The sequence below is a fragment of the Pseudomonas sp. PA1(2017) genome (genome assembly GCF_001945375.1).
Taxonomy (GTDB): domain Bacteria; phylum Pseudomonadota; class Gammaproteobacteria; order Pseudomonadales; family Pseudomonadaceae; genus Aquipseudomonas.
The window spans coordinates 157,738-204,101 of the sequence record NZ_MSXU01000009.1; the positions used below are offsets into that span (position 1 = coordinate 157,738).

A 46,364-nucleotide genomic window follows, 5' to 3' on the forward strand; every position below is an offset into this window, starting at 1 on the left:
GACTTTCCGGCATGCGTGAGCGCGGCAAGCGACTCGGCGGGCCGGTGATCATTTTCAGTCATCCCGGCCAGGGCACCATCGTCCAGGCGATATTCCCCGTGGCCCACCGTGTTTAAGGATTCACCGATGATCAAGCTGTTGATCGCCGACGACCACATGATCATGCGCGAAGGGCTCAAGCGCCTCTTCGAGCTATATGATGACGTGCACGTCGTCGCCGAAGCGGCCGATGGCGCCCAAGCGCTGGAAAAGCTGCGTCTGGTTCCCGTAGACCTCTTGCTACTGGACATCAGCATGCCCGGCCTGAGCGGCGAAGCCCTGATCGCCCGCATCACTCACCAGTACCCCAAGTTGCCCATTCTGGTGCTCAGCATGCACGGTGACCCGCATCTCGCCCTGCGTGTGCTGCGCTGTGGCGCAACAGGCTACCTGACCAAGAGCCAGTCGCCCTCGATCCTCGTCGAAGCGGTGAGAAAAGTCAGTGCCGGCAATCGCTACATCGACCCGGCGCTGATGGAGCCCATCGCCCTGAGCAGCATCAAGCCCACCAACCGCAGCGGGCTGGACAGCCTGACCAATCGCGAGTTCCAGATCATGCGACTGCTTGCCGCGGGGCTAAGCGTCAACCACATCGCCAAACAATTGACGATCAGTAACAAGACAGTCAGTACCCATAAGATAAATCTGATGGAAAAAATGCGTTTTTCCAGCAATGCAGACCTGATCAGGTTCACATCCACGCTGATGAATTCTGATAACGCCTAGGAAAATCCTTAGTTCTTTGCAGCGGTTAAAGCCAAGCAAATATCAGCCAAAGCCGATGCACCCACCGATGATGCTTCATGCATGCTGCCGACATCCAAAGGAATGCTTGGTCACCGTGCTGGAGCTTTGCCCGCCTGCTGCCTGTTCCGTGGAGTCTGAGCCCAGTCCGCCACGGAGCTTTACATGCGTGATCTTTCCACCTCCCTCCTCGCTCCCCTACTGACTCTGATCGCTGGCATCGCCGCCGTAACGCTGGTCGGCCAGCAGATGCTCGGCATGCTGCCGGCCCTGGCCATCCTGCTGGTGGCGGGCGTGATCATCATCCTCACGCTGCGCCGCCAGAGCCCCGGCCAGGCGTCAACGGCACAGCTCGCCAGCCATGAGCAGCCACCGGCCAGCCAGGACGACAGCGTCGAGCAGCTTTGCGGCCAGGTTCTGCCGCTGTGGTCGCAGCATATCGAGAACGCCCGTAGCCACACCGAAGAATCCATCAGTTCCTTGAGCGAGCGCTTCGCCCAGCTGGCCACGCGGATCCAGAGCAGCCTGGGTGGCAGCACCGAACGCGAGGCTGGAAAACGCCTGGTGGCGCTGTTATCGAGCTGCGAGTACGAGCTGGACATGATCATCGTCGCCCTGCGCGATGCCTTGGCCAGCAAGGAATCGCTGCTCAAGGAAATCACCCAGCTGTCCAGCTTCACCGACCAGTTGCAGGACATGGCCCAGGACGTCGCCAATATCGCCAAACAGACCAACCTGCTGGCCCTCAACGCTGCCATCGAGGCGGCACGGGCCGGTGAGAGTGGCCGCGGCTTCGCGGTGGTCGCCGACGAGGTGCGCAAGTTGTCGTCGATGTCGGGCGACACCGGTCAGCGTATCGGCGAAACCGTAGTGATCGTCAATGACGCCATTCACAAGACTCTGGACATCTCCCAGGAATACACCAAGACCGACACCGTTACCCTGAACAAGGCCAGCGACGTCATCGCCGGGGTGATCAGCCGCTTCAACCAGAGTGCCAGCGACATCGTTCACCACAACGAAACCATGCGCACGCAGAGCGAATCGGTCGCCCAGGATATCTCCGAGGTGCTGGTCTCGCTGCAATTCCAGGACCGCATCAGCCAGACCCTCGGCCATATCGCCGCCGACCAGGACAAGCTGCACGCGCATATCCAGAATCGCCATGCGCAGCGCCAGCAAAGCCTCGCGCCATCGCCCCTGGACATCGACCGCTGGCTCAGAGAACTGGCGCAGACCTACACCACCCCCGAGCAGCACGGCATCCATCGGGGTGAGAAAAGCAGCGCCAAAAGCAACGATTCCGACATCACGTTTTTTTGAGGTTTCCCATGAGCAAGACCGTACTCATCGTCGACGACTCCGCCTCCATCCGCCAGGTCGTCAGCATTACGCTCAAGGGAGCCGGCTACCAGGTCATCGAAGGCTGCGACGGCAAGGATGCGCTGAGCAAGCTCGACGGCCGCAAGGTGCACCTGATCATCAGTGACGTGAACATGCCGAACATGGACGGCATCACCTTCGTGAAGAACGTCAAGCAACTGCCCGCCTACAAGTTCACCCCGGTGATCATGCTCACCACCGAGGCCGGCGAAGCGAAGAAGGAAGAAGGCCGCGCCGCAGGTGCCAAAGCCTGGGTGGTCAAGCCCTTCCAGCCAGCCCAGATGCTCACTGCCGTCTCCAAGCTGATCCTGCCATGACCGACGCGCCGGCAGAGAACCTCTACCGCATCCTGCCCCTGGAAGGCGGCCTGACCATCTACAGCGCCACCGAGCACATGCAGTTGCTGACGCAGGCCCTGGCCTGCGATGTGGAAGTGGAGCTCGATCTCGGCGCCGTCGACGAACTGGACTGCGCTGGCCTGCAGTTGCTGATCCTGGCCAAGCAGGAGGCGGCGCGCATGAACTGCGACCTGCGCCTGACCAATCACAGCCCGGCGGTGATCGAGGCCTTCGAGCTGAGCGGGCTGGGTACCTTCTTCGGCGACCCCATCCTGATCAAGCCGGCGAGCGAGTAACCACCATGAACATGGACGAAGTGCTGCAGGTCTTCATCGCCGAAAGCCAGGAGCTGCTGCAACAGATGGAAGAGGCCCTACTGCAGCTGGAGAACGACCCGGACGACGCCGACACCATCAACGCCGTCTTCCGCGCAGCCCACACCATCAAGGGTTCGGCCGGCCTGTTCGGCCTCGATGTGATCGTCGCCTTCACCCATATCGCCGAAAGCGTGCTGGACCGGGTGCGCAACGGCGAGCTGCGCTTCGACAAGGACATGACTGCCCTGTTCCTACAGGTCGGCGACCACCTGGCGCGCCTGGTGGCACTGGTCGACAGCGGCGCCGACCTGGAAATCCTCGAGCCCGATACGCAGATCGCCCATCAGCAACTGGCCGAGCAACTGTCCCATTACCTGGAGCCCTCCCCGGTCAGCGAACCGATACCGGCGGCCACTACGCGTATCGAGCGGGGCCAAGCCGAGGGCGTGGGCGCCGACCACTGGCACCTGTCCCTGCGCTTCGGCCCGGATACCCTGCGCAACGGCATGGACCCGCTCGGCCTGTTCCGCTACCTGAGCACTTTCGGCAAGATCGTCAGCATCGTCCCGCTGCTCGACCGCATTCCGGTGGCCGCCGAAATGGACCCGGAAACCTGCTACCTGGGTTTCGAAATGGCCTTCGTCAGCGACGCCGACAAGGCCACCATCGAGGGCGCCTTCGAGTTCGTGCGCGAAGACAGCCTGATCCGCATCCTGCCGCCCAACAGCAAGTCCGAGCAATATCTGGAGCTGATCCGCGCACTGCCGGAAGAAGACATGCGCCTGGGCGAGATCCTCATGCGTTGCGGCACCCTGACCGCCAACGAACTACAGGAAGTTCTACAAGCCCAGGTGCAGGGCCAGGAGCGCGACGAGCCGCGCCCAATCGGCCGCGTGCTGGTCGAGGAAAGCCTGGTGCAGCCACCAGTGATCGCCGCTGCGCTGCAGAAGCAACAGCAGATCAAGGAAAACCGCAGCAACGAGAACAGCCTGATCCGTGTCGACGCCGGCAAGCTGGACAAACTGATCGACCTGGTCGGCGAGCTGATCATCGCCGGTGCCGGTGCGCGCATGACTGCACAGAATTGCGGCCACCCGGAAATGCTCGAAGCCACCGAGCTGCTGTCACGGCTGGTCGAGGAAGTCCGCGATTCCGCCCTGCCGCTGCGCATGGTGCAGATCGGCAGCACCTTCAACCGCTTCCAGCGCGTGGTGCGCGACGTCGCCGGGGAGATCGGCAAGGACATCGCCCTGTCCATCAGCGGCGGCGAAACCGAACTCGACAAGACGGTGGTCGAGCGCATCACCGATCCGCTCACCCACCTGGTGCGCAATGCCATGGATCATGGCATCGAGTCGGTAGAAACCCGCCTGGCGCGCGGCAAGCCAGCCCAGGGCAACGTATCCCTGAATGCCTACCACGATGCCGGCAGCATCGTTCTGGAAGTCAGCGACGACGGCGGCGGCCTCGACGCCCAGCGCATCCTCGCCAAGGCCCGCGAGCGCGGCCTTATCGGCGAAGGCCAGACGCTGTCGGAAAAGGAAACCTTCGCGCTGATCTTCGAGCCCGGCTTCTCCACCGCCGAGCAGGTCAGCAACCTGTCCGGTCGCGGTGTCGGCATGGACGTGGTCAAGCGCAACATCACCGCCCTGCGCGGCACCATCGAACTGGACAGCACCCTCGGCCAGGGCACGCGCATTCGCATCCGCCTACCGCTGACCCTGGCGATCATCGACGGCTTTCTGGTCAGCGTCGGCCAGGCCGGCTACGTCATTCCCCTGGAGATGGTGGAGGAATGCATCGAGCTGCCGGCCGGGACCGCGTTCCAGCGCGGCCACCTGGAGTTGCGCGGGCAGATGCTGCCCATCGTGCGCCTGCGTGAGCTGTTCGAGGAGGAGAGCCAGCCGCCACGCCGTGAAAGCGTGGTGGTGGTACGTCAGGCCGGTCTGCGTGCTGGCCTGGTGGTCGACCAACTGGCTGGCGAATTCCAGACGGTAATCAAGCCACTGGGCAAGATCTTCGCCGGCTGCAGCGAACTGGGCGGTTTCACCATTCTCGGTGACGGCACCGTCGCGCTGATTCTCGACATTCCCCGCCTGCTCAGCCAATTGGCCACGCCCCGCAGCGCCTCGCATCACGAATCCGCCCAGGTCTACGCCCATGAGTGAGCTCGCCGTAACCACCGCAAATGCCTTGAAAGCGGCCGCCGACGAAGAGCTGGTGCACCAGTACCTGAGCTTCATCCTGCACGAGCGGCGTTACGCTTTGGACGGGTTGTGCGTGCGGGAAATCATCGAGTACCAACGCACCACCCAGGTGCCGATGGCCAACCGCTGCGTACATGGCGTGATCAACCTGCGCGGTGCCGTGGTGCCGGTCATCGACCTGAGCTTGCGCTTCAACCACGCCAGGACGCAGATCGACCGGCGCACCTGCATCATCATCGTCGAAGTGCCCCAGCCCGAGGCCCCGCAAATTCTCGGCATTCTCGTCGATGCCGTCAGCGAGGTGCTGGAGATCGCCCCGCAAGAGATGAATGCGGTACCGGCCTTCGGCAACTCGATTCGCAGCGACTTCATTCAGGCGATGGTCCACCGCGAGGGTGACTTCATCATCCTGCTGGCCATCGAAAACGCCCTTGCGGTCGCCGAGTTAGCGGCTCTGCCAGACGGAACCAAAGCATTGTCCGCCTGACCGGGCAGCCAAGCATCACAGAGGGAAGCAACCATGTTCAAAGACCTACGCGTGTCCACAAAGCTCGGCCTCGGTTTCGGTACGGTCATCGTGCTGCTGCTGATCGCTCTGGTGCTGGGCCTGACCCGCATGAGCGCAATCAACGACTCCAATGACATGATCATCAAGGATCGTTATGTGAAGATCCGCCAGGCCACCACCATCAAGGAAGAAACCTCCAACCAGGGTCGCTACGTACGCGACATCATTCTGGATGAGGATGAAGCGGCCGATCAGCGCAACCTGGCGCTCATCAATAGCAGCCGTGAACGGCGCCTGGCAGCCGCAGAAGAGCTGAGCCGCACCATCGCCAGCCCAGAAGGCCGTGAGCTCATGGCTCGCGTCAACGCCGCGCGTGACGTTGTGGGTAAGCGCTACGACGAGCTTTTCAAGCTGCTGGATGACCCGGAGCGTGCAGAAAACTATCTGTTCGCCAGCATGATCCCGGCCAACGATGACCTGCTTGTCGCCGCTGACGCGCTGATCACCTATCAGAGCGGCCTTATGGATCAGGATGCGGCAGACGCCAGCGCGCTTTACCAGGAATCACGCCTGCAACTGTCGCTGATCGGCGGTATCGCCATTCTGGTTTCCATCCTGCTCGGCTGGCTGATCACTCGCAGCCTGCTCAAGCAACTGGGCGGCGAGCCCGCCTATGCCGCCGAAGTGGTCACCCGCATCGCCGAAGGCGACCTGCGCACCCAGGTGGTGGTCAAGCCCAATGACACCACCAGCATGCTGGCCTCGATCAGCAACATGTCCACCCGCCTGACGCAGATCATCGCCGAGGTACGTAGCTCCGCCGACTCGCTGTCCAGCGCTTCCGAGGAGATTTCTTCCACGGCCCAGAGCATGAGCCAGGCCGCTTCCGAACAGGCCGCGTCGGTCGAGGAAACCAGCGCCTCGATGGAGCAGATGTCGGCGTCCATTTCCCAGAACACCGAAAATGCCCGGGTCACCGACGGTATGGCCAGCAAGGCTGCCAACGAAGCTGGTGAGGGTGGCCAGGCGGTGAAAGATACCGTCCGCGCCATGAAGACCATCGCCGACAAGATCGGCATCGTCGACGATATCGCCTACCAGACCAACCTCCTGGCCCTCAACGCCGCCATCGAAGCGGCCCGCGCCGGCGAGCACGGCAAGGGCTTCGCCGTGGTCGCCGCCGAAGTGCGCAAGTTGGCCGAACGCAGCCAGGTGGCCGCCCAGGAAATCGGCGAAGTGGCCAAGAACAGCGTGGCCCTGGCCGAGCGTGCCGGCACGCTGCTCGACGAAATCGTGCCGTCCATCGCCAAGACCTCCGACCTGGTGCAGGAAATCGCCGCCGCCTCCGACGAGCAGAGCAGCGGTGTCGGCCAGATCAGCACGGCGATGAACCAGCTCAGCGAGCTGACCCAGCAGAACGCTTCGGCCTCCGAAGAGCTGGCAGCCACCGCCGAGGAAATGAGCGGGCAAGCCGAGCAACTGCAGCAACTGATGGACTTCTTCCGCCTCAGCGGCACGGGCGAGCGCATCACCGTCGCCAATCCGCCGCGCACTCGCCAGCCGAACGCTCGCGGCAACGGCCCGGCTCGCCAGGGGCGCGATGACGACGGCCACAGCGGTGGCCTGCCGGCCGGCTACGTGCGCTTTCAGGAGTAGCCCATGAGTTGCGAACCACGGTTGCTCGACGGCGCCACGGCAGGAGCGGGCCAGTACCTGACCTTCACCCTGGCGCAGGAGCTGTTCGCAGTGGAGATTCGCGCCGTACGCGAGATCATCGAGTACGGCCGGCTGACCACGGTGCCGATGATGCCGCCGAGCATCCTCGGCGTGATCAACCTGCGCGGCGCCGTGGTGCCCGTGATGGATCTGGGTCAGCGCTTTGGCGGCCAGACGACCCGGATAGGCCCACGCACCTGCATCGTGATTCTGGAAATCACCGGGCCCAGCCATACCCAGGTGATCGGTATCGTCGTCGACGCGGTCAACGAGGTACGCGAGCTCGGCGCCGAGCAGATCGAGCCGGCGCCGTCCTTCGGTGGCAGCATCCGCGCCGACTTCATCCGCGGCATGGGCAAGCTCGATGACCGCCTGGTGGTGATGCTCGATATCGGCCGAGTGATCTCCGCTGAAGAACACCTCGCCATCAGCCAGGCCCAGCAGCACGGTGCTTCCAGCTGATGCGCGAGACGACCCAGGCCACGCTTTCAGATCTCGAGTTCAGCCAGTTCCGCCAGCTCATTCACGACATCGCCGGCATTCACCTCTCCGATGCCAAGAAACCGCTGGTAGCCGGGCGCCTCAACAAGCGCCTGCGTGCTCTTGGCATGGCCACCTACGGCGAATACTTCCGCCTGGTCGGCAAGGACAAGGCCGAGCTGCAGACCTGCGTGGACCTGCTGACCACCAACGAAACCTACTTCTTTCGCGAACCCAAGCACTTCGATTTTCTGCGCGAGCTGCTGCAAAAGCCCGACGCGATTCCCAGCGGTCGCCCGCTGCGGATCTGGAGCGGCGCCTGCTCCAGTGGCGAAGAGCCGTACACCCTGGCCCTGTTACTGGCCGAGCGCCTCGGCGAGCGGCCGTGGGAAATCCTCGCTTCGGACATCAGCCAGCGCATCCTCACCCAGGCGCGCAACGGCGTGTACGAATTGGAGGACGCCGAGAACATACCGCGCCATCTGCTGGTCAAACACTGCCTGCGCGGCATCGACGAGAACCATGGGCGAATGATGATCGCGCCGGCCTTGCGCCAGCGCGTGCGCTTCACTCAGATCAACCTCAACAGCGCGCTACCGGACGTCGGCCTGTTCGACGTGATCTTCCTGCGCAACGTGATGATCTACTTCGACGCCGACACCAAACGCCAAGTGGTGGCGCGCCTGCTCAAGCATCTGCGCCCGGGTGGTCACTTCATCATCAGCCACTCGGAAAGCCTGAACGGCGTCAACGATACGCTCAAGGTCGTGAAACCCTCGATCTACCGCAAGCCTGATGACTAAGAGTCCTTCGATCGCCGAGGTGTACCTGAACCCCGGCGACTATCACTTTGGCGGGCCCTACACCCGCGTGCGCACCCTGCTTGGCTCCTGCGTGTCGATCGTGCTCTGGCATCCCCATGCGCGCCTGGGCGGTATGTGCCATTTCATGCTGCCCACCCGCGGGCGCCCCACCAAGCAACGTGATGGCCGCTACGCCGATGAAGTGGTGAGCCTGCTGTGCGAGGCAATCGCACTGAGCGGCACCCGCCTGGCCGAATACCAGGCGCGTATCTTTGGCGGCGGCCACATGTTTCCTGGCCTGGCGCAAAGCCGTCGCCATCATGTCGGCCAGCAGAACATCGACATCGCCCGCCGCCTGCTCGCCGAGAGAAAGCTCGGCTGTCACGGCGAACATGTCGGCGGCGTCGGCCACCGCAATCTAATCTTCGATATCTGGAGCGGCGAGATCGCGCTGAAGCAAACCCAGCCCCTTGCCACTCAAGAGCCCCCTGCTGGAAAGCGACCGCTATGAAAAACATAAAAGTCATGATCGTCGACGACTCCGCCGTGGTGCGCCAGGTGCTCTCCCAGGTACTGGCGGCTGACCCGGCGATCGAGGTGATCGGCACTGCCGCCGACCCGCTGTTCGCCCTCGACAAGATGCAGCGCCAGTGGCCCGACGTGATCGTGCTCGACGTCGAGATGCCGCGCATGGACGGCATTACCTTCCTGCGCAAACTGATGGCAGAGCGCCCCACTCCGGTGGTGATCTGCTCGACGCTGACCGAAAAGGGTGCCACCACCACCATGCAAGCGTTGTCGGCGGGCGCGGTGAGCATCGTCACCAAGCCCCAGGCCAGCCTCAGCAAATTCCTGGTCAACGCCAGCGATGATCTGGTCAACGCGGTCAAGGCCGCCGCCCGGGCCAATGTGAAGCGCCTGACCAACAAGGCGCAACCCACGGCGCCCCAGGCCAAACTCAGCGCCGATGCCATCCTGCCACCGGCCACCGGCGCCATGGCGCGCACCACCGAGCGTATCGTCGCCATCGGCACCTCCACCGGCGGCACCCAGGCGCTGGAATACATCCTCACCCGCCTGCCGCGGGTCTGCCCGGCAATCGTCATCGTCCAGCATATGCCCGAACGCTTCACCGCCGCCTTCGCCGAGCGCCTCAACGGCCTGTGCGAGCTGGAGGTGCTGGAAGCGCGGCATGGCGATCGCGTGGTACCCGGTCGCGCGCTGATCGCGCCCGGCGGCCGCCACCTGCTGCTCAAGCGCAGCGGCGCCCAGTATGTGGTCGAGGTGGTCGACGGCCCGCCGGTCAGTCGCCACAAGCCCTCGGTAGACGTGCTGTTCCGCTCCACCGCCCGCGCCGCTGGCGCCAACGCCACCGGTATCATCATGACCGGCATGGGCGACGACGGCGCCCGCGGCCTGCGCGAAATGCATGAAGCCGGCGCCCTGACCCTCGGCCAGGACGAAGCCAGCTGCGTGGTCTACGGCATGCCCAAGGAAGCCATGAAACTCGGCGCGGTCAGCAAGGAAATCCCCCTGGATCAGATCCCCGCCGCCATCCTGCGCGGCTAGGGCTCTGCAGCCGGCGGGGACGGCCGGCTGCCAGCAGCCTTTCCTCCCCCGCCTCGCGCGGCGTAGAATCGGGGCATTTCCCGCCAGCCACCCTTCGGCGGGCCTGTGAGCCCGGGCAGGCAGACGGAGATCCCGTCGTGCGCCATGCCACCTTGCTTCGCGGCCACCTGCCGCTGACCCGCTCACCCACATCCAATGCCTACCTGATTAGCCGCAGGAATCCGTCATGCCTGATTACCGCTCGAAGACCTCCACCCACGGCCGCAACATGGCCGGCGCCCGTGCCCTGTGGCGCGCCACCGGGATGAAGGACGAAGACTTCAAGAAACCGATCATCGCCATCGCCAACTCCTTCACCCAGTTCGTACCCGGCCACGTACACCTCAAGGACCTGGGCCAGCTGGTCGCCCGCGAGATCGAGAAAGCCGGCGGCGTGGCCAAGGAATTCAACACCATCGCCGTCGATGACGGCATCGCCATGGGCCACGACGGCATGCTCTATTCGCTGCCGAGCCGCGAGATCATCGCCGACTCCGTGGAGTACATGGTCAACGCCCACTGCGCCGACGCCATCGTCTGCATCTCCAACTGCGACAAGATCACCCCCGGCATGCTGATGGCCGCCCTGCGCCTGAACATCCCGGTGATCTTCGTCTCCGGCGGCCCGATGGAAGCCGGCAAGACCAAACTGGCCAGCCACGGCCTGGATCTGGTCGACGCCATGGTCATCGCTGCCGACAGCACCGCCTCGGACGAGAAAGTCGCCGAATACGAGCGCAGCGCCTGCCCGACCTGCGGCTCGTGCTCCGGCATGTTCACCGCCAACTCGATGAACTGCCTGACCGAAGCCCTGGGCCTGGCCCTGCCGGGCAACGGCTCGACCCTGGCCACCCACAGCGACCGCGAGCAGTTGTTCCTGCAGGCTGGCCGCACCATCGTCGAGCTGTGCAAGCGCTATTACGGCGAAGGCGACGACTCGGTGCTGCCGCGCAACATCGCCAACTTCAAGGCGTTCGAGAACGCCATGATGCTCGACATCGCCATGGGCGGTTCGACCAACACTATCCTGCACCTGCTGGCCGCCGCCCAGGAAGCCGAGGTGGACTTCGACCTGCGCGACATCGATCGCCTGTCGCGCCTGGTGCCGCAGCTGTGCAAGGTGGCGCCGAACATCCAGAAGTACCACATGGAAGACGTGCACCGCGCCGGCGGCATCTTTTCCATTCTCGGCTCGCTGGCCCGAGGCGGCCTGCTGCACACCGACCTGCCGACCGTGCACAGCCGCAGCATGGCCGAAGCCATCGCCAAGTGGGACATCACCCAGACCTCTGATGAAGCCGTGCACCACTTCTTCAAGGCCGGCCCGGCGGGCATCCCGACCCAGACCGCGTTCAGCCAGTCGACCCGCTGGGAAACCCTCGACGACGACCGCGAGAACGGCTGCATCCGCAGCTTCGAGCATGCCTACTCGAAAGAAGGCGGCCTAGCCGTGCTGTACGGCAATATCGCCCTGGACGGCTGCGTGGTGAAGACCGCCGGCGTCGACGAGTCGATCCACGTGTTCGAGGGCAACGCGAAGATCTTCGAAAGCCAGGACAGCGCGGTGCGCGGCATCCTCAATGATGAAGTGAAGGAAGGCGACATCGTCATCATTCGCTACGAAGGCCCGAAAGGCGGCCCAGGCATGCAGGAAATGCTCTACCCGACCTCGTACCTGAAATCCAAGGGCCTGGGCAAAGCCTGCGCCCTGCTCACCGACGGCCGTTTCTCCGGCGGCACCTCGGGCCTGTCCATCGGCCACGCCTCGCCGGAAGCCGCTGCCGGCGGCGCCATCGGCCTGGTGAAGGATGGTGACAAGGTGCTGATCGACATCCCCAACCGCTCGATCAACCTGTTGGTCAGCGACGAGGAAATCGCCCACCGCCGCCACGAACAGGACAAGAAGGGCTGGAAACCGGCGGAGCAACGCCCGCGCAAGGTGACCACCGCTCTGAAAGCCTACGCCCTGCTCGCCACCAGCGCCGACAAGGGCGCGGTGCGCAACAAGGCGCTGCTGGACGGCTGAGCCTGCTGTGCTGAAACGGAAACCCGGCCTCGCGCCGGGTTTTCTGTTTCTGGGCCACGGCTTTGAGTGGAACGGATCGCAGGCAAATCCGCTCCTACCTCAATACGCAGGAGAACCCATGAAGATTGGCCTGATCGCCGACACCCACGGCCTGTTGCGCCCCCAGGCGCTGGCGGCGCTGCAAGGCGTCGATCACCTGATTCATGCTGGCGACATCGGCGGGCCGCAGATTCTTGCCGAACTCGAACGCATCGCGCCGCTGTCGGTGGTGCGCGGCAACAACGACGCAGAGGCCTGGGCCGACGCCATTCCAGAAAGCCTGACCCTGCGCTTCGGCGCGGTCAGCCTGTACGTGCTGCATGATCTCAAGAAGCTGGCCATCGACCCCAGGGCCGAAGCTATCGACGTGGTGATTGCCGGGCACTCCCACAAGCCGCTGCATGACGTGCGCGATGGTGTGCTTTATCTGAACCCTGGCAGCGCCGGCCCACGGCGATTCAAGTTGCCGATTGGGGTGGCCGTTTTGCATATCGATGGCGACAAGGTGCGGGCTGAACTGGTGACGCTGGATGTTTGAGGCTAACCCGAGGCTGACATTCGATGCAGTTCCTGTAGGAAAGCGACTTCAATCACCCACCTTGAAAAAACCATCCCACGAGGCCATCTACTGACCTCATGACTTCTTGAATCGTCCACTCACCTGATGGAGACGCCCCATGACCCTCGACGAACTCAACTCCCTGCCCGGTGTGACCGGCAAGCCTGACGTCGCCACCGCGGACTTCGTCTACAACCACACCATGATCCGCGTGAAGGATCTCGACAAGTCGCTGGACTTCTACACCCGCGTGCTGGGCTTCACCCTGCTGGAGAAGAAGGATTTCCCGGATGCCGAATTCAGCCTGTACTTCCTGGCACTGATTGCCGACAAGTCGCAGATCCCGGCCGACCCGGCAGCTCGCCACCAGTGGCGCAAATCCATCCCCGGCGTGCTGGAGCTGACCTACAACCACGGCACCGAGAAAGATCCGGAGTTTTCCTATCACAGCGGCAACAGCGACCCGCGCGGCTTTGGCCACCTGTGCGTCGCGGTGCCGGACATCAAGGCCGCCTGCCAGCGCTTCGAAGAACTCGGCGTTGACTTCCAGAAGCGCCTGACCGACGGGCGCATGAGCAACATCGCCTTCATCAAGGACCCGGACGGCTACTGGGTGGAAATCATCCAGTTCACCGAAGTGGACTAGCAAATACGGCGCCCCGGCCCGGGGCGCCCGCTTTCACTGGCGCTCGACCTTGTTGTCGATGCCGCTCATCTGCACCTCGGGCTCATCGCCACGCCAGCGTACCTGTTGCTCGGTGCCGCTGACATCCAGCTTCACCGGCCCGTCGAACTGCAGGTCCAACACCTGATCAGCGCCCGTCACCTCGACCACCGCCGGCTGCTCGCCGCCCGCAACGGTGGCCCGCACCTGATTATCCGTGGTGTCGACGCTCAGTGCATTGACGCGCTTGGCCACCACTTCATGCTCGGCACCCGACACGCTAAGCGACCTGGCCGTCTCCAGCGTGACCTTGTGCTGCGAACCGTAGACCAGCACCGCGCCGCAATCCCCGCTCAGCTCGATCACATTGGCATTGCCGGTGATGTTCACGTCCTGGCCCTTGCACGACACGTCGCGCGACAGACCGATCCCCTCGATATTCAGCGGTTCGGCGTGCGCCAGGCTCGCCAATGCCATCGCGGCCAGCAGGCCGCCCACCTTTTGCATTCCATTCATCGCCAATCCCTCTCTCGGTAACGGCCCAGGGCACATGACAGGGCCGAAGCTATGACCGATGCGGGGTAGCCAAGGTTCTCGCCAGCCTGAGGCTCACTGCGCGATTTGCAACTCACTTCGCAACCAGTCGGCCAAACGCTCGGCCCGCCCGCCACTGCGCCGCTCCGGCACCCAAAGTGCCAGGCGCGCCTCGGTCTCGACGAACCCCCAGGGCGCCACCAGGCGCCCTGCAGCCAGGTCGTCGGCCACCAGTTGCAGCGGCGCGATGGCCACGCCTAGGCCGGCTCCCGCCGCTTCGAGCAGGTAGTAAAGGTGCTCGAAGCCCTGGCCCAGGCGCATCGCGGCGGGTTCGAGGTTCATCGCCGCCAGCCACTGCGGCCAGGCCTGGGGCCGCGAGGTGGTGTGCAGCAGGGCTTCATGCAGCAAAGCGCCCGGAGCCGCCGCGCTCAGCTCGGCGAACCGCGGGTGTTGCGGGCTGAGCACCGGGCCGATGGATTCGCGCGCCAACTCGAAGACCTGCATATCCGCCGGCCAGGGCGGCTCGGCGTACAGCAGGGTGGCGTCGACCTGGGGGCTGCGCGGGTCCAGTTCGCCCTGGCTGGTGGACAGCTGCAGGCGCAAATCCGGCAGCGCGCCGTTGAGTCGATCCAGGCGCGGGATGAACCAGCGCGCCAGCAGGCTGCCCGGGCAGCCCAGCACAAAGGGCGTATCGGCTTCGCGCTGGCGCAGCTCGCCGCACACCTGGCGCAGTCGGGCAAAGGTCTCGCCGCTCACGTCCCGCAGGCGCATGCCAGCATCGGTCAGCTTCAGCCCGCGCCCGTCCTTGACGAACAGCGCCACGCCCAGTTGCTCTTCCAGGGTACGGATCTGCCGGCTCACCGCGCCGTGGGTGACGTGCAGCTCCACAGCCGCACGGCTGACGCTGCCCAGCCGCGCTGCCGCCTCGAAGGCGTGCAGGGCATTGAGTGATGGCAGGTCCTGGGCCATGTCAGTCTGCCAACTCGGGCAGGAAGCGGGTGTCAATGCTGTAGCGTTTGGGGTTGTTCGGGTCGATCATCACCGTGACCAGCGACTCGCTGATATAGGGGCCCGGATCGAACCACAGGTTGTCACTGCGAAACACGTGCAGCTTGTTGGTCTGCGGGTTCAGCCACTGGGCGACGATGCGATACGGGTTGCGGCCGTTGATGCTCAGCGAACCATTGAGCTCGACGTCCACCACTTCGGCCTGCACCGGCGTCCCGGTCGCCAGCAACCGAGCGGCGCGGCGTTTGCCGAACAACGGCGGCAGCACGAAGATCAGGCCGATCGCCAGAAACACCGCGCCGATGCCACCGACGATCAAGCTACCTATCCAGTTCTGCTCGAAGCTGTCGATGTGGGCGCGCTCAAGATCCTGCGGATCGTAGTAGACCGCCACGCGCTCACCGATCTCGAAGGACGGCGGCGTGCTGCAAGTGCTGCTGTGGTACTCGCCCAGGGTGCCCTCCACCGTCATGAACGACACCGTCGGGCAACCGTCTTCGATATCCACGATGGAACCTTCGGTACGCGTCATCTGCGCTTCGGCGCTGAAGCGCGCCATCTGAATACCCAGCGCGCCGGCCAGCATCAGCGCACCGATACCCGGGAATATCCACAGCCAGCCTGTTTTCATGGCATTCCTTACCCGCATGGCGATTTCAAGAAGCGCGATTATCCGCCATCGGGCGATGCCGTCCAGTCGCAGCGACTCTGACCACCGCCTTCAGAATGTCGCCGGGGTGTTGACCCACAGAATCCGAGCCTCGACGGTGCCGCTGTTGCGGTAGCCGTGGGGCAGGTTGCTGGGGAAGTGAAAGGCGTCACCAGTGGCCAGGCTGTAGCACTGATCGCCAATGGTCAGCTCGATACTGCCGGCCAGCACGTAGCCCATCTCCTCGCCCGGATGCTCGATCAGCCCATCGCTGGCCACCCCCGGCGCTACGATGTGAATGTTGCCCTGCAGCAGCCCGCCCTTTTGCAGATGGGTGATGCGCTCCAGGCCGATATCGCCATCCTTGTTGCGCTTGACGAAGCGTTTCACGGGCCGCTCACCTGCACGCAGCACCGGCTCGTCGGAAACCCAGTCTTCCGAGGTCAGCTCGGAAACGTTGCTGCCCAGCGCACCGGCCAGGCGATGAAGCATGGCCAGCGATGGCGAGGCGGCGTCGTTCTCCAGTTTGGAAATCAGGCTTTCCGAACAGGCGGCAGCGGCCGCGACCTGCTTCAAGGTCAGCCCGGCGACCTTGCGTGCATGACGCAGGCGCATACCCAGGCTGGGAAGGCCTGCCGTGTGAAGGGCTTTGTTCGACGGGGCTTTTTGAGGCTTCGGCATGGTTTTCTCAAATGGTTCGAAAAAGGCTGTCCATAGACACATTTCGATCAGGCAGCAAAAGCCGCCGAGTGCTGGCGAGCGTCAACTCGCTCCTGGTGCAACACCATAGTATGGCGTCGACTTTTTGAAGGGAATTCAATCCCATTGAATTGTTGATTTAGCACTATGTGTGCCAGCCACTTTTGCACGGTGTGGCTTCCAGACGGCCCGCAGCGTTAGCGCATTCGGCTGCATTGATTTGGTTCACCCCTCTCATTTCGCACCATTATCAGCCAGTGATAGCGCCTCCCTCCTGCATTTCACCTACTTCAACGAAACGCCCTGCGACACACCCTCCGTAGCAACCCACGCGGCTGCTGGTTTGCTGCAGAAGCTAAGGGAACCAGCACGCGCCTCACAAGTTGGGCATGGCTATTGCTATAGCAATTTTCAAGCAACTTGAAAATTAAGACAGCCACTTAACAAGGTGAATCAGAATGGTTTCGAAAACGCATTTCGCACGCTCCATGTTCGCTCGCCTGTGCCTCGCCGCATCGCTGTCAGCGGCCACGCTGATGGCTCAGGCAGATCCACTGAAAGTGGCCATCGTGCTGGCTGGCAACATCACTGACCGCTCCTTCAACCAATCCGGCTATGAGGGCGTGATGAGAGCGCGGGACGAGCTGAACATCGAGGTGGCCTATAGCGAGAAGGTGCCACAGCCCGACCAGGCCCAGGCACTCTCCGACTATGCACGCCGCGGCTATGACGTGGTCATCGGTCATGGTGGCGAATTTCAGGATGCCGTCGAGCGGGTCGCCAAGCGCAACGGCAAGACTACCTTCATCGTGGTCAATGGCACCCACAGCGGTGGCAACGTCGCCACGCTGTCCTTCGACATGAAGGACATGGGCTACGTGATCGGCTTCATAGGCGGCAAGCAATCGACCACTGGGGTCGGCGCCTACATCGGCGCCCAGAAGATCAAGGCCTATACCGATCTCGGCGACGGTTACGCCGAAGGCTTCAAGGCCGCTCGCCCGGACGGCTCGGTGCTGAGCGCCTGGACCAACGACTGGGACGACGTGGCCAAAGGTAAAGAAGCGGCGAGCAACCTGATCGGCCAGAAAGCCGACGTGGTTTTCCCGACCATGGACAACGCAGTGCTCGGTAGCCTGCAGGCGGTCAAGGAGAAGAACAAGCAGGGCTTCGGCATCTACTACGACGCCCTCGCCGACTGGCCGGACAACCTGCTGCAGTCCGCCGTACTGGACATGCGCGGCGCGTTGGTCGCGGTACTGACCGAGGCAAAGAGCGGCAAGCTGGAAGGCAAATCCTACGTCTATGGCTTCGAGACGCCCGCGGCGTTCCGCCTGGGTAGCTACGGCAAAGGCGTGACCCAGGAAACCCAGACCGAAGTGGCCGCGCTGATCGAGCAGATCAAACAGCGCAGGGCCGCAGACAAGGCGCTGTAAGGCGATGAGCTACCTGCAGCTGGACGGCATCACCAAATGCTTTGGCGACTTCACGGCGCTCGATGACGTCTCCTTGACCGTGCGACAGGGCAGCATCCACGCCCTGCTCGGCGAGAACGGCGCCGGCAAGACCACGTTGATGAACGTCCTCTACGGGTTCTACCGGGCCGATCACGGCACGCTGCAGCTGGCAGGCAAGCCACTGAACGTGGCCTCCCCTCGCCAGGCACTGGATGCCGGCGTCGGCATGATCCACCAGCATTTCATGCTGGTGGACAACCTCAGCGTGCTGGAGAACGTGATCCTCGGCTTGCCCGGTGGCCTGAGCCTGAAGTTGGCGATGCATCGGCGGCGGCTGCTCGAACTGTGCGAGCGCGTCGGGTTCACCATCGACCCGGATACCGTCATCGCTCACCTGCCAATCGGCACGCGCCAGCAGGTGGAGATCCTCAAGGCGCTGTACCGCGATGTCGACCTGTTGATTCTCGACGAGCCAAGCAGCGTGCTCGGCCCCGGCGAGATCGACGCCTTCCTGCGCATGCTGCAGCGGCTGCGGGCGATGGGCAAAACCATGCTGTTCATCACCCACAAGCTCGATGAGGTGTTTCAGGTCTGCGACCGCGTCACCGTGATGCGCCAGGGGCGGGTCGTCGGCACCGTGGAAATTGCCGATACCACGCCAGCCGAGGTTTCCCGGCTGATGGTCGGCCGGGAACTGGCGCCGCCACCTCGGCGCGTCGGTACCGCGACCGGCAAACAGGTGCTGCAACTCGAGCGGCTGAGCGCCATGAACGATCGCGGTATTCAAGCGCTGCACCAGGTCAGCCTGGAGATCCGCGCGGGAGAGGTGCTGGGCATCGCCGGTGTCGACGGCAACGGCCAGGCCGAGCTCGCCGAATGCATCGCCGGGCTGCGCACGCCCAGCGGCGGCGATATCCGCGTGTGCGGACACAGCGTGCTCGCTCACGACGTCGCCACCCGGCGCACACGAGACAGGATCGGATTCGTTCCGGAAGACCGCCACAGCACCGGTTTGATCCTCGACTTCACCCTGTGGGAGAACGCCATGCTGCGCGACTCGCGTCAGCCGCCGTTCTCGGCCAGGGGCCTGCTGCGCCGGGCAGCTGCCTACAGGCGTACCGAACAATGGTGCACGCGCTACGACGTGCGCATGCACTCCATCGAGCAGAAGATCCGCTTCCTCTCCGGTGGCAACCAGCAGAAGTTGATCTTCGCCCGCGAGGTGGAGTGCGACCCCGAGTTGCTGGTGGTGATGCAACCGTGCAAGGGCCTGGACGTCGGAGCCATCGAGGCGCTGCAGCGCACGGTTCTGGAACAACGCGCCAAGGGCAAGGCGGTGCTGTACATCTCCACCGAACTGGATGAGGTGCTGGCCGTTTCGGACCGTATCGGCGTGATGTGCGCCGGCCACCTGACCGGCGTACTCGAGCGCACCGAAGCCACCGTCGAACGTATCGCGCTGCTGATGACCAGCACCGCGCCAAAGGAGGTCGCCCTGTGAATGCCTTGCTTCGCGCGGTCTATGGGTTGCGCATGCTGTGGGCGGTGCTGGCCGCGTTTCTGGTCGGCTCCGGGCTGATCCTGGCGACTGGGCACAACCCGCTGAGGGCCTACGCTGCACTCTTCGAAGGCGCATTCTTCGACTACTACGGCGTGGCCGACACCCTGGTGAAGATGTGCCCGATGCTGCTCGCCGGGCTGGCGGTGATCATCCCGATGCGCTGCGGTCTGTTCAATGTCGGTGCCGAAGGGCAGATCTACATAGGCGGCCTGGCCAGCGCGGCCGTTGCCTTGTATCTGCCGGAAATCCACTGGCTGCCCCATCTGCTGCTGTGCCTGCTGGCCGGTATGTTCGGCGGCGGTTTGTGGGCGCTGGTACCGGGCTACCTGCGTGCCTGCCGCGGGATCAACGAGGTGATCGTCACGCTGCTGATGAACTACGTCGGCATCAACGTGGTGAGCTATTTCGTCAGCGGCCCGATGATGCAGCCCGACGCGCCCTATCCTTATTCATCGGAAATCTCCGAAGGCCTGCAGTTGCCGCTGCTGCTGAGCGATGCCGATACCCATATCGGCGTGCTGATCGCCCTGGCGTTGTGCGTGCTGCTGTTTCTGGTGCTGCGCTACACCACGCTGGGTTTCTCCATGAACGCGGTCGGCAAGAACCCGCAGGCCGCGCGCTATGCGGGCATGTCGATCAATCAGCACCTGATGCTGAGCATGGTCGTCGGTGGATCGATCGCAGGCCTGGCCGGGGCCATCGAAGTGCTTGGCGTGAAATATCGCCTGTATCACCTGTTCAGCCCAGGCTACGGCTATGACGGCATCGTCGTGGCCTTCATGTCCAGCCTCAATCCTTTGCTGGCCGCTGTTTCCGCATTCTTCCTCGCCGGCCTCAGCACCGGCGCGCAGTTCATGCAGCGCGAGATCGGCCTCGACGTGACGGTGATCGACGCCCTGCGCGGGCTGATCGTGATCTTCGTGGCTGCCGGCCTGGCCTGGAAATACGTGGTACCACCGAAAGCCGTGAGGCAGGCAGCGCGTGCCAAGCCGACCGCCCTGACTGGAGAACCGCGATGATCGATGCCAGCCATCTCGACATCCTCGACACCGGCCTGCGCCTGGCCGTACCGCTGATTTTCGCTGCCCTGGGCGGCATCTGGTGCGAGCGTGCCGGGGTGTTCAACATCGCCCTGGAAGGTAGCATCCTGGGCGGCGCGTTTGGCGCCGCGCTCGGCGCGATCATCTGGCAAAGCCCCTGGGCGGGCTTGCTCGTCGGCCTGGGATCGGCGGCGCTGGTCGGCGTGCTGCTCGCGCTGATGACCGTGCACCTGGCCATCAACCAGATGGTCGCCGGCATCGCCGCCAACATGTTCGTGCTCGGGCTCACTTCGTTCCTGGCGCGCATCGCCTTCGCCGGTGGCAGCGCATCGGCAACCGTACCCGGCTTCACCAAGCTGGCGATCCCCGGTCTGTCGTCACTGCCGCTGGTGGGGGAAATACTCTTCAAGCAGGACGTCCTGCTCTACGCCCTGTATCTGATGGTACCGCTGGCCTGGTGGTTGCTGTTCAAGACCACCTGGGGCCTGAACCTGCGTGCCACCGGCGAATATCCGCGCGCCGTGGACAGCGCCGGGCTGGGCGTTGACCGCATTCGTTTTGTCAGCGTCATCGGCTCGTGCATGGTCGCGGGGCTGGGTGGCTGCTATCTGGTGCTGTCCCAGGTGTTCCTTTTCACCGAGCACATGAGCGCAGGCAAGGGTTTCATCGCTCTGGCCGCGCTGATTCTCGGGCGCTGGAATCCGATTGGCGCGGTGGCGGCCTGCCTGTTGTTCGGCCTCTCGGACGCCCTGCAACTGCGCCTGCAGTTCGGTAACCCCGGCGTGCCTTACCAGTTCTTCGTCGTCCTGCCCTATGTGGCGTCCATCGTGGCGCTGGTGGTGTTCGCGGGCAAGATCAAGCCGCCCGCCGCGACCGGGCAGCATTACCAACGCGGCGGCAAATAGCCGACGCCCCTGGAGGCTCACAGATGATCGACAACCCCATTCCATGGCCGGGCGGCGCGCGCTGCGCGGTCGCCATCACCTTCGACATGGATGCCGACAGCTTCCTGCATCTGCATCGGCCGCAGGACAGCTACCGGCGCATCAGCACCATTTCCACCCTGCAGTACGGACCCAAGGTCGGCGTACCCCGCATCCTGCAAAGCTACCGGGAGCTGGGCCTGAAGCAGACGTTCTTCGTTCCCGCCTGGTGCATCGAGCAGTACCCGCAAGCCGTGGAGGCAATGGTTGCCGATGGTCACGAGATCGGCCATCACGGCTACATCCACGAGCACATGAACGAGATATCTACGGAAGAGGAAGCGTTCTGGCTACGCAAATCCAGCGACATCATCGAGCGCTACACCGGGCGCCGACCACGCGGTTTCCGGGCACCGTTGTACAACTTTTCACCGACCACCACCGACCTGCTGATCGATGAGGGTTTTCTCTACGACGCCTCGCTGATGGGCAGCGACATTCCCTATCTGCTCAAGGGCGAGCGCGGCACCCTGGTCGAATTGCCGACCCATTGGGCGATGGACGACTGGCCGCCCTACGTGCACATGAGCGACATCGACTACAGCATGCCGATCCGTTCGCCTCAGGAAGCGGTATCGGTCTACAAAGCCGAGTTCGATGCCATCTGGGAGCACGGTGGGCTGCTGGTCGCTGTCTGGCACCCGTTCGTATCAGGGCGCCTGGCCCGCTGGCAGGAAGCCGTGCGCTTCATCGAGTACATGCAGAATCGCGGTGGCGTGTGGTTCGCCACCATGGAAGAGATTGCCCTGCACGTGCGCGAGGTGCACAAGCGCGGTGACGTGCCGCTGCGCGAGGACCGCATGCCGCCCTACCCTGGACCGGTGACGTTCAGCTAGAGATCGTGAATGGCGTGGAAGACGCTTTCTTCATCCACCATCACGACGATCCGGCGACCTTGAGAACCCAAAGCCTCACCGCAAGCGTTGTCACGTAGAGCATGGCAACGACCAGACACTCAGCGAGCAACGAGAAAGGCCGGCGCCACCGAGGTGGCTACCGGCCTTTTGCATTGCCCGAACAAGGCGACCGAAGCCGCGCGCGTCGTTGTCAGGCATTGACCACGAAATGCACTTCCACCGGGTTCAGGTCATTGATCGGCACGATGTCCTGCGGGCAGGCCGACATGACCACCACGCAATCCATCACGGCTTCGATCTCCACGTAGTCGCCGGCCTTGGACACTGGCGGCAGCCACTCGATGCTGTAGTCCGCCTTCACCGGGATGTTCATCCACAGGTTGAACGGCTGCGGCACTTCGCGGGCGCGCAGGCCAATGGCCTGCAGGGCCAGGCGCATGTTGTCGGCGCAGCTGTCGTGGTAACCCTCGACACCGAGGTTGGTGTAGCGATGCAGGTCGCAGGCGGCGATCAGGGTGTCGTGCACGCCGGGCGAGGTGTCGGTGAGCAGTTTGCCGATAGCGCGCCGGCGGTTGCTGAACAGCTCGTCGCCCGGCTTGGGGATGACCCGGTCGATATGGGCGCGGGCGTGCTCCATGGACAGGAATTCGCTCAGGTCTTCGGCATTGAACAGCCAGGTGTCGCACACCTGGGTGCCGTGAGTGTTGACGATGCGGATCACCTCGCCCGCTTTCAGGCGCACGGCGCGGCCGCAGCGGGCCGGTACGGTATAGGTCTTGCCGAGCTCCGGCGTACCGTCGGCCGACAGCGGCTCGGCGAGGGTGGCGTTGGTGCCCAGCGAGGCGCCGTTGTCGGGCTGGCAACAGGCGGGGTAATCGTGGGCGTGGTTGGAATGGCTCATGGTAGCTCCTGGTTGGGCGAGTACGGGTCAGGCCTGATCGGCCAGTTGGACGAGGCTCCAGGCCAGCGCACGGGCGCCGGCTTCGAGCTGGGAGGGTTCGGTGTATTCCCTGGGGTTGTGGCTGATGCCATCGCGGCTCGGCACGAACAGCATGCCGGTGGGGCAATGCGTGGCCAGGTACATGGCATCGTGAAAGGCTCCCGAGCGCAGGCTCAGGGACGCTTCGCCGGTGGCCTCGACGGCGCGCTGCAGCATGTCGACAACGGCCGCATCGAAGGCCACGGGCGGGTGACTGAACAGCGGCTGCAGGTCGGCGGCATCGGGCAGGCAAGCGGGCAGTTCGGCGTCGAAGGCCGCCAGCACTTCGGGGTCGGCGTGACGGAAGTCGATGGTGAAGGTCGCCTCACCGGCGACGGTGTTGATCGAGTTGGGCAACACCTGCCAGCGCCCGAAGGTCAGGCGCTTGTCGGCGCCGGCCAGGCGTTCGGCCAGGGCGTCGATGGCCGGCAGGCAAGCGGTGGCCAGCAGCAACGCATCCTGGCGCATGTCCATCGGTGTGGTGCCGGCATGGGCCGACGCACCGCGGCAGCGCACCTGATACCAGCGCACGCCCTGAATCCCGGACACCACGCCCAGCGGTACGCCGGCGCGCTCCAGTACCGGCCCCTGCTCGATATGCAGCTCGACGAAGGCATGCGCCGCGATCCGTTCGCGCAGCGGTAGCGCGGAGAAACGGCGGCCGTGCTCGTCCAGCGCCTCGGCGACGCTGACGCCGGCGGCATCACGGCTGTCGCGATAAGCGCTCATGCGCTGCGGCTCGACGAACGCGCTGGAACCCATGGCGCCGGGGCTGAAGCGACTGCCCTCCTCGTTGGTCCAGACCACCAGTTCGATCGGCCGACGGGTGCTCAGGTCCAGCTCATGCAGCGCCAGCAGGCACTCCAGCCCCGCCATCACCCCGTAGCAGCCATCCAGATGCCCGCCGCTGGGCTGGGTGTCGATATGGCTGCCGGTCATTACCGGTGGCAGGTCTTCCAGGCCATCGCGGCGGATGAACAGGTTGGCGCAGACATCGGTCCACACACGACAGCCGATGCGCTGCGCCTCGCCGATCAGCCAGGCACGCGCCGCGAAATCCTCGTCGGAAAGCGCCTGGCGGTTCATTCCACCAGTCGGCAGCGCGCCGAAACCGGCCAGGGTATCGAGCAGGCCGTGCAGTCGCTCGCCACGCACCGCCGCCATCACGTTCTCGGCCTTCATGGGCTGACCTCCTGACGCGGCGTGAGGCTGCGATTGAACCAGGGTTTGAGAAATTGCTTGAGGCGGTCGGTGGCGGGCGCCTGGAACAGCGTCGCCGGCTCGCCGGTCTCGACCACCTGGCCGGCCTCCATGAACACCACCTGGCTGGATATCTGCGCCGCGAAACTCATTTCGTGGGTGACCATCACCATGGTCATGCCATCGTTGGCCAGGCCGCGAATCACCTGCAGCACCTCTTCGACCAGTTCCGGGTCGAGTGCCGAGGTCGGCTCATCGAGCAGCATCAACCGCGGCTTGACCGCCAGCGCCCGGGCAATGCCGACGCGCTGCTGCTGGCCGCCGGACAGACGTGCCGGATAGGCGCCCAGCTTGGCAGCCAGGCCAACCCGTTGCAGCGCCGTCTCGGCCAGCGCGCGAGCTTCGGTTCGGTTCAGGCACTTGCCCAGCAGCAGAGGCGCCATGACGTTCTCCAGCACGGTCATGTGCGGCCACAGATTGAATTGCTGAAACACCATGGCCAGCGGTCGACGTACCTCGGCAATGCTGGCGGCGCTGTCCTGGTCGGCTGGGCGCCGTCCAGGGCCGCTGTAGCCGAGCAGTTGACCGTCGATCCACACCTCGCCCTGGTCGTAGGCTTCGAGGAAGTTCATGCAGCGCAGGGCGGTGGTCTTGCCGGAGCCGGAAGGGCCGATGAGCGAGACGATCTCGCCGGCGTGCACACGCAGGTCGAAGCCGCGCAGCACGGTGTTGGCGCCGTAGGACTTGCCCACGCCGCGCATTTCAAGAAGGGGACGATTGCTCATCAGGTCATCCTCGCTGGTAGCGGGTTGCGCGACGGCCAAGCGCGGCGGCGGCGAAGCCGACCAGCAGCGTCAGCAGCCAGTACGAAAGCACCAGCAGCACATAGGGCGCGACGTAGGAAAAGGTGCTGGACACGATCTGCCCGGCGGTCATGGTCAGTTCCGGCACGGTGATGATCGAGGCCACCGCGCTCTCCTTGATGGTCAGAATCACCTGGTTGCCCAGAAGCGGCAGGGCGAACGCCAGGGCCTGAGGCGCCTGGATGTGCCAGAACGTCTGCAGGCCGCTGAGACCATGCACCCGTGCCGCCTCCAGCTGCCCCGCAGGCACGCTGGCCCAAGCCGAGCGCAGCAGCTCGGCGAAATACGCAGCGCTGTACAGACACAGGGCGAGAATGCTCGCCTCGATGGCGTCCAGGGTCAGCCCCAACACCGGCAGGCCGAAATAGATCAGCAGCAGCTGCGCCAGGAACGGCGTGCCCCGTATCAGCCAGACGTAGAGCCGGTAGAGGCCGATGCAACCGGGCACTGCCAGACGCAGCGCATTGAGGGCGAAGCCCAGCAGCAGGCCCAAGGCGGCGCCGGCAAAGCTGATGCCCAGGGTGACGAGCAGCGCCTGGCCGAAATCGGGAAGGTAGTTCATCCAGTTCTCCATCAGCTGCGGGCCTGCCAGCGACGCTCCAGCTGCCGCCCGAGCAGAGCCAGCAGGCTGGTCAGCGCCAGGTAGAACAGCGCCGCGACCAGGTAAACCTCCAGCGGCCGGTAGGTCTGCGAGACCAGTTGCTGGCTGACCCGCATCAGGTCGGTGATGGAAATCACCGAGACCACGGCCGACACCTTGATCACATCGATAAGCTCGGAAATCAGCGCCGGCAGAGTCAGGCGCACCACCTGCGGCAACTGGATATGCAGCAGCGTCTGCCAGCGGCCGATGCTGAACACCGCCGCAGCCTCCAGTTGCCCGGCGGCAATGGCGGCGAAACCGCTGCGCAGGATCTGCGATTGATAGGCCGCGGTATTCAGGGCCAATGCCAGGGCTGCCGCCACCAGCGCCGGCACGTCCATGCCCAGCCCGGCCGGCAGGTAGAAGAGCAGCAACAGTTGCGCCAGCATCGGGGTGCCGCGGAAGAAGCTCACGTAGACCCTGGCGAACGCCACGCAGCCCCGGCTGCGGCTGCTGCCCAGCAGGTAGATCAGCACGCCGAGGGCAAAGCCCAGCAGCATGCCGGCCAGGCACAGCCACAAGGTGGTGAGCGCACCGTCGAGCAGGGCTGGCCAGTAGAGCGCCAGGCGGTCGCCGAAATCAGTCATGGTCGGCGGCTCAGATGCTCGGCGCGGGCATGGCGTCGGCCGGCACGTCCATGGTGAAGCCGAACCATTTTTCCTGCAGGCTCTTCATGGTGCCGTCGCGGTTGGCGCGGGCGATGCCGTCGCTGAACAGCTTAACCAGGCTGGCACTGTCGGCATCCTTGCGGCCGACCCAGCCGTAGTAGGTTTTCGGGCCCAGCATTTCGTCGAGGGTGGTGAACATGCCAGGGCGCGACTTGATCAGCGGGCCAAGGTTGGACAGCGATTGCGCCACGCCATCCAGGCGCCCCAACGCAAGGTCGGCATAGGCTTCGTCGAAGCTGACGTACTGACGAATGGCCTTGAGCCCCGACTGGCCTGCATCCTTGAGCTTCTGGTCATAAGCCTGCAGGATCTGCAGCTGGCCCGAGCCGCTTTGCGAGCCGACGACCTTGCCGTTGAGGTCGCTCAGGCTGTTGATGGAATCGTCGTTGCCGCGCTTGAGCAGCGCCACGGTGGATTCGGCAATCGGCACGGTAAAGGCAAACTGCTCGAAGCGCGCCTTGTTGACCGTCACCGAAGTCACCACGAAGTCGAACTTGCCGGTGTCCAGGCCCGGGAGAATGCCCTGGAAGGGCAGGTCCAGCTGCTTGACCTTGACACCAGGCAGGTCGGCCAGCACGTAATTCATCAGGTCCGCACCGTAACCGACGATCTTGCCGTTCTCCACGGATTCGAACGGCGCGAAGCGCGCCTCGGTGGCGACGGTGATCTGTTTTTCCTGGGTGATGCGCTGCAGCAGATCGCCGGCCTGGGCCAGGGAACTGACAAACACGGTGGCGAGCGCAAGTGACAGATTTTTCACGGCACGACGGTTCATGGCGAGGCCTCTTGAATGCTTGGATATTTATTCAAGTAACTTGAATAAAAGTACAAAAGCATGAAGCGTGCCAGCCAACTCGACCGGTAAATCCTGCGGATAAAGGCCTGTGGATAAAATATTCCGCACCCTTTGTGGGCACCGACAGAAAACATGTTCCGCCCCGGTGCGCCAGCGAGCCAGCAGAAAAGCGCGAGCTGAAACAGGAAATATGTGAGCTTTACTCACCTGTTAAATCAAACTACTCGCTTTTCCAAGTGCCCTACTGGCGTTAGTCTGCATGCCATCAGCCTTTACGAGCAGCGCTCGGGCGGTATCTGCCGCCGGCCTCTGAATTCACAGGAGAATCCCATGACTTCACTACGCAACGGCCCAGACGCCACCGGCCTGTTCGGCGCGTTTGGCGGTCAATACGTCGCCGAGACGCTGATGCCGCTGATCCACGACCTGGCTGCCGAGTACGAAAAGGCCAAGGCCGATCCCGAGTTCGCCAAGGAGCTGGCCTACTTCCAGCGCGACTACGTGGGCCGCCCGAGCCCGCTGTACTTCGCCGAGCGGCTGACCGAGCATTGCGGCGGCGCGAAGATCTACCTGAAGCGCGAGGAGCTCAATCATACCGGCGCGCACAAGATCAATAACTGCATCGGCCAGATTCTGCTGGCCAAGCGCATGGGCAAGCAGCGCATCATCGCCGAGACCGGCGCCGGCATGCATGGCGTGGCCACCGCCACCGTCGCCGCGCGCTTCGGCCTGCAGTGCGTGATCTACATGGGCACCACCGATATCGATCGCCAGCAGGCCAACGTTTTCCGCATGCGCCTGCTCGGCGCCGAGGTGATTCCGGTCACCGCCGGCACCGGCACCCTGAAGGATGCGATGAACGAAGCCCTGCGCGACTGGGTGACCAACGTCGACAGCACCTTCTACATCATCGGCACCGTGGCTGGCCCGCACCCGTATCCGGCGATGGTGCGCGACTTCCAGGCCGTCATCGGCAAGGAAACCCGCGACCAGTTGCAGGAGCAGGAAGGCCGCCTGCCGGACTCGCTGGTCGCCTGCATCGGCGGCGGCTCCAACGCCATGGGCCTGTTCCACCCGTTCCTCGACGACAAGTCCGTGCAGATCATCGGCGTCGAAGCAGCCGGCCACGGCGTGGAAACCGGCAAGCATGCCGCCAGCCTGAATGGCGGCGTGCCTGGCGTGCTGCACGGCAACCGCACCTTCCTGCTGCAGGACGACGACGGCCAGATCATCGACGCCCACTCGATTTCCGCCGGCCTCGACTATCCCGGCATCGGCCCGGAACACGCCTGGTTGTTCGACATCGGTCGCGTCGAGTACACCTCGATCACCGACAAGGAGGCGCTCGCCGCCTTCCACCAGTGCTGCCGCCTGGAAGGCATCATCCCGGCGCTGGAGTCGTCCCACGCCCTGGCTGAAGTCTTCAAGCGCGCGCCGACCCTGCCCAAGGATCACCTGATGGTGGTCAACCTGTCGGGCCGCGGCGACAAGGACATGCAGACCGTCATGCACCACTTCGACGAACAGGAAGAACACATATGAGCCGCCTGCAGACGCGCTTCGCCGAGCTGAAAGAACAGAACCGCGCCGCCCTGGTGACCTTCGTCACCGCTGGCGACCCGAACTACGACGCCTCCCTGAAGATCCTCAAGGGCCTGCCCAAAGCCGGCGCCGACGTGATCGAGCTGGGCATGCCGTTCACCGACCCGATGGCCGATGGCCCGGCCATCCAGCTGGCCAACATCCGCGCCCTGGCCGCCAAGCAGAACCTGGCCAAGACGCTGCAGATGGTCCGTGAATTCCGCCAGGACGACAGCACCACGCCGCTGGTGCTGATGGGGTACTTCAACCCGATCCACAAATATGGCGTCGAACGCTTCATCACCGATGCCCAGGAGGCAGGCGTCGATGGCCTGATCGTGGTCGACCTGCCGCCGGAACATAACCGCGACCTGTGCGACCCGGCCCAGGCCGCAGGTATCGACTTCATTCGCCTGACCACCCCGACCACCGACGACAAGCGCCTGCCGACCGTGCTCGCCGGCAGCTCGGGCTTCGTCTACTACGTGTCGGTGGCCGGCGTTACCGGTGCCGGCTCGGCGACCGTGGAGCACGTGCAGGAAGCGGTCACCCGCCTGCGTCGCCACACCGACCTGCCGATCAGCATCGGCTTCGGCATCCGCACCCCGGAACATGCGGCGACCATCGCCCGCCTGGCCGACGGCGTGGTAGTCGGCTCGGCACTGATCGACCAGATCGCCAAGGCGGCCGGCAATGATCAGCAGGCCATCGACGGCGTGCTGGAGCTGTGCAGCCAACTGGCCGAAGGCGTCCGCAGCGCTCGCCGCTAAGCAACTCGCGCATAAAAAAACCGCTGCTCCGGTTACGGGCAGCGGTTTTTTATTGCCGGGCGTTATACCGGCGTCACTGCCTTGCCATGCTTGAAGAAGCCGTCGAGGTTGGCGAAGAACAGGTCGGCCATGGCCTGGCGGGTTTCATGGGTGCCGCTGCCGATGTGCGGGGTGAGCACCACGTTGTCCAGCGCCAGCAGCTCGGCCGGCACCTGGGGCTCGTCGGCGAACACGTCGAGCGCCGCGCCGGCGATGGTGCCGTTCTGCAGCGCCTCGACCAGAGCCTGCTCGTCCACCACCGAGCCGCGGGCGATGTTCACCAGATAGCCCTCTGGGCCGAGGGCACGCAGTTGCTCGGCGCCGATCAGTTTGTCTGTCGAGCTGCCACCGGGCACCACCAGCACCGCGTAGTCGGCGGCTTCCAGCAGCCCCTCCAGGGTTTCGTGATAGGCATAGTCGACGTCATCGCGGCGCCGGCGATTGTGATAGGCGACGGTCATGCCGAACGCTTCGACTCGCTTGGCGATCGCCCGGCCGATATTGCCCATGCCAACGATGCCGCACACCTTGCCGCCGATGCTGCCGGCCAGCGGAAAGCGGCCGCTCTGCCACTCACCCGCCCGTACGAAGCGATCAGCCTCGCTGATCCGACGCCCTACATCGAGCAGAATCGCCACCGCCGTATCGGCGACGCAGTTGTCCAGCACGCCCGGCGTATTGGTCACGGTAACGCCAAGTTTCTTTGCCGTATCGACGGCAATAGCGTCATACCCCACGCCGAAGCTGATGATCGCCTTGAGGTTCGGCAGGGCCTCGATGAGTTCGGCCTTGGCGCCGAACACGCCGCTGGTGGCGATGGCATCGATGCTGCCGGCGTTGGCTTGCAACCAGGCGGACGGGTCATCGACTTCCCAGAAACGATGGACGCGATACGACTGTTCGATACGGGCGACAAGCGCTGGCAGCAAAGGGCCGATCATCAGCAATTGCGCAGCGGGGGCGGGTGACGTCATGGGCTCTCCTGAAGGCGATACGGAGCGGGCACGCTGCATGGGGGCAGCAAGGTCTCCAGGAAACTAACACAAAGACATCATACATCCGCAACATCTGGAAACAGCTAGATAATCACCCCTGAACCCGCAGAAACCACTGAAGCTCAATGATTACAAGCCTTCATGCCGCTTATCGGCTAACCGGCGACGATTCTCATTGCTACTTTGCAACAAAGTAATTTGTATGATGTCGTATCTCACAGCGTGCTACTTCCAACAAAAACAACGATAGAGGCTCCTCCCATGGCTCGTACCGACGTTGCCGACAAAGGCGTGTCCGCAAGCTCCTCAAGCAATCCCCTCAGCAGAATGGCCAAACTGCTCGGCCCCGGCATCATCGCGGTGCTTTCCTGGCTGGGCGCTGGCGACCTGATCACTTCGTCCGTCGCCGGCGCCAACTACGGCTACGCGATGATGTGGGTATTGGCGGTTTCGCTGCTGCTGCGCTTTCTGATCGTCAACATCATCGCCCGCTTCCAGTTGTGCAATAACCAGGGCATGTCCATCCTCGGTGGCTACGCGCAACTGCACCCGAGTTTCGCCTGGTTCCTGTTCGGCTACGCGCTGTTCATGGGCCACCTGATGAACGCCTACATGATCAAGGGCGCTGGCGAGGCGCTGTCCACGCTGCTGCACCTCAACCAGCCGCTGCTGTGCTCCTTCGCCGTGGTGCTCGGTGTCTGGCTGCTGGTCGGCCGCAGCATCTACAGCCTCATCGAGGGCGTGATGAAGGTGCTGCTGGCGATCATGACCCTGGCGTTCCTGTCCCTGGCGGTGATGTCCGGCCCGGACCTGGGCGGCATCGTTTCCGGCACCTTCGGTTTCAGCATTCCGAAGGACGAAGGCGTGCATGGCGCGCTGTTGGTCGCCGTGTCGGTCATTGGCGCCGTCGCCGGCTCGATCGCCAACTTCGTGCATCCCTACGTGATGAAGCAGAAAGGCTGGACCGGCCCAGAGCACAAGCGCATCCAGCGCAACGACCTGCTGTTCGCGGTGTTCGTCGGTATCGTCATCAACCTGGCGATCTGGGTAGTAGGTGCGGAAATCCTGCGCCCCAATGGCCTGAAGGTGGAAACCCTCGATGACCTGGGCGCCGCCCTGCAGATGTTCTTTGGCCCAGGCGGCTGGTACATCTTCTTCATCGGCGTGTTCGCCACGCTGTTCGCCAGCGTCGTGGGCAAGACCACCGCGTTCCCGATGCTGATCACCGATGCCTTGCACCACATCCAGCCCAAGCGCCGCCAGCAGTATGGCGAGACTCCGCAGCAAGACCCGCTGCACAAGTGGTTCCTGCTGTTCATTCTGGTCACCCCGCTGATCTGGTCGCTGCCGGGCATGCCGGACTTCGTGACCCTGACCATCGCGGTCAACGCGCTGAACATCGTCGGCCTGCCGATCATTTCCCTCGGCCTGCTGATCATGTCCAACCAGAAGAAACTGCTCGGCCAGTACTGCAACAACTGGTTCGAAAACCTGGCCCTCGGTGCCGCGACTGTCCTGGCGGTGTGGGTTGCCATCCAACTCGGCATGCAGATGCTGGCCTGACGTCAACAGCCCCTAGCAACTTGCCTTGAGTGACTCGAGGCCCTGCACGCGGCCAAGCCGCTCCCCCGCATTGCCGAGTGGGGGTAGCGCTTGAGCCGCGTTTTTTTGCGCTGGCGAAGTGGTCAGTAACCCACGGTAAAGCGCTGGCGCGAGTGCTGAGGTTCTTCCAGCTCGTCGACCAGGGCGATGGCGTAATCCTCCATCGAGATAGCGCTGCTGCCGTTGGCATCGACCAGTAGGCTGTCCTTACCGATGCGGAAACGCCCGGTGCGCGGGCCCGGCTCGAACAGCGCCGAGGGCGACAGGAAGGTCCAGTCCAGCTCTTTCTCGCCACGCAGCACGTTGAGGAAATCACGCCCCGCGCTCGCCTCGTCCTTGTAGGCTGGCGGAAATTCCGGCGTGTCGACCAACGCAACGCCCGGCGCCACCTCCAGGCTGCCGGCACCACCGACCACCAGCAGACGCGGCACACCCGCCGCCTTTACCGCGCCAATCAGGCTGGCCGCATCACTGCCGACGAAGCGCGTGGTGCTGATCACCGCATCATGGCCCTGGAGTAGCGGCACCAGACGCTCGACATCGGCCACATCCGCGCTGGCCAGGGTCAGGCCATCCTGGGCGGGCACCGCGCTAGCATCGCGGGCGATCCCGGTGACCTCGTGGCCACGCTGCAGCAGTTCATGACGCAGACGCGAACCGGCACGCCCGCTGATACCCAGAATGACGACTTTCATGTGAGGCTCCACTGTGACAGGCAAGTAGATATCGGCCAGCCGGACGGTGGCTACCGCTGGCGCCGATAGACGAACCATGAGCTTACCCACCTGCAGCGCCACAAAAAGCCGCATAATCACCACAACACAGTTGCATGAAACAGGCGAATCATGGACAGACTCACGGCAACCCGCGTTTTCGTCGAAGTGGTGGATCGCGGCAGCCAGACCGCGGCAGCCGAGCACTTGGATCTGTCCCGGGCCATGGTCTCGCGCTACCTGGCCGAATTGGAGGGCTGGGTCGGCGCACGGCTGCTGCATCGCACCACGCGCAAGCTGAGCCTGACCCAGGTGGGCAACGAACTGCTGCCGCACTGTCGGGAAATGCTGCACACCGCCGAGATGATGCAGGCCACCGGCATCAAGGCCACGGACGGCCCGAGCGGCAACCTGCGCATCGCAACCAGCCAGTCCTTCGCGCAAACCTGGCTGAGCCCGGTGCTGGTGGAATACCTGGCGCGCTATCCGAAAACCTCGGTGGATGTGCTGGTCGGCAGCCATGCCGTGAACCTGGTCGAGGAACGCATCGACCTGGCCCTGCGCATCACCAACCAGCTCGAACCCAACCAGGTCGCTCGCCACCTGGGCGACTGCCATTCGGTGGTATGCGCCGCCCCCGCCTACCTGGCCCGCGTCGGTACCCCGGCCCAGCCCCAGGAGCTGGCCGGGCACAACTGCCTGACCTACAGCTATTTCGGGCGCAGCCTGTGGCACTTCACGGGGCAGCAAGGGCCGCTGCAGGTCCCGGTGGACGGCAACCTGAGCAGCAACGACACCGCCGTGCTGCTGGAAGCGGCGATCAACGGCGGCGGCATCTGCCTGCAACCACTCTACGCCGCCGCACCGCTGCTGGAAGACGGGCGCCTGGTGCGCCTGCTGCCCGCCTGGCAACCGCAGTCGCTGGGTATCCACGCCATCTATGTCTCCCGCCGACAGATGCTGCCGGCGCTGCGCACCCTGCTCGACTTCATCGCCGAGCGCCTGGCAGCCGATCCACGCTGGCAGGTCTTTTAACAAGATGGAGCCGCCTGCGGGGGCATCAGCCTTCGTACGGTTGCATTGGTAAGCGCGCGTCTGGAAAATGCGATAAATTATCATTATCAAGGCAGCCGAATGCCCTGCGCCCAGCCCTCGCCCAGCCCCTGCGTGCAAACGCTCTATGTGGATCATCACGCCTGGCTTCTGGGCTGGTTATGCAAGCGCGTGGGCAATCGACCCGATGCTGCCGACCTCACCCAGGACACGTTCCTGCGCCTGCTGCGATCGGGCAGCACAACGCACATCCAAGATCCGCGCAACTACCTGAGCACCATTGCCCGCGGCCTGGCCATCGACCTGCATCGCCGCCGCAGCCTGGAACGCGCCTACCTCGAGGCCATGGCACGGATGCCCGAGGACCAGCACCCCTCACCAGAAACCCGGGCGCTATTGCTGGAAGCGCTGGTGGAGGCCGATTGCATGCTCGATGGGCTGCCGAGCAAGGTGCGCCATGCCTTCATCCTGTCCCAGGTCGAGGGCCTGACCTACCGTGAAATCGCCCAGGCCATGGGCTTGTCGCTACGCACCATCAACAACTACCTGGCCCGCGCCCTGGAGCACTGCTGCCTGAGCCGGTTGCGCAGCCAGGCATGACCGCGCGCCCGGTCAACCCGGCGCAAGGCCAGGCAATCCGTGAAGCGGCCGCCTGGTATACCCGCCTGCATGGCGAAACGGCGAGCGCAGCCGATCTCCAGGCCTGGGAGCGCTGGCACGCGCTGTCGCCCCTGCACCAGGAGGCCTGGCAACAGGTGCAAGACATCTGCGGCCATTTCGCTGGCCTGCCGGGCACCCTCGCCGCGAACACCCTGCTCACAGCCCGCGCCTCGCGGCGCAAGGTACTCACCAGCCTGTTCGCCCTGGCCAGCGCAGCGCCCCTGGCTTGGCTCGCCTCGCGAAGCGACACCGGCCGAACCTGGCTGGCCGACCTGCGCACCGGCACGGGCAAGCGCCGCGAATTCCAGGTCGACGGCAATCGCCTGCTGCTGGACACCGCCAGCGCCGTCGAGGTGAATCACCAACGCCACCTCCTGACGTTGCGCGCCGGCGCGGTGATGGTGACCGCCCCGAATGGCGACGAACAGGCACCGCTCATTCTGCGCACGCGCGAGGGTGAGATTCGCGCGCCGGCCAGCCGCTTCACCGTGCGCCAGCACGACGGCTATACAGAGGTGGCCGTGCTGGATCGCGAGGTCCAGATATGCCCACGCGCGACAGGGCTCGTTCCGAGGCCGCTGCTGGCTGGTCATCACGCCCGCTTCGATGAGCACCAGTTGCAACCGGCGCTGCCGAACGATGCGAGCACCGCTGCCTGGGTGCAGGGCAACCTGGTGGCGCTCGATCAACCGCTTCGGTTGCTGCTGGCCGAGCTCGGCCGCTATCGCCCTGGGCTGCTGGACTGCGACGAGCGCATCGCCGGGCTGAAGGTTTCCGGCGCCTTTCCACTGGACGACACCGATCTGGCCCTGGCTTCGCTCGAAAACGCCTTTCCAGTGCGCCTGCAACAGCGCAGCCGCTACTGGGTCACCGTGGTGCCACGCTGATTTGCACTTTTTCCAGACGTTATTCGACCCCTTCTTGATTGCCACACCAAGGGGATATCCATGACACGCAAAAGCGCTTCTCTGGCACGGCCACTGTACCTGGCCATTCACGCTGCCTTCTGGTCGCCGGTGCTGCTGGCAAAACCGGCGCTCGCCCAGGAGGCGGCCAGCCGCGAGACGGCTGCCGCGTTCGAAATCGCGCCAGGCCCGCTGGCCCAGGTCGTCGCGCAGTACGCTGGCTCGGCAGGCGTCGCCCTGTCCTTCGACGCCGGCCGATTGCAGGGCCTGCAGAGCCCAGGCCTGCAAGGCCGCTACAGCATCGATGCAGGCTTTGCCCAATTGCTGTCGGGCAGCGGCCTGCAGGCCGAGCGCCAGGCCAATGGCACATACAGACTGGTGCCGGTAGCCACCCAGCAAATCGCAGCGCCGCTAGAACTCTCCGCGACCCAGGTGACGGTCAGCACCCTGCGCAACGATAAGGCCATGGGCCGCACGCCGCAGCGCGTCACGGCCATCGAACGCGCCGACATCGAACGCCAGCTCGCACTCAGCAGTGACCCCGGCCAGGTGCTCAGCAGCCTGATTCCTTCCTATTCGCCGAGCCGGCAGAAGATGTCCTCGTCAGGCGAAACCCTGCGCGGTCGCTCGCCACTGTTCCTGGTCGACGGCGTGCCCCAGGGCAGCTCTTTGCGTGATGATTCACGCAGCAGCTACGCCATCGATCTCGCACAGGTCGAGCGCATCGAGGTGATTCACGGCGCCACCGCCGAACACGGCCTGGGCTCAACCGGCGGCATCATCAACTTCATCACCAAACGCGCCAGTGGCGATGGCCTGCGCCAGCGCGCAGGCGTACGCGTGGAAAGCGGCGAGCACGGTAGCGACGGCCTCGGCTACAAGTTCAACTACCAGGCCAGCCTGCAACAGGATCAGTGGGAAGCGCTGCTGGCCGCTACCTGGCAGGAGCGCGGCGCCTATCGCGATGCCGACGGCAGGCTCATCGGCACCTCTTATCTGGGCGAGATCCAGGACAGCCGCGACCACGACCTGATGCTCAAGCTGGGCTACTGGCTCGACGACGATCAACACCTGAGCTTCAGCGCCAACCAGTACGAGCTCAAAGGTCATAACGATTACGTCGCCGTTCCCGGCAACGTTGCGGCCGGAATACCCACCACTGCGCGCAAGGGCGATCCCGGCGGCGAACCGGCCTTCAACCGCACCCAGCAGTTCACGCTCGGCTATGCCCACAACGACCTGTTCGGCAACGAACTGGACGTGCAGCTCTACCGGCAGCGCTACCAGGGCCAGTTCGGCACCCTGACCTCCGCCAGTTTCGTCGAACCCGAGGTGGCGCCCGATGGCTTCGATCAGTCACGCAGCATCTCGGATAAATGGGGCGGCAAGTTCACCCTGCGGCGCAGCGGGCTATTCGACGGTTGGCTGGACCTGGCCGGCGGGGTGGATCTGCTGCGCGACGAATCCGAGCAATACCTGTCGCTCACCAACCGCGCCTACGTGCCACCGTCCACCTACGACAACCAGGCCATCTTCCTGCAGGGCGACCTGCACCCGACCGAGCGCCTGACCCTGACCGCCGGCGTGCGCCGCGAGCATGCCGAGCTGGAGGTGGATACCTATCGCACCCTGGCCGCCAACAACGGTGTGACCGTCACCGGCGGCGAACTGTCCTTCGGCCAGACCCTGAGCAATTACGGTTTCACCTACCAGGCCAACGACTGGGCGCAGCTCTACGGCGGCTACTCGGAAGGCTTCGGCATGCCCGATGTCGGTCGCGTGCTGCGCGGCCTGCGCACGCCCGGCCTGGCCGTGGAAAGCCTGCTGGAGCTGGAGCCGATCATCACCCGCTCGCGGGAGTTGGGCCTGCGCCTGGAATTCGGTCGTGTAGATGCCGAACTCAGCTACTACGAGTCATTTTCCAACCAGGGCGAGCGCCTGGCCATGGTCAACGGCCTGTACGTGGCGAACCGCGAACGCATCGAGATAGAGGGCTTCGAAGCCACTGCGAACTGGCGGATTACCGACGATCACCGCCTGCGGCTCGCCTATAGCCAGAGCAAGGGGTGGTCCGACACCAATGACGATGGCCGGGTGGACACCACCCTCGACGGTCTGAACATCGCGCCGAACCACTACAGCCTGGGCTGGAACGCCACCTGGAACGAGGACTGGTCGAGTTACCTGCAGTACGACCATTACGTGAGCCGCAGCTTCGACAGTCCAAATCTGCACTTCGACGGCTATTCGCTGCTGTCTGCGTCCGTCAGCCACGCCTTGCCGGTCGGCAGCCTGTCGCTGAGCATCGACAACCTGCTCGATGAAGACTACTTCACCTACTACTCACAGGCAGGCCGGGTGGCCAACGACTCCAACTTCAAAGGCCGCGGGCGTACCTTCGCCCTGGCCTATCAGGTGGAGTTCTAGGCAGCGCTCGACCAATCGCCCGCACGGGTTGCGAGCGGTTGGCAGGCGACTTACTGCGACGCCTGCAACTGACGCTGCGAGGCGCGCTGCTGCTTGTAGGCCAGGGCGGCGGGCGCCACCGGGGTGACCTTGCCGGTTTCCACCCACTTGCGCAGGCGGCTAGCATCGGCCATGTGGGTGTACTTGCCGAAGGCATCGAGCACCACGAAGGCCACGGGCTTGCCGGCCATGGTGGTGCGCATCACCAGGCAGTGGCCGGCGCTGTTGGTGAAGCCGGTCTTGGTCAGCTGCACATCCCAGCCGGCCTTGCGGGTCAGGGCGTTGGTGTTGCGAAAGCCCAGGGTGTAATTGGGTTTGTGGAAGGCCACGGTCTTTTCCGGGGTGGAGCTGAGTTCGCCGATCAGCGGATAGCTGCGGGTTGCCTTGAGCAGTTTGACCAGGTCGTAGGCGGTGGAAACGTTGTGCTCGGACAGGCCGGTCGGCTCCACGTAGCGGGTCTGGGTCATGCCCAGGGCGCGGGCCTTGGCGTTCATGGCCGCGACGAAGGCGGTGACGCCGCCCGGATAATGATGCGCCAGGCTGGAGGCAGCGCGGTTCTCGGACGACATCAGGGTCAGCAGGAGCATTTCCCGGCGGCTGATCTCGCTGCCGATGCGCACGCGCGAATACACGCCGCGCATGTCGTGCACGTCACGGATGATTACCGGCAGTTGTTCGTTGAGCGGCAGCTTGGCGTCCAGGGTGACCATGGCGGTCATCAGCTTGGTGACCGAAGCGATGGGCACCACCATGTTGGGGTTACTGGAATACAGCACCTTATCGGTGGTCAGGTCGACCAGCAAGGCGCTGCCGGAGGCCAGCTCCTGCTTGGCGGGAGCGGCGGCTTCGGAGGCCAGAGGGGCGACGAGAAACAGGCAGGCCAGGGCGAGGCTGGCGAAGGGGCGACGAATATTCACGATGGCATTCACAAGGCAAGAGATGACTGGAAAGGCGCTCCATGCCGGTGAAGGAACTTCGTCCATGCCCTAATGGCAATAGGGTTTGAAAAACAGCTAATTGCATTCGCAATTGAAGGTGCGATGTTAGCACCCGTCAAGGCAGGTTCCTATTGTCCGATAAATGGATCAGGCCGTTGCCAGGCGCCGCCTGCCGAGACGATTGAGCCACAGCGATGCGAGGATGATCGCCCCGCCCATAGCAAGGCGCGGCAGGTCGGCTTCGCGGTTCCAGATCAGCAGGTTCACCACCAGGCCGGCCGGCACGTGCAACTCGTTCATCACCGCCAGGGTGCCCGCATCGACCTTGACGCTGCCCTTGACCCACCAGAACAGCCCCAGCGCCGTGGCGAAAAGGCCCATCCACAGCAGGATGCCCCACTGCAGCGCGGTGCTCGGCAGTTTGTCCGGGTTGCCGAACAGCAGGAACGAAGGCACCACCAGTACCAGCGCACCGAGAAAGAAATGCCCGAAGAAGCGGTGCAATGGCTGCTCGGTCGGGTAGCGCATGAGCAACTGGCGGCATAGCACCTGGCCCGCGGCGAAGGTCAGGTTGGCCAATTGCAGCAACAGGAAGCCGATCAGGTACTCGCCTTCCAGGCGCTCGAAGCGGATCACCACGCCGCCGCCGACCGCCACCAGCGCGGCGACCAGAGCCCAGGGGCTGAAGCGCCGCGCCAGGGCGTCGTCGAGCAGGGTCACGTAGATTGGCGTGAGCACGGTGAACAGCAGTACCTCGGGTACCGTCAGCACCTGGAAACTGCGGTACAGGCACAGGTAGGTGACGCCGAACTGCAGTGCGCCGGCCAGCCAGAAGCCGGCCAACAAACGCCGCGGCAGGCCACGCCAGAGCGTGAACGGAAGGAACACCAGCGCTGCCACCGCCACCCGCGCCAGCACGGCGAAGTCGCTGTCCACCCGACCGGCCAGGTATTCGCCGATCAGGCTGAAGGAAAACGCCCAGAGGACGGTGACGGCGAGCAGGTAAGGCATGGCGCGGGCTCTCGGAAAATCAGCCGCGGATCATACCTTGCCCGGGCCTGGGCGTCAGAGCTCGAAGGTCACCGGCCCGCCCGACAACACGGAAAGATCCAGGGGCTGTGCAGCGCCCAGCCAGAAGGCGTAGTCGCGGTGGTCGATCAGGTCATCGCCGGTAATCGGGTGAACCAGCACCACCAGTTCGCCACGGTGGAGCATCAGCCAGGGAATCACTTCGCCGAACAGCTCGGCGCGCATCGCCAGCTGGCAACTCAACTGCGGGTGCGGGCCGACCCGTTTTTCGTGCATGCGCCCCATCTTCAGCGCGAAGCGGGCGGCGGCCGCTTCGCACAGCGCCCGGGCCTGGCTGATGCTGCTGGCGTCGAAATACACGTGGGCGTGGTAGCCGCGGATTCTGGTTTCGCTCATAGGGCAAGTCCTTTGGGGTCGATACCACCCGGCCGATCCGGCAGGGGTTCGCGCTGCAGTTCATCCTGCAGCCAGGCGACGAAATGCTCCACCAGGCGAATGCGCCGTTTGCGCTCGGGCAGCACCACGTAATAGCCGAAGCGCGAGGTGGCCGAGCGCGAATCGACCCGCACCAGCAGGCCCTGGCCGATCAATTCGTCGACCAGATGCCGCCAGCCGATGGCCACGCCGCGCCCGGCGATGGCCGCCTGGATCAGCAGCGTGTAGTTGTCGAAACGCAGGCTGCCGGGGCTGGGCATCTCGGCGATGCCCAGGGCGCGGAACAGGCCGCTCCAGTCGAACCAGCGCGAGCGGCTTTCCGGGCGCAGGTGCAGCAAGGGCAGGCGCGCCAGCAGCTCACCCGCAGAGGCCTCGACATCCTTGAGCAGCAGCGGGCTGCAGACGGCGAACACTTCCTCGCTGAACAGCAGGTGCTGCTCGCCGTGCTTGAAGCGCCCGTCACCAAAGGAGATGGCCACGTCGATCTCCGCCGGCAGGCTGGCCAGGTCGCGCTCGCTGGTGACCAGGCTGACGTCCACGTCCGGGTACCTCTGGTGAAAACGCTGCAGGCGCGGCATCAGCCAGTAGGCAGCAAAGGCGAAATCGGTCGCCACCTGCAGCACCTCGTGCTGCTGGCGGCCGGCAACCGTCGTCAGCCCGGCGTCCATGGCCGCCAGGCCCTCCTGCACCGGCGGCAGCAGCGCCTCGCCGGCATCCGTCAGCACGATTCCGCGGTAGACGCGGTCGAACAGGCGGGTCGCCAATTGCGCCTCCAGCCGTTTGATCTGCTGGCTGATTGCCGGTTGGGTGCTGCCGAGCTCGGCCGCTGCGGCGGTGAAACTCAGGTGCCGCGCGGCCGACTCGAACACCCGCAGCGTGTCGAGCGATATGCCCTCGAGCGCTTCAAACATAAGCGCTGCTTATCCGAGCCATGTGCTGCATCCGGGTTTACCCCCGTTCATCGAGCCTTGATCATCGACTGATCAATTTCGCATAAAACAACGATATGGAATACGCCGCCATGAAACGCCCCAACATTCTCTTCATCATGGCCGACCAGATGGCCGCGCCGCTGCTACCCCTGCACGACGCCAACTCACCGATCAAGGTGCCGAACCTGCAGCGCCTGGCCGCCGAGGGCGTGCTGTTCGACTCTGCCTACTGCAACAGCCCGCTGTGCGCGCCGTCGCGCTTCACCCTGGTCAGCGGCCAGCTGCCCAGCCAGATCGGCGCCTATGACAACGCCGCCGACTTCCCCGCCGACGTGCCGACCTACGCCCACTACCTGCGCCGCCTCGGCTACCGCACGGCGCTGTCCGGCAAGATGCACTTCTGCGGCCCGGACCAGCTGCACGGCTACGAGGAACGCCTGACCAGCGATATCTACCCCGCCGACTACGGCTGGGCAGTGAATTGGGACGAACCCGAGGTACGCGCCAGCTGGTACCACAACATGTCCTCGGTGCTGCAGGCCGGCCCCTGTGTGCGCACCAATCAGCTCGACTTCGATGAAGAGGTGGTGTTCAAGGCCCAGCAGTACCTCTACGACCACGTGCGGGTGACGCCCGACCAGCCGTTCTGCCTGACCGTGTCGATGACCCACCCCCACGACCCGTACACCATCCCCGAGGAATACTGGAATCGCTACAGCGATGACGACATCCCCCTGCCCCGTCAGGTGATCGACCAGGCCGAACAGGATCCCCATTCCCAGCGCCTGCTCAAGGTGATCGACCTGTGGGACAAGCCGCTGCCCGAGCATAAGATCCGCGACGCACGGCGCGCCTACTTCGGCGCCTGCAGCTATATCGACGACAACATCGGCAAGCTGCTCAAGACGTTGAAGGACTGCAAGCTGGCCGACGACACCATCATCGTGTTCTCCGGCGACCACGGCGACATGCTTGGCGAGCGCGGCCTCTGGTACAAGATGCACTGGTTCGAGATGGCCGCCCGGGTGCCGCTGCTGGTGCATGCGCCAGCGCGCTTCGCGGCGCATCGGGTGAGGCAGTCGGTGTCCACCGTCGACCTTCTGCCGACGCTGGTGGAACTGGCCGGCGGCGAGGTAGATGCCGGCCTGGCCCTGGACGGTCGCTCGTTGCTGCCGCACTTGCAGGGCAATGGTGGCCACGATGAAGTGCTCGGCGAATACATGGCCGAAGGTACCACCAGCCCGCTGATGATGATTCGCCGCGGCGAATGGAAATTCGTCTACAGCGAGGAAGACCCGCTGCTGCTGTTCAACGTCGCCAACGACCCCCAGGAGCGCGAGAACCTCGCCGCCTCGCCGGATCACCGCGAGCAGGTCACCGCCTTTCTCGCCGAGGCGCGCAGCCGCTGGGACATGGCCGCCATCCACGGCGCCACCCTGGCCAGCCAGCGCCGTCGCCGCCTGGTCGCCGAGGCACTGACCAAGGGCCGCCTGAAGAGCTGGGACCACCAGCCGATGGTCGATGCCAGCGAGCAATACATGCGCAATCACATCGACCTCGACGACCTGGAGCGCCGCGCCCGCTTTCCCCAACCGTGACGTCGCGCGCCGGGGCCAAAAAGCGGGAACCTGGCGCGCTCGCTTGCGTCGCATAGCCTGCCCAACCGAAAACCAACATAAGGACAGAGGCATGAAAACGTTCAAGAAAGCCGTTGCAGGCAGCCTGCTCCTGGCCGTCACCTTGGCCAGCCAGGCCCACGCCGAAGACGCCAGTTGCGCCACGGTGACGCTCGGCGATCCGGGCTGGAGCGACATCGCCGTGACCAATGGCATCGCCAGCCTGGTGCTCGACGGCCTGGGCTATGACGTGAAGACCCAGACCCTGGGCGTACCGATCATCTTCGCCGGCCTGCAAAAGGGCCAGGTGGACGTGTTCCTCGGCAACTGGATGCCAGCGCAGCAGGCCAACTACGACAAGTTCGTCGCCAATGGGGCTGTGGATAAAGTCGCCGAGAACCTCAGCGGCACCGAGTACACCCTGGCGGTGCCGACCTACGCCTATGACGCCGGCGTGAAGACCTTCGCCGACCTGGAAAAGCACGCCGACAAGTTCGACCGCAAGATCTACGGCATCGCCTCCGGCGCGCCGGCCAACGAGTCGATCAAGGAGATCATCGCCGCCAACGAATTCGGCCTGAAGGACTGGAAGCTGGTCGAGTCCAGCGAGCAGGCCATGCTGGTGCAGGTCGGCCGCGCAGTGAAGCGCAACGACTACGTGGCATTCCTCGGCTGGACGCCGCACCCGATGAACGTGCAATACGACATGAAGTACCTCAAGGGCGGCGAGAAGTATTTTGGCGACAGCGGCAGCGTCAACACCCTGGCCCGCAAGGGCTACGCGACGCAGTGCCCGAACGTAGGCAAGCTGCTCGGCAACCTGAAGTTCACCCAGGACATGGAGAACGCCATCATGGACCAGGTGCTGAGCAAGCAGGCCAGCAACGACCAGGCCGTGAAGGCCTGGCTCAAGGCCAACCCCGAGGTGTTGAACGGCTGGCTCGACGGCGTGACCACCCGCGAGGGCGGCGATGCGCTGGCGGCGGTGAAGGCTAAGTTGTAGGGCCGTTAGGTGGCGGAAACGGTCATTATGCGATCCACTGTAGGAGCCGCGACCTTGCGGCGATTCGCTCAGGCACCGCCGATAGGCAGTCAGGCAGCAATCGTTTCGCCCCGAGGTCGGGGCTCCCACAGGCTGGTTTGAGTATCTGCTTCTGGCTTTCCAAGCCCTATACGATGTACTCGAACACGCTAGGAAAACCAAGACGAGCACCTCTGCTACCCTGCCCCACCTCCGAACCACTTAACGAAAAACCGCATGCGCCTACCCAGCCGTTACAGCCTGTTGCCCTTCCTGCTCTGGTGGCCGACCGTCACCCGACGCAGCCTGGGCACGGACCTGTTGGTCGGGCTGAGCGGCGCCATCCTCGCCCTGCCGCAGTCGATCGCCTACGCGCTGATCGCCGGGCTGCCCGCCGAGTACGGCCTCTACGCGGCCATCGTGCCGGTGATCATCGCCTGCCTGTGGGGCTCGTCGTGGCACCTGATCGGGGGGCCGACGGCAGCCATTTCCATCGTCCTGTTCACCAGCGTCAGCCCCATGGCCCGGCCGGGCAGCGACGAATTCGTCGCCCTGGTGCTGGTGCTGACCTTTCTTGCCGGGCTGTTTCAGTGGCTGCTCGGATTGCTGCGCTTCGGCAACCTGGTCAACTTCGTCTCGCCGTCGGTGATCCTCGGCTTCACCCTGGGCGCGGCGCTGGTGATCGCCCTTGGCCAACTACCCAACCTGCTGGGCCTCGACGTGGACAGCCAGCGCACTGCCGTGGCGACCTTGCTCGACCTCGGCCAGCATCTGGGCCAAGCCGACTGGCACGCCATGCTGGTCGCCGCTTTCACCCTGGCGGTCAGCCTGCTCTGCCGGCGCCTTTGGCCGCGCCTGCCGGCATTACTGATCGGCGTCGTGGCTGGCAGTCTGCTGGTTGCCGCCCTACCCGGCTTCTTCGCCGGCATCCGCCTGGTCGATGCCTTCGAGGGCTCACTGCCGCCGTTCACCCTGCTGCATGTCGAGGTCAACAGCCTGCTCGGGTTGCTGCCCGCCGCCATCGCCTGCGGCATGCTCGGGCTGGTCACCAGCCTGTCCATTGCCCGTTCCCTGGCCGCCCGCTCCCAGCAACTGCTGGATGCCAACCAGGAAGTGCGCGCCCAGGGCCTGTCCAACATGATCGGCCCATGGTTCTCCGGCTCGCTGTCAGCCGGCTCCTTCACCCGCTCGGCGCTGAACCTGCAGGCAGGCGCCACCTCGCCGATGGCCGGAGTGTTCTCGGCGCTGCTGGTGGCCGCCTTCGCGTTGTTCTGCGCGCCACTGATCGCCCATATCGCCCTGCCCAGCATGGGCGCGGCGATCCTGCTGATCTGTTGGGGCCTGGTGGACGTCGAGGGCGTGCGCGCGTTATTGCGGGTCAGCCGCGCCGAGTTCGTGGTGATGCTGCTGACCCTGCTCGCCACCCTGGTGCTGGAGCTGCAGACCGCCATCTACGCCGGCGTGCTGGCTTCGCTGTTCTTCTACCTCAAGCGCACCTCGCAGCCGCGCTTCAAATACACCCGCGACGGCGACGACGAACTGCTGCGCCTGGAAGGCTCGATTTTCTTCGGCGCCTGCCACTACGTGCAGCAGGTGCTGCAACTCAGCCGCGGCGAGCGGGTGGTGGTCGACGCCCGGCATATAAACTTCATCGACTATGCCGGCGTGGAGATGCTTCATCTGGAAGCGCGCCGCCTGATGGCGCAGCACCGCCAGCTGGTGCTGCGCCACGCCCGCCCCCACGTGATCGAGGAAATCCAGAAACTCGAAGGCGCGACCTGCCCGGTGCAGTTCGAGGAGTGAGCCGGCAGCCGCCCGTAGCCTGGCGTTGAGCGTAGCGATACCCAGGAAGCAATATCCACCGCACGCCAGACTCGCCTAGTGCCAACGACACTGTAGGAGCTGCGACCTCGCAGCGAATGGTGGCCATAACGCCGCTCTGCAGGATGGCCAGGATTGCTTCGCCCCGGGGTCGGGGCTCCTACAGCCCTAGCCCGAGACCGGTCAAGGCAACCACCAGACGCTGCTCCGGCACCTCACCGGGCACCGCCAACCCTGTAGGAGCTGCGACCTCGCAGCGAATGGTGGCCATAACGCCGCTCTGCAGGATGGTCAGGATTGTTTCGCCCCGGGTCGGGGCTCCTACAGCCCTAGCCCGAGACAGGTCAAGGCACCCACCAGACGCTGCTCCGGCACCTCACCGGGCACCGCCAACCCTGTAGGAGCTGCGACCTCGCAGCG

Annotated in this window: 46 protein-coding genes (1 of these 46 running past the window's edge); 30 read left to right on the plus strand and 16 right to left on the minus strand. The window is 64.4% G+C overall.

Going from position 1 to position 46,364, the window contains the following annotated elements; all coding sequences use genetic code 11:
• From BVH01_RS07820 to gloA, 15 genes are all read left to right on the plus strand, one after another.
• Positions 1-116, plus strand: partial view of a sensor histidine kinase gene (locus tag BVH01_RS07820; RefSeq protein ID WP_075929806.1) — the 3' portion only. It extends 607 nt beyond the left edge of the window; the window shows 116 of its 723 coding nt (coding positions 608-723); its start codon lies off the left edge, out of view; its stop codon occupies positions 114-116.
• A 10-nt stretch (positions 117-126) separates the two neighbouring features.
• Positions 127-765, plus strand: coding sequence for a response regulator transcription factor (locus BVH01_RS07825; RefSeq protein WP_075929807.1), 639 nt, complete (start codon positions 127-129; stop codon positions 763-765).
• Between the two features lie 618 nt (positions 766-1,383).
• A complete protein-coding gene (locus tag BVH01_RS25150; protein WP_371915598.1) occupies positions 1,384-2,106 on the plus strand; it encodes a methyl-accepting chemotaxis protein in 723 nt (240 codons plus the stop codon).
• A gap of 8 nt (positions 2,107-2,114) precedes the next feature.
• A complete protein-coding gene (locus tag BVH01_RS07835) occupies positions 2,115-2,483 on the plus strand; it encodes a response regulator (protein ID WP_013789289.1) in 369 nt (122 codons plus the stop codon).
• Positions 2,480-2,800, plus strand: coding sequence for an STAS domain-containing protein (locus BVH01_RS07840; RefSeq protein WP_075929809.1), 321 nt, complete (start codon positions 2,480-2,482; stop codon positions 2,798-2,800). Before BVH01_RS07835 ends, BVH01_RS07840 begins: the two co-directional genes overlap by 4 nt.
• A gap of 5 nt (positions 2,801-2,805) precedes the next feature.
• Positions 2,806-4,989, plus strand: coding sequence for a chemotaxis protein CheA (locus tag BVH01_RS07845; protein ID WP_075929810.1), 2,184 nt, complete (start codon positions 2,806-2,808; stop codon positions 4,987-4,989).
• On the plus strand, positions 4,982-5,515 hold the full coding sequence (locus tag BVH01_RS07850; protein WP_075929811.1) for a chemotaxis protein CheW: 534 nt from the start codon (positions 4,982-4,984) through the stop codon (positions 5,513-5,515). The genes BVH01_RS07845 and BVH01_RS07850 overlap by 8 nt, the downstream gene beginning before the upstream one ends.
• A 33-nt stretch (positions 5,516-5,548) precedes the next feature.
• Positions 5,549-7,192 carry a methyl-accepting chemotaxis protein gene (locus BVH01_RS07855; protein WP_075929812.1) on the plus strand — a complete coding sequence of 548 codons (1,644 nt, stop codon included), beginning with the start codon at positions 5,549-5,551 and terminating at the stop codon, positions 7,190-7,192.
• A 3-nt stretch (positions 7,193-7,195) separates the two neighbouring features.
• Positions 7,196-7,714 (plus strand): chemotaxis protein CheW, encoded by a 519-nt coding sequence (locus BVH01_RS07860; protein WP_075929813.1) that lies wholly within the window; start codon positions 7,196-7,198, stop codon positions 7,712-7,714.
• Complete coding sequence (locus tag BVH01_RS07865) at positions 7,714-8,535, plus strand: protein-glutamate O-methyltransferase CheR (protein ID WP_075929814.1); 822 nt, start codon at positions 7,714-7,716, stop codon at positions 8,533-8,535. The genes BVH01_RS07860 and BVH01_RS07865 overlap by 1 nt, the downstream gene beginning before the upstream one ends.
• Positions 8,528-9,046: a chemotaxis protein CheD gene (locus BVH01_RS07870; protein ID WP_075929815.1), complete on the plus strand. Its 519-nt coding sequence runs from the start codon at positions 8,528-8,530 to the stop codon at positions 9,044-9,046. The genes BVH01_RS07865 and BVH01_RS07870 overlap by 8 nt, the downstream gene beginning before the upstream one ends.
• Positions 9,043-10,104 carry a chemotaxis response regulator protein-glutamate methylesterase gene (locus BVH01_RS07875; protein WP_075929816.1) on the plus strand — a complete coding sequence of 354 codons (1,062 nt, stop codon included), beginning with the start codon at positions 9,043-9,045 and terminating at the stop codon, positions 10,102-10,104. The genes BVH01_RS07870 and BVH01_RS07875 overlap by 4 nt, the downstream gene beginning before the upstream one ends.
• A gap of 226 nt (positions 10,105-10,330) precedes the next feature.
• The gene (ilvD, locus tag BVH01_RS07880) at positions 10,331-12,169 is read left to right on the plus strand and encodes a dihydroxy-acid dehydratase (RefSeq protein WP_075929817.1); all 1,839 of its coding nucleotides are present in this window, start codon (positions 10,331-10,333) and stop codon (positions 12,167-12,169) included.
• A 118-nt stretch (positions 12,170-12,287) separates the two neighbouring features.
• Positions 12,288-12,746, plus strand: coding sequence for a metallophosphoesterase family protein (locus BVH01_RS07885; RefSeq protein ID WP_075929818.1), 459 nt, complete (start codon positions 12,288-12,290; stop codon positions 12,744-12,746).
• A 139-nt stretch (positions 12,747-12,885) separates the two neighbouring features.
• Positions 12,886-13,413 carry a lactoylglutathione lyase gene (gloA, locus tag BVH01_RS07890; protein ID WP_075929819.1) on the plus strand — a complete coding sequence of 176 codons (528 nt, stop codon included), beginning with the start codon at positions 12,886-12,888 and terminating at the stop codon, positions 13,411-13,413.
• Between the two features lie 33 nt (positions 13,414-13,446).
• Here the strand turns inward: gloA and BVH01_RS07895 are convergent, their stop codons facing one another.
• The 4 genes from BVH01_RS07895 to BVH01_RS07910 all read right to left on the minus strand — a co-directional run bounded on the left by BVH01_RS07895 (position 13,447) and on the right by BVH01_RS07910 (position 16,303).
• Positions 13,447-13,947 carry a DUF3060 domain-containing protein gene (locus BVH01_RS07895; protein ID WP_075929820.1) on the minus strand — a complete coding sequence of 167 codons (501 nt, stop codon included), beginning with the start codon at positions 13,945-13,947 and terminating at the stop codon, positions 13,447-13,449.
• A gap of 93 nt (positions 13,948-14,040) precedes the next feature.
• Positions 14,041-14,934 carry a LysR family transcriptional regulator gene (locus BVH01_RS07900; protein ID WP_075929821.1) on the minus strand — a complete coding sequence of 298 codons (894 nt, stop codon included), beginning with the start codon at positions 14,932-14,934 and terminating at the stop codon, positions 14,041-14,043.
• Position 14,935: 1 nt separating this feature from the next.
• On the minus strand, positions 14,936-15,604 hold the full coding sequence (locus tag BVH01_RS07905) for a DUF3592 domain-containing protein (protein WP_168177269.1): 669 nt from the start codon (positions 15,602-15,604) through the stop codon (positions 14,936-14,938).
• A gap of 90 nt (positions 15,605-15,694) precedes the next feature.
• Positions 15,695-16,303 carry a cupin domain-containing protein gene (locus tag BVH01_RS07910; RefSeq protein WP_075929823.1) on the minus strand — a complete coding sequence of 203 codons (609 nt, stop codon included), beginning with the start codon at positions 16,301-16,303 and terminating at the stop codon, positions 15,695-15,697.
• A gap of 476 nt (positions 16,304-16,779) precedes the next feature.
• Here BVH01_RS07910 and BVH01_RS07915 point away from each other — a divergent pair, with 476 nt between their 5' ends.
• Genes BVH01_RS07915 through BVH01_RS07935 form a run of 5 tightly spaced genes read left to right on the plus strand, consistent with a single transcriptional unit; the run spans position 16,780 to position 22,198 of the window.
• Positions 16,780-17,757 (plus strand): BMP family protein, encoded by a 978-nt coding sequence (locus BVH01_RS07915; protein WP_139317794.1) that lies wholly within the window; start codon positions 16,780-16,782, stop codon positions 17,755-17,757.
• Positions 17,758-17,761: 4 nt separating this feature from the next.
• A complete protein-coding gene (locus tag BVH01_RS07920) occupies positions 17,762-19,279 on the plus strand; it encodes an ABC transporter ATP-binding protein (protein WP_075929824.1) in 1,518 nt (505 codons plus the stop codon).
• Positions 19,276-20,358, plus strand: coding sequence for an ABC transporter permease (locus tag BVH01_RS07925; RefSeq protein WP_083659439.1), 1,083 nt, complete (start codon positions 19,276-19,278; stop codon positions 20,356-20,358). The genes BVH01_RS07920 and BVH01_RS07925 overlap by 4 nt, the downstream gene beginning before the upstream one ends.
• Entirely contained in the window at positions 20,355-21,284 is a 930-nt protein-coding gene (locus BVH01_RS07930; RefSeq protein WP_075929825.1) for an ABC transporter permease, read from the plus strand. The genes BVH01_RS07925 and BVH01_RS07930 overlap by 4 nt, the downstream gene beginning before the upstream one ends.
• A 23-nt stretch (positions 21,285-21,307) precedes the next feature.
• On the plus strand, positions 21,308-22,198 hold the full coding sequence (locus tag BVH01_RS07935; RefSeq protein ID WP_075929826.1) for a polysaccharide deacetylase: 891 nt from the start codon (positions 21,308-21,310) through the stop codon (positions 22,196-22,198).
• 211 nt (positions 22,199-22,409) lie between these two features.
• Here the strand turns inward: BVH01_RS07935 and BVH01_RS07940 are convergent, their stop codons facing one another.
• From BVH01_RS07940 to BVH01_RS07965, 6 genes are read right to left on the minus strand one after another with little or no spacing between them, the layout of a single operon-like run.
• On the minus strand, positions 22,410-23,120 hold the full coding sequence (locus BVH01_RS07940; protein ID WP_075929827.1) for a DUF1989 domain-containing protein: 711 nt from the start codon (positions 23,118-23,120) through the stop codon (positions 22,410-22,412).
• Between the two features lie 27 nt (positions 23,121-23,147).
• The gene (locus BVH01_RS07945) at positions 23,148-24,380 is read right to left on the minus strand and encodes a M20 family metallo-hydrolase (protein WP_075929828.1); all 1,233 of its coding nucleotides are present in this window, start codon (positions 24,378-24,380) and stop codon (positions 23,148-23,150) included.
• Positions 24,377-25,183: an amino acid ABC transporter ATP-binding protein gene (locus tag BVH01_RS07950; RefSeq protein ID WP_075929829.1), complete on the minus strand. Its 807-nt coding sequence runs from the start codon at positions 25,181-25,183 to the stop codon at positions 24,377-24,379. Before BVH01_RS07950 ends, BVH01_RS07945 begins: the two co-directional genes overlap by 4 nt.
• A 4-nt stretch (positions 25,184-25,187) precedes the next feature.
• Entirely contained in the window at positions 25,188-25,823 is a 636-nt protein-coding gene (locus BVH01_RS07955) for an amino acid ABC transporter permease (RefSeq protein WP_256562736.1), read from the minus strand.
• A gap of 11 nt (positions 25,824-25,834) precedes the next feature.
• Positions 25,835-26,491: an amino acid ABC transporter permease gene (locus BVH01_RS07960; protein WP_075929831.1), complete on the minus strand. Its 657-nt coding sequence runs from the start codon at positions 26,489-26,491 to the stop codon at positions 25,835-25,837.
• A 10-nt stretch (positions 26,492-26,501) separates the two neighbouring features.
• Entirely contained in the window at positions 26,502-27,347 is an 846-nt protein-coding gene (locus BVH01_RS07965; protein ID WP_075929832.1) for a transporter substrate-binding domain-containing protein, read from the minus strand.
• A gap of 351 nt (positions 27,348-27,698) precedes the next feature.
• Between BVH01_RS07965 and trpB the strand changes: the two genes are divergently transcribed.
• Together trpB and trpA are read left to right on the plus strand one after the other, a co-directional pair.
• A complete protein-coding gene (trpB, locus tag BVH01_RS07970; RefSeq protein WP_075929833.1) occupies positions 27,699-28,910 on the plus strand; it encodes a tryptophan synthase subunit beta in 1,212 nt (403 codons plus the stop codon).
• Positions 28,907-29,719, plus strand: a complete 813-nt coding sequence (gene trpA / locus BVH01_RS07975; RefSeq protein WP_075929834.1) for a tryptophan synthase subunit alpha — start codon at positions 28,907-28,909, stop codon at positions 29,717-29,719. The genes trpB and trpA overlap by 4 nt, the downstream gene beginning before the upstream one ends.
• Before the next feature lie 62 nt (positions 29,720-29,781).
• On the opposite strand, the gene BVH01_RS07980 is transcribed toward trpA, so the two are convergent.
• On the minus strand, positions 29,782-30,732 hold the full coding sequence (locus tag BVH01_RS07980) for a 2-hydroxyacid dehydrogenase (protein WP_075929835.1): 951 nt from the start codon (positions 30,730-30,732) through the stop codon (positions 29,782-29,784).
• A 282-nt stretch (positions 30,733-31,014) separates the two neighbouring features.
• Here BVH01_RS07980 and BVH01_RS07985 point away from each other — a divergent pair, with 282 nt between their 5' ends.
• Positions 31,015-32,316, plus strand: coding sequence for an Nramp family divalent metal transporter (locus BVH01_RS07985; protein ID WP_075929836.1), 1,302 nt, complete (start codon positions 31,015-31,017; stop codon positions 32,314-32,316).
• A gap of 122 nt (positions 32,317-32,438) precedes the next feature.
• Here BVH01_RS07985 and BVH01_RS07990 read toward each other — a convergent pair whose 3' ends face one another.
• Complete coding sequence (locus BVH01_RS07990; protein ID WP_075929837.1) at positions 32,439-33,050, minus strand: NAD(P)-dependent oxidoreductase; 612 nt, start codon at positions 33,048-33,050, stop codon at positions 32,439-32,441.
• A 150-nt stretch (positions 33,051-33,200) separates the two neighbouring features.
• Between BVH01_RS07990 and BVH01_RS07995 the strand changes: the two genes are divergently transcribed.
• The 4 genes from BVH01_RS07995 to BVH01_RS08010 all read left to right on the plus strand — a co-directional run bounded on the left by BVH01_RS07995 (position 33,201) and on the right by BVH01_RS08010 (position 38,113).
• Complete coding sequence (locus BVH01_RS07995; protein ID WP_075929838.1) at positions 33,201-34,103, plus strand: LysR family transcriptional regulator; 903 nt, start codon at positions 33,201-33,203, stop codon at positions 34,101-34,103.
• Between the two features lie 99 nt (positions 34,104-34,202).
• Positions 34,203-34,721, plus strand: coding sequence for a sigma-70 family RNA polymerase sigma factor (locus BVH01_RS08000; protein ID WP_075929839.1), 519 nt, complete (start codon positions 34,203-34,205; stop codon positions 34,719-34,721).
• Entirely contained in the window at positions 34,718-35,668 is a 951-nt protein-coding gene (locus tag BVH01_RS08005) for a DUF4880 domain-containing protein (RefSeq protein ID WP_075929840.1), read from the plus strand. The genes BVH01_RS08000 and BVH01_RS08005 overlap by 4 nt, the downstream gene beginning before the upstream one ends.
• Before the next feature lie 60 nt (positions 35,669-35,728).
• Positions 35,729-38,113, plus strand: a complete 2,385-nt coding sequence (locus BVH01_RS08010; protein ID WP_075929841.1) for a TonB-dependent receptor — start codon at positions 35,729-35,731, stop codon at positions 38,111-38,113.
• Positions 38,114-38,163: 50 nt separating this feature from the next.
• On the opposite strand, the gene pbpG is transcribed toward BVH01_RS08010, so the two are convergent.
• The 4 genes from pbpG to BVH01_RS08030 all read right to left on the minus strand — a co-directional run bounded on the left by pbpG (position 38,164) and on the right by BVH01_RS08030 (position 41,465).
• Positions 38,164-39,069, minus strand: coding sequence for a D-alanyl-D-alanine endopeptidase (gene pbpG / locus BVH01_RS08015; RefSeq protein WP_075930974.1), 906 nt, complete (start codon positions 39,067-39,069; stop codon positions 38,164-38,166).
• A gap of 168 nt (positions 39,070-39,237) precedes the next feature.
• Positions 39,238-40,101 carry a carboxylate/amino acid/amine transporter gene (locus BVH01_RS08020; protein WP_075929842.1) on the minus strand — a complete coding sequence of 288 codons (864 nt, stop codon included), beginning with the start codon at positions 40,099-40,101 and terminating at the stop codon, positions 39,238-39,240.
• A 54-nt stretch (positions 40,102-40,155) separates the two neighbouring features.
• Complete coding sequence (locus BVH01_RS08025) at positions 40,156-40,515, minus strand: DOPA 4,5-dioxygenase family protein (protein ID WP_075929843.1); 360 nt, start codon at positions 40,513-40,515, stop codon at positions 40,156-40,158.
• A complete protein-coding gene (locus BVH01_RS08030) occupies positions 40,512-41,465 on the minus strand; it encodes a LysR substrate-binding domain-containing protein (RefSeq protein ID WP_075929844.1) in 954 nt (317 codons plus the stop codon). The genes BVH01_RS08025 and BVH01_RS08030 overlap by 4 nt, the downstream gene beginning before the upstream one ends.
• A 110-nt stretch (positions 41,466-41,575) precedes the next feature.
• Here BVH01_RS08030 and betC point away from each other — a divergent pair, with 110 nt between their 5' ends.
• From betC to BVH01_RS08045, 3 genes are all read left to right on the plus strand, one after another.
• Positions 41,576-43,084 carry a choline-sulfatase gene (gene betC / locus BVH01_RS08035; RefSeq protein WP_075929845.1) on the plus strand — a complete coding sequence of 503 codons (1,509 nt, stop codon included), beginning with the start codon at positions 41,576-41,578 and terminating at the stop codon, positions 43,082-43,084.
• A gap of 91 nt (positions 43,085-43,175) precedes the next feature.
• The gene (gene choX, locus BVH01_RS08040) at positions 43,176-44,105 is read left to right on the plus strand and encodes a choline ABC transporter substrate-binding protein (RefSeq protein ID WP_075929846.1); all 930 of its coding nucleotides are present in this window, start codon (positions 43,176-43,178) and stop codon (positions 44,103-44,105) included.
• 255 nt (positions 44,106-44,360) lie between these two features.
• Positions 44,361-45,926 (plus strand): SulP family inorganic anion transporter, encoded by a 1,566-nt coding sequence (locus tag BVH01_RS08045; RefSeq protein ID WP_075929847.1) that lies wholly within the window; start codon positions 44,361-44,363, stop codon positions 45,924-45,926.
• The last annotated feature ends 438 nt before the right edge of the window (positions 45,927-46,364 follow it).

Excerpts from the sequence above, each read along its gene's own strand:
- BVH01_RS08000 (WP_075929839.1), top strand. The coding sequence starts at position 34,203 with ATGCCCTGCGCCCAGCCCTCGCCCAGCCCCTGCGTGCAAACGCTCTAT.
- BVH01_RS08005 (WP_075929840.1), top strand. The coding sequence starts at position 34,718 with ATGACCGCGCGCCCGGTCAACCCGGCGCAAGGCCAGGCAATCCGTGAA.
- BVH01_RS08030 (WP_075929844.1), bottom strand. The coding sequence starts at position 41,465 with ATGTTTGAAGCGCTCGAGGGCATATCGCTCGACACGCTGCGGGTGTTC.
- BVH01_RS07900 (WP_075929821.1), bottom strand. The coding sequence starts at position 14,934 with ATGGCCCAGGACCTGCCATCACTCAATGCCCTGCACGCCTTCGAGGCG.
- BVH01_RS07865 (WP_075929814.1), top strand. The coding sequence starts at position 7,714 with ATGCGCGAGACGACCCAGGCCACGCTTTCAGATCTCGAGTTCAGCCAG.
- BVH01_RS07915 (WP_139317794.1), top strand. The coding sequence starts at position 16,780 with ATGGTTTCGAAAACGCATTTCGCACGCTCCATGTTCGCTCGCCTGTGC.
- BVH01_RS07995 (WP_075929838.1), top strand. The coding sequence starts at position 33,201 with ATGGACAGACTCACGGCAACCCGCGTTTTCGTCGAAGTGGTGGATCGC.
- BVH01_RS07825 (WP_075929807.1), top strand. The coding sequence starts at position 127 with ATGATCAAGCTGTTGATCGCCGACGACCACATGATCATGCGCGAAGGG.
- BVH01_RS07950 (WP_075929829.1), bottom strand. The coding sequence starts at position 25,183 with ATGAGCAATCGTCCCCTTCTTGAAATGCGCGGCGTGGGCAAGTCCTAC.
- BVH01_RS07875 (WP_075929816.1), top strand. The coding sequence starts at position 9,043 with ATGAAAAACATAAAAGTCATGATCGTCGACGACTCCGCCGTGGTGCGC.
- BVH01_RS07870 (WP_075929815.1), top strand. The coding sequence starts at position 8,528 with ATGACTAAGAGTCCTTCGATCGCCGAGGTGTACCTGAACCCCGGCGAC.
- BVH01_RS07940 (WP_075929827.1), bottom strand. The coding sequence starts at position 23,120 with ATGAGCCATTCCAACCACGCCCACGATTACCCCGCCTGTTGCCAGCCC.
- BVH01_RS08025 (WP_075929843.1), bottom strand. The coding sequence starts at position 40,515 with ATGAGCGAAACCAGAATCCGCGGCTACCACGCCCACGTGTATTTCGAC.
- BVH01_RS07860 (WP_075929813.1), top strand. The coding sequence starts at position 7,196 with ATGAGTTGCGAACCACGGTTGCTCGACGGCGCCACGGCAGGAGCGGGC.
- BVH01_RS07845 (WP_075929810.1), top strand. The coding sequence starts at position 2,806 with ATGAACATGGACGAAGTGCTGCAGGTCTTCATCGCCGAAAGCCAGGAG.
- BVH01_RS07840 (WP_075929809.1), top strand. The coding sequence starts at position 2,480 with ATGACCGACGCGCCGGCAGAGAACCTCTACCGCATCCTGCCCCTGGAA.
- BVH01_RS07905 (WP_168177269.1), bottom strand. The coding sequence starts at position 15,604 with ATGAAAACAGGCTGGCTGTGGATATTCCCGGGTATCGGTGCGCTGATG.
- gloA (WP_075929819.1), top strand. The coding sequence starts at position 12,886 with ATGACCCTCGACGAACTCAACTCCCTGCCCGGTGTGACCGGCAAGCCT.
- BVH01_RS08045 (WP_075929847.1), top strand. The coding sequence starts at position 44,361 with ATGCGCCTACCCAGCCGTTACAGCCTGTTGCCCTTCCTGCTCTGGTGG.
- BVH01_RS07990 (WP_075929837.1), bottom strand. The coding sequence starts at position 33,050 with ATGAAAGTCGTCATTCTGGGTATCAGCGGGCGTGCCGGTTCGCGTCTG.
- BVH01_RS07980 (WP_075929835.1), bottom strand. The coding sequence starts at position 30,732 with ATGACGTCACCCGCCCCCGCTGCGCAATTGCTGATGATCGGCCCTTTG.
- BVH01_RS07935 (WP_075929826.1), top strand. The coding sequence starts at position 21,308 with ATGATCGACAACCCCATTCCATGGCCGGGCGGCGCGCGCTGCGCGGTC.
- BVH01_RS07965 (WP_075929832.1), bottom strand. The coding sequence starts at position 27,347 with ATGAACCGTCGTGCCGTGAAAAATCTGTCACTTGCGCTCGCCACCGTG.
- BVH01_RS07920 (WP_075929824.1), top strand. The coding sequence starts at position 17,762 with ATGAGCTACCTGCAGCTGGACGGCATCACCAAATGCTTTGGCGACTTC.
- BVH01_RS07945 (WP_075929828.1), bottom strand. The coding sequence starts at position 24,380 with ATGAAGGCCGAGAACGTGATGGCGGCGGTGCGTGGCGAGCGACTGCAC.
- BVH01_RS07955 (WP_256562736.1), bottom strand. The coding sequence starts at position 25,823 with ATGAACTACCTTCCCGATTTCGGCCAGGCGCTGCTCGTCACCCTGGGC.
- BVH01_RS07885 (WP_075929818.1), top strand. The coding sequence starts at position 12,288 with ATGAAGATTGGCCTGATCGCCGACACCCACGGCCTGTTGCGCCCCCAG.
- BVH01_RS08020 (WP_075929842.1), bottom strand. The coding sequence starts at position 40,101 with ATGCCTTACCTGCTCGCCGTCACCGTCCTCTGGGCGTTTTCCTTCAGC.
- BVH01_RS07930 (WP_075929825.1), top strand. The coding sequence starts at position 20,355 with ATGATCGATGCCAGCCATCTCGACATCCTCGACACCGGCCTGCGCCTG.
- BVH01_RS07895 (WP_075929820.1), bottom strand. The coding sequence starts at position 13,947 with ATGAATGGAATGCAAAAGGTGGGCGGCCTGCTGGCCGCGATGGCATTG.
- BVH01_RS07835 (WP_013789289.1), top strand. The coding sequence starts at position 2,115 with ATGAGCAAGACCGTACTCATCGTCGACGACTCCGCCTCCATCCGCCAG.
- BVH01_RS08010 (WP_075929841.1), top strand. The coding sequence starts at position 35,729 with ATGACACGCAAAAGCGCTTCTCTGGCACGGCCACTGTACCTGGCCATT.
- BVH01_RS07985 (WP_075929836.1), top strand. The coding sequence starts at position 31,015 with ATGGCTCGTACCGACGTTGCCGACAAAGGCGTGTCCGCAAGCTCCTCA.
- ilvD (WP_075929817.1), top strand. The coding sequence starts at position 10,331 with ATGCCTGATTACCGCTCGAAGACCTCCACCCACGGCCGCAACATGGCC.
- BVH01_RS25150 (WP_371915598.1), top strand. The coding sequence starts at position 1,384 with ATGATCATCGTCGCCCTGCGCGATGCCTTGGCCAGCAAGGAATCGCTG.
- trpA (WP_075929834.1), top strand. The coding sequence starts at position 28,907 with ATGAGCCGCCTGCAGACGCGCTTCGCCGAGCTGAAAGAACAGAACCGC.
- betC (WP_075929845.1), top strand. The coding sequence starts at position 41,576 with ATGAAACGCCCCAACATTCTCTTCATCATGGCCGACCAGATGGCCGCG.
- BVH01_RS07850 (WP_075929811.1), top strand. The coding sequence starts at position 4,982 with ATGAGTGAGCTCGCCGTAACCACCGCAAATGCCTTGAAAGCGGCCGCC.
- choX (WP_075929846.1), top strand. The coding sequence starts at position 43,176 with ATGAAAACGTTCAAGAAAGCCGTTGCAGGCAGCCTGCTCCTGGCCGTC.
- BVH01_RS07910 (WP_075929823.1), bottom strand. The coding sequence starts at position 16,303 with ATGCCGAAGCCTCAAAAAGCCCCGTCGAACAAAGCCCTTCACACGGCA.
- trpB (WP_075929833.1), top strand. The coding sequence starts at position 27,699 with ATGACTTCACTACGCAACGGCCCAGACGCCACCGGCCTGTTCGGCGCG.
- BVH01_RS07855 (WP_075929812.1), top strand. The coding sequence starts at position 5,549 with ATGTTCAAAGACCTACGCGTGTCCACAAAGCTCGGCCTCGGTTTCGGT.
- BVH01_RS07960 (WP_075929831.1), bottom strand. The coding sequence starts at position 26,491 with ATGACTGATTTCGGCGACCGCCTGGCGCTCTACTGGCCAGCCCTGCTC.